General features: G+C 71.9%; 50 protein-coding genes, 2 tRNA genes and 1 riboswitch (2 of these 53 cut by a window edge). Of the genes, 17 read left to right on the top strand and 35 right to left on the bottom strand.

What is annotated here, in order from left to right; translation table 11 throughout:
* The 3 genes from mctP to ACFC8N_RS19160 form a co-directional block, all read left to right on the top strand.
* Positions 1–193, top strand: partial view of a monocarboxylate uptake permease MctP gene (gene mctP, locus ACFC8N_RS19170; protein ID WP_356028938.1) — the end only. It extends 1,424 nt beyond the left edge of the window; only the last 193 of its 1,617 coding nucleotides appear in the window; its start codon lies off the left edge, out of view; its stop codon occupies positions 191–193.
* A 155-nt stretch (positions 194–348) separates the two neighbouring features.
* Positions 349–504: riboswitch (cobalamin riboswitch) on the top strand.
* A gap of 125 nt (positions 505–629) precedes the next feature.
* The gene (locus ACFC8N_RS19165; RefSeq protein ID WP_376288857.1) at positions 630–2,999 is read left to right on the top strand and encodes a ribonucleoside-diphosphate reductase subunit alpha; all 2,370 of its coding nucleotides are present in this window, start codon (positions 630–632) and stop codon (positions 2,997–2,999) included.
* The gene (locus ACFC8N_RS19160) at positions 2,999–4,018 is read left to right on the top strand and encodes a ribonucleotide-diphosphate reductase subunit beta (RefSeq protein ID WP_356028942.1); all 1,020 of its coding nucleotides are present in this window, start codon (positions 2,999–3,001) and stop codon (positions 4,016–4,018) included. The genes ACFC8N_RS19165 and ACFC8N_RS19160 overlap by 1 nt, the downstream gene beginning before the upstream one ends.
* On the opposite strand, the gene ACFC8N_RS19155 is transcribed toward ACFC8N_RS19160, so the two are convergent.
* Positions 3,931–4,173, bottom strand: a complete 243-nt coding sequence (locus ACFC8N_RS19155; RefSeq protein ID WP_356028944.1) for a hypothetical protein — start codon at positions 4,171–4,173, stop codon at positions 3,931–3,933. The genes ACFC8N_RS19160 and ACFC8N_RS19155 overlap by 88 nt on opposite strands.
* Before the next feature lie 105 nt (positions 4,174–4,278).
* On the opposite strand from ACFC8N_RS19155, the gene ACFC8N_RS19150 reads away from it, so the two are divergent.
* A complete protein-coding gene (locus ACFC8N_RS19150) occupies positions 4,279–5,241 on the top strand; it encodes a helix-turn-helix domain-containing protein (RefSeq protein ID WP_356028946.1) in 963 nt (320 codons plus the stop codon).
* 32 nt (positions 5,242–5,273) lie between these two features.
* On the opposite strand, the gene ACFC8N_RS19145 is transcribed toward ACFC8N_RS19150, so the two are convergent.
* From ACFC8N_RS19145 to ACFC8N_RS19100, 10 genes are all read right to left on the bottom strand, one after another.
* Positions 5,274–6,644, bottom strand: coding sequence for a cytochrome P450 (locus ACFC8N_RS19145; RefSeq protein ID WP_376288856.1), 1,371 nt, complete (start codon positions 6,642–6,644; stop codon positions 5,274–5,276).
* Positions 6,641–7,693: an epi-isozizaene synthase gene (gene cyc1 / locus ACFC8N_RS19140; RefSeq protein WP_376288855.1), complete on the bottom strand. Its 1,053-nt coding sequence runs from the start codon at positions 7,691–7,693 to the stop codon at positions 6,641–6,643. Before cyc1 ends, ACFC8N_RS19145 begins: the two co-directional genes overlap by 4 nt.
* A 337-nt stretch (positions 7,694–8,030) precedes the next feature.
* Positions 8,031–8,681 carry a peptide deformylase gene (def, locus tag ACFC8N_RS19135; protein ID WP_356028952.1) on the bottom strand — a complete coding sequence of 217 codons (651 nt, stop codon included), beginning with the start codon at positions 8,679–8,681 and terminating at the stop codon, positions 8,031–8,033.
* A 73-nt stretch (positions 8,682–8,754) separates the two neighbouring features.
* On the bottom strand, positions 8,755–9,735 hold the full coding sequence (locus ACFC8N_RS19130; RefSeq protein WP_356028954.1) for a hypothetical protein: 981 nt from the start codon (positions 9,733–9,735) through the stop codon (positions 8,755–8,757).
* Positions 9,736–9,835: 100 nt separating this feature from the next.
* The gene (locus tag ACFC8N_RS19125; protein ID WP_356028956.1) at positions 9,836–11,128 is read right to left on the bottom strand and encodes an HD domain-containing protein; all 1,293 of its coding nucleotides are present in this window, start codon (positions 11,126–11,128) and stop codon (positions 9,836–9,838) included.
* Positions 11,125–12,420: an HD-GYP domain-containing protein gene (locus ACFC8N_RS19120; RefSeq protein WP_376288854.1), complete on the bottom strand. Its 1,296-nt coding sequence runs from the start codon at positions 12,418–12,420 to the stop codon at positions 11,125–11,127. Before ACFC8N_RS19120 ends, ACFC8N_RS19125 begins: the two co-directional genes overlap by 4 nt.
* 107 nt (positions 12,421–12,527) lie before the next feature.
* The gene (gene rsrA, locus ACFC8N_RS19115) at positions 12,528–12,830 is read right to left on the bottom strand and encodes a mycothiol system anti-sigma-R factor (protein ID WP_356028960.1); all 303 of its coding nucleotides are present in this window, start codon (positions 12,828–12,830) and stop codon (positions 12,528–12,530) included.
* A complete protein-coding gene (gene sigR / locus ACFC8N_RS19110) occupies positions 12,827–13,522 on the bottom strand; it encodes an RNA polymerase sigma factor SigR (protein ID WP_356028962.1) in 696 nt (231 codons plus the stop codon). The genes rsrA and sigR overlap by 4 nt, the downstream gene beginning before the upstream one ends.
* 257 nt (positions 13,523–13,779) lie before the next feature.
* On the bottom strand, positions 13,780–14,406 hold the full coding sequence (locus tag ACFC8N_RS19105; RefSeq protein WP_356028964.1) for an alpha/beta family hydrolase: 627 nt from the start codon (positions 14,404–14,406) through the stop codon (positions 13,780–13,782).
* 1 nt (position 14,407) lies between these two features.
* Positions 14,408–15,223, bottom strand: a complete 816-nt coding sequence (locus tag ACFC8N_RS19100) for an SOS response-associated peptidase (protein WP_356028965.1) — start codon at positions 15,221–15,223, stop codon at positions 14,408–14,410.
* A 50-nt stretch (positions 15,224–15,273) separates the two neighbouring features.
* On the opposite strand from ACFC8N_RS19100, the gene ACFC8N_RS19095 reads away from it, so the two are divergent.
* From ACFC8N_RS19095 to ACFC8N_RS19080, 4 genes are all read left to right on the top strand, one after another.
* Positions 15,274–15,996: a M50 family metallopeptidase gene (locus ACFC8N_RS19095; protein ID WP_356028967.1), complete on the top strand. Its 723-nt coding sequence runs from the start codon at positions 15,274–15,276 to the stop codon at positions 15,994–15,996.
* Between the two features lie 28 nt (positions 15,997–16,024).
* On the top strand, positions 16,025–17,341 hold the full coding sequence (gene aroA / locus ACFC8N_RS19090; RefSeq protein ID WP_356028969.1) for a 3-phosphoshikimate 1-carboxyvinyltransferase: 1,317 nt from the start codon (positions 16,025–16,027) through the stop codon (positions 17,339–17,341).
* Positions 17,342–17,352: 11 nt separating this feature from the next.
* A complete protein-coding gene (gene rsgA, locus ACFC8N_RS19085; protein ID WP_376288853.1) occupies positions 17,353–18,363 on the top strand; it encodes a ribosome small subunit-dependent GTPase A in 1,011 nt (336 codons plus the stop codon).
* Between the two features lie 84 nt (positions 18,364–18,447).
* The gene (locus tag ACFC8N_RS19080) at positions 18,448–18,771 is read left to right on the top strand and encodes a multidrug efflux SMR transporter (protein WP_356028973.1); all 324 of its coding nucleotides are present in this window, start codon (positions 18,448–18,450) and stop codon (positions 18,769–18,771) included.
* A 44-nt stretch (positions 18,772–18,815) separates the two neighbouring features.
* Here ACFC8N_RS19080 and ACFC8N_RS19075 read toward each other — a convergent pair whose 3' ends face one another.
* The gene (locus ACFC8N_RS19075) at positions 18,816–19,430 is read right to left on the bottom strand and encodes a TetR/AcrR family transcriptional regulator (RefSeq protein WP_356028975.1); all 615 of its coding nucleotides are present in this window, start codon (positions 19,428–19,430) and stop codon (positions 18,816–18,818) included.
* A 236-nt stretch (positions 19,431–19,666) separates the two neighbouring features.
* On the opposite strand from ACFC8N_RS19075, the gene hisN reads away from it, so the two are divergent.
* On the top strand, positions 19,667–20,467 hold the full coding sequence (gene hisN, locus ACFC8N_RS19070; protein ID WP_356028977.1) for a histidinol-phosphatase: 801 nt from the start codon (positions 19,667–19,669) through the stop codon (positions 20,465–20,467).
* Between the two features lie 140 nt (positions 20,468–20,607).
* Positions 20,608–21,003, top strand: coding sequence for a CBS domain-containing protein (locus tag ACFC8N_RS19065; RefSeq protein WP_356028979.1), 396 nt, complete (start codon positions 20,608–20,610; stop codon positions 21,001–21,003).
* Between the two features lie 81 nt (positions 21,004–21,084).
* On the opposite strand, the gene ACFC8N_RS19060 is transcribed toward ACFC8N_RS19065, so the two are convergent.
* Positions 21,085–22,536 (bottom strand): catalase, encoded by a 1,452-nt coding sequence (locus ACFC8N_RS19060; protein ID WP_376288852.1) that lies wholly within the window; start codon positions 22,534–22,536, stop codon positions 21,085–21,087.
* 145 nt (positions 22,537–22,681) lie between these two features.
* Here ACFC8N_RS19060 and ACFC8N_RS19055 point away from each other — a divergent pair, with 145 nt between their 5' ends.
* On the top strand, positions 22,682–23,098 hold the full coding sequence (locus tag ACFC8N_RS19055) for a Fur family transcriptional regulator (protein WP_031224898.1): 417 nt from the start codon (positions 22,682–22,684) through the stop codon (positions 23,096–23,098).
* Positions 23,099–23,213: 115 nt separating this feature from the next.
* Here ACFC8N_RS19055 and ACFC8N_RS19050 read toward each other — a convergent pair.
* The 4 genes from ACFC8N_RS19050 to ACFC8N_RS19035 form a co-directional block, all read right to left on the bottom strand.
* Positions 23,214–23,287, bottom strand: a tRNA-Met gene (locus tag ACFC8N_RS19050).
* 76 nt (positions 23,288–23,363) lie between these two features.
* Complete coding sequence (locus ACFC8N_RS19045) at positions 23,364–25,184, bottom strand: tetratricopeptide repeat protein (RefSeq protein ID WP_356028983.1); 1,821 nt, start codon at positions 25,182–25,184, stop codon at positions 23,364–23,366.
* Positions 25,185–25,387: 203 nt separating this feature from the next.
* Positions 25,388–25,461: transfer RNA gene (locus ACFC8N_RS19040), tRNA-Met, on the bottom strand.
* A 41-nt stretch (positions 25,462–25,502) separates the two neighbouring features.
* On the bottom strand, positions 25,503–28,391 hold the full coding sequence (locus tag ACFC8N_RS19035; protein WP_376288925.1) for a UPF0182 family protein: 2,889 nt from the start codon (positions 28,389–28,391) through the stop codon (positions 25,503–25,505).
* A 167-nt stretch (positions 28,392–28,558) separates the two neighbouring features.
* Between ACFC8N_RS19035 and ACFC8N_RS19030 the strand changes: the two genes are divergently transcribed.
* Positions 28,559–29,104 (top strand): PPA1309 family protein, encoded by a 546-nt coding sequence (locus ACFC8N_RS19030; protein ID WP_356028985.1) that lies wholly within the window; start codon positions 28,559–28,561, stop codon positions 29,102–29,104.
* Positions 29,105–29,180: 76 nt separating this feature from the next.
* Here ACFC8N_RS19030 and ACFC8N_RS19025 read toward each other — a convergent pair whose 3' ends face one another.
* The 4 genes from ACFC8N_RS19025 to ACFC8N_RS19010 all read right to left on the bottom strand — a co-directional run bounded on the left by ACFC8N_RS19025 (position 29,181) and on the right by ACFC8N_RS19010 (position 32,342).
* Positions 29,181–30,278, bottom strand: a complete 1,098-nt coding sequence (locus ACFC8N_RS19025) for a PDZ domain-containing protein (RefSeq protein ID WP_376288851.1) — start codon at positions 30,276–30,278, stop codon at positions 29,181–29,183.
* A gap of 51 nt (positions 30,279–30,329) precedes the next feature.
* A complete protein-coding gene (locus ACFC8N_RS19020) occupies positions 30,330–30,503 on the bottom strand; it encodes a hypothetical protein (RefSeq protein WP_177235520.1) in 174 nt (57 codons plus the stop codon).
* A 147-nt stretch (positions 30,504–30,650) separates the two neighbouring features.
* On the bottom strand, positions 30,651–31,109 hold the full coding sequence (locus tag ACFC8N_RS19015; RefSeq protein WP_376288850.1) for a molybdenum cofactor biosynthesis protein MoaE: 459 nt from the start codon (positions 31,107–31,109) through the stop codon (positions 30,651–30,653).
* A gap of 111 nt (positions 31,110–31,220) precedes the next feature.
* Positions 31,221–32,342, bottom strand: a complete 1,122-nt coding sequence (locus ACFC8N_RS19010) for an SDR family oxidoreductase (protein ID WP_356028991.1) — start codon at positions 32,340–32,342, stop codon at positions 31,221–31,223.
* A gap of 192 nt (positions 32,343–32,534) precedes the next feature.
* On the opposite strand from ACFC8N_RS19010, the gene ACFC8N_RS19005 reads away from it, so the two are divergent.
* Positions 32,535–33,950, top strand: a complete 1,416-nt coding sequence (locus ACFC8N_RS19005; RefSeq protein WP_356028993.1) for a zinc-dependent metalloprotease — start codon at positions 32,535–32,537, stop codon at positions 33,948–33,950.
* Positions 33,947–34,462 carry an NUDIX hydrolase gene (locus ACFC8N_RS19000; protein ID WP_376288849.1) on the top strand — a complete coding sequence of 172 codons (516 nt, stop codon included), beginning with the start codon at positions 33,947–33,949 and terminating at the stop codon, positions 34,460–34,462. The genes ACFC8N_RS19005 and ACFC8N_RS19000 overlap by 4 nt, the downstream gene beginning before the upstream one ends.
* Before the next feature lie 44 nt (positions 34,463–34,506).
* On the opposite strand, the gene ACFC8N_RS18995 is transcribed toward ACFC8N_RS19000, so the two are convergent.
* The 4 genes from ACFC8N_RS18995 to ACFC8N_RS18980 form a co-directional block, all read right to left on the bottom strand.
* Complete coding sequence (locus ACFC8N_RS18995) at positions 34,507–35,262, bottom strand: AIM24 family protein (RefSeq protein WP_356028997.1); 756 nt, start codon at positions 35,260–35,262, stop codon at positions 34,507–34,509.
* Between the two features lie 17 nt (positions 35,263–35,279).
* Positions 35,280–35,960 (bottom strand): AIM24 family protein, encoded by a 681-nt coding sequence (locus tag ACFC8N_RS18990; RefSeq protein WP_356028999.1) that lies wholly within the window; start codon positions 35,958–35,960, stop codon positions 35,280–35,282.
* Between the two features lie 11 nt (positions 35,961–35,971).
* Positions 35,972–37,723, bottom strand: coding sequence for a TerD family protein (locus ACFC8N_RS18985; protein ID WP_376288848.1), 1,752 nt, complete (start codon positions 37,721–37,723; stop codon positions 35,972–35,974).
* A gap of 129 nt (positions 37,724–37,852) precedes the next feature.
* Positions 37,853–38,449: a M48 family metallopeptidase gene (locus ACFC8N_RS18980; protein WP_356029002.1), complete on the bottom strand. Its 597-nt coding sequence runs from the start codon at positions 38,447–38,449 to the stop codon at positions 37,853–37,855.
* Positions 38,450–38,817: 368 nt separating this feature from the next.
* Between ACFC8N_RS18980 and ACFC8N_RS18975 the strand changes: the two genes are divergently transcribed.
* Together ACFC8N_RS18975 and ACFC8N_RS18970 are read left to right on the top strand one after the other, a co-directional pair.
* On the top strand, positions 38,818–40,044 hold the full coding sequence (locus ACFC8N_RS18975) for a TOMM precursor leader peptide-binding protein (RefSeq protein ID WP_376288847.1): 1,227 nt from the start codon (positions 38,818–38,820) through the stop codon (positions 40,042–40,044).
* Positions 40,037–41,419, top strand: coding sequence for an AarF/ABC1/UbiB kinase family protein (locus ACFC8N_RS18970; protein WP_362818554.1), 1,383 nt, complete (start codon positions 40,037–40,039; stop codon positions 41,417–41,419). The genes ACFC8N_RS18975 and ACFC8N_RS18970 overlap by 8 nt, the downstream gene beginning before the upstream one ends.
* Before the next feature lie 88 nt (positions 41,420–41,507).
* Here the strand turns inward: ACFC8N_RS18970 and ACFC8N_RS18965 are convergent, their stop codons facing one another.
* From ACFC8N_RS18965 to ACFC8N_RS18945, 5 genes are all read right to left on the bottom strand, one after another.
* Positions 41,508–41,720 (bottom strand): hypothetical protein, encoded by a 213-nt coding sequence (locus ACFC8N_RS18965; RefSeq protein WP_376288846.1) that lies wholly within the window; start codon positions 41,718–41,720, stop codon positions 41,508–41,510.
* 138 nt (positions 41,721–41,858) lie between these two features.
* Complete coding sequence (locus tag ACFC8N_RS18960) at positions 41,859–42,182, bottom strand: hypothetical protein (protein WP_071376555.1); 324 nt, start codon at positions 42,180–42,182, stop codon at positions 41,859–41,861.
* Positions 42,179–42,547 (bottom strand): WhiB family transcriptional regulator, encoded by a 369-nt coding sequence (locus ACFC8N_RS18955; protein ID WP_053664703.1) that lies wholly within the window; start codon positions 42,545–42,547, stop codon positions 42,179–42,181. The genes ACFC8N_RS18960 and ACFC8N_RS18955 overlap by 4 nt, the downstream gene beginning before the upstream one ends.
* A gap of 172 nt (positions 42,548–42,719) precedes the next feature.
* The gene (locus ACFC8N_RS18950) at positions 42,720–43,040 is read right to left on the bottom strand and encodes a hypothetical protein (RefSeq protein ID WP_356029011.1); all 321 of its coding nucleotides are present in this window, start codon (positions 43,038–43,040) and stop codon (positions 42,720–42,722) included.
* A gap of 163 nt (positions 43,041–43,203) precedes the next feature.
* Positions 43,204–45,399, bottom strand: a complete 2,196-nt coding sequence (locus tag ACFC8N_RS18945) for an ATP-dependent DNA helicase UvrD2 (protein ID WP_376288845.1) — start codon at positions 45,397–45,399, stop codon at positions 43,204–43,206.
* 203 nt (positions 45,400–45,602) lie between these two features.
* On the opposite strand from ACFC8N_RS18945, the gene ACFC8N_RS18940 reads away from it, so the two are divergent.
* A complete protein-coding gene (locus ACFC8N_RS18940) occupies positions 45,603–45,845 on the top strand; it encodes a mycoredoxin (protein ID WP_071376557.1) in 243 nt (80 codons plus the stop codon).
* 48 nt (positions 45,846–45,893) lie between these two features.
* Here ACFC8N_RS18940 and ACFC8N_RS18935 read toward each other — a convergent pair whose 3' ends face one another.
* The 5 genes from ACFC8N_RS18935 to ACFC8N_RS18915 form a co-directional block, all read right to left on the bottom strand.
* Positions 45,894–46,508, bottom strand: coding sequence for a class I SAM-dependent methyltransferase (locus tag ACFC8N_RS18935; protein WP_356029015.1), 615 nt, complete (start codon positions 46,506–46,508; stop codon positions 45,894–45,896).
* Positions 46,509–46,520: 12 nt separating this feature from the next.
* Positions 46,521–47,465, bottom strand: a complete 945-nt coding sequence (gene nudC / locus ACFC8N_RS18930; RefSeq protein WP_356029017.1) for an NAD(+) diphosphatase — start codon at positions 47,463–47,465, stop codon at positions 46,521–46,523.
* 67 nt (positions 47,466–47,532) lie between these two features.
* Positions 47,533–48,936: a dipeptidase gene (locus ACFC8N_RS18925; RefSeq protein ID WP_376288844.1), complete on the bottom strand. Its 1,404-nt coding sequence runs from the start codon at positions 48,934–48,936 to the stop codon at positions 47,533–47,535.
* A gap of 47 nt (positions 48,937–48,983) precedes the next feature.
* Complete coding sequence (locus ACFC8N_RS18920) at positions 48,984–52,580, bottom strand: UvrD-helicase domain-containing protein (protein WP_376288843.1); 3,597 nt, start codon at positions 52,578–52,580, stop codon at positions 48,984–48,986.
* Between the two features lie 114 nt (positions 52,581–52,694).
* Positions 52,695–55,896: the 3' portion of an ATP-dependent helicase gene (locus ACFC8N_RS18915; protein ID WP_376288842.1), read on the bottom strand. 170 nt of this gene lie beyond the right edge of the window; the window shows 3,202 of its 3,372 coding nt (coding positions 171–3,372); its start codon lies off the right edge, out of view; the stop codon is at positions 52,695–52,697.

The raw sequence follows: 55,896 nt of genomic DNA, 5'->3' as shown, positions 1-55,896 counted from the left end.
CCCCGGCATCGGCGAGATCGGCTACATCGGCATGACGGCGTTCGTCCTGAACGTCGCCGTCACCGTGGTCATGACGCTGGTTCTGCGTGCGCTGAAGGCCCCCGAGGGCGTGGACGAGACCCGCCCGGAGGACTACACGGCGGACGCGGGCGACCCGGGCGTCGAGACGGAGCTGGCGGGCGCCGCTCACTGAGGCACACCCGTACGCCCTGAAGCACCGCGTACACCGGACACACCCCGCAGCGGGCCGCCGACATCGAGCATGACGGCGGCCCGTTCCGCATGTCCCCCGTCATACACAAGTTGACGCTCCGAAGCCAGCGCGACACACAACAGACACAACATGTGGGGGTGTCACGACAGCCCGGCACTAGATGTATGCTCATCCTCGCTGTCGTCGCAGGGGAATCCGGTGCGAATCCGGAACTGTCCCGCAACGGTGTACTTGTGCGTATCCGCGCACAGGAGTCAGTCCGAGGACCTGCCGGCAGCACGCGCCCGGCCGTCCGGCCCGGGTGCCTTCCGACGTCCGGGCCTCGTGGAATGGGCCGGTGGACGCGACGCGTGCGCGCTCGTGGCTGCCCCCTGCCCTCCGCAAGGCCCCCGTGCCGAGCGAGGGAGAGCCCCACGTGACCATCGCGCCCGCAGATCCGGCTTCAACAGGCGGCCTGGACACCGACGGTCCCGGTGCAGCGCTGCTGCGTACCCTGACCGAGCTGACCGCCGACCTCCCCGACGCCGACCCCGGCCGGGTCGCCGCCGCCGCGTTGCGCGGCCGGTCCGCCCGGGCCGACGAGACGGAGTTGCGCGAACTGGCCACGGAGGCCGCCGCCGGGCTCATCTCCGAGGACCCCGCCTACTCGCGGCTGGCCGCCCGGCTGCTGACCCTCGCCATCCGCGCCGAGGCCGCCTCACAGGGGGTGACGTCCTTCACCGAGTCCGTGGCCGTCGGCCACCGCGAGGGCCTCATCGCCGACCGCACCGCCGCGTTCGCGCGGCTGCACGCGGCCCGCCTCGACGCCCTGGTCGACGTGCACGCCGACGACCGCTTCGGCTACTTCGGCCTGCGCACCCTGCACAGCCGCTACCTGCTGCGCCACCCGATCACCCGCCGGGTCATCGAGACCCCCCAGCACTTCATGCTCCGGGTCGCGAGCGGCCTGGCCGAGGACGACAGCGTGCGCGCGCTGGACGAAGTCGCCGCGCTCTACGGGCTCATGAGCCGTCTCGACTACCTGCCCTCCTCCCCCACGCTCTTCAACTCCGGCACGCGCCATCCCCAGATGTCGTCCTGCTACCTCCTCGACTCGCCGCTGGACGAGCTGGACTCCATCTACGACCGCTACCACCAGGTGGCCCGGCTCTCGAAGCACGCCGGCGGCATCGGGCTGTCGTACTCCCGCATCCGCAGCCGCGGTTCGCTGATCCGCGGCACCAACGGGCACTCCAACGGCATCGTGCCGTTCCTGAAGACGCTGGACGCCTCGGTGGCCGCCGTGAACCAGGGCGGCCGGCGCAAGGGCGCGGCCGCGGTCTACCTGGAGACCTGGCACTCCGACATCGAGGAGTTCCTGGAGCTGCGGGACAACACCGGTGAGGACGCCCGGCGCACGCACAACCTGAACCTCGCGCACTGGATCCCGGACGAGTTCATGCGCCGGGTCAACGCGGACGCGTCCTGGTCGCTGTTCTCCCCCGCCGACGTGCCGGAGCTGGTGGACCTGTGGGGCGAGGAGTTCGACGCCGCGTACCGCAAGGCCGAGCAGGCGGGCCTCGCGAAGAAGACCATCCCGGCCCGTGAGCTGTACGGCCGCATGATGCGCACCCTCGCGCAGACCGGCAACGGCTGGATGACCTTCAAGGACGCCGCCAACCGCACCGCCAACCAGACGGCCCTGCCGGGCCACGTGGTCCACTCCTCCAACCTCTGCACGGAGATCCTGGAGGTCACGGACGACGGCGAGACGGCGGTCTGCAACCTCGGTTCGGTGAACCTGGGTGCCTTCGTCGACACGGCGAGCGGTGACATCGACTGGGAGCGGCTGGACGAGACCGTCCGCACGGCCGTGACCTTCCTCGACCGGGTCGTGGACATCAACTTCTACCCGACCGAGCAGGCGGGCCGCTCCAACGCCAAGTGGCGTCCGGTCGGTCTCGGCGCGATGGGCCTCCAGGACGTCTTCTTCAAGCTGCGCCTGCCCTTCGACTCCGCCGAGGCCAGGGCCCTCTCGACGCGGATCGCCGAGCGGATCATGCTCGCCGCGTACGAGGCCTCCGCCGACCTCGCCGAGCGCAGCGGCCCGCTGCCGGCCTGGGAGAAGACCCGTACGGCCCAGGGCGTGCTGCACCCGGACCACTACGACACCGAGCCGGCCTGGCCGGAGCGCTGGGAGGCGCTGCGCAGGCGGATCGCCACCGTCGGCATGCGCAACTCGCTGCTCCTCGCGATCGCCCCGACGGCCACCATCGCCTCCATCGCCGGTGTGTACGAGTGCATCGAGCCGCAGGTGTCGAACCTGTTCAAGCGCGAGACGCTGTCGGGTGAGTTCCTCCAGGTCAACTCCTACCTGGTGCAGGACCTGAAGAACCTGGGCGTGTGGGACGCGCGCACCCGTGAGGCGCTGCGGGACTCGAACGGCTCGGTGCAGGGCTTCGCGTGGATCCCCGAGGAGGTGCGCGCGCTGTACCGCACCGCGTGGGAGATCCCGCAGCGCGGTCTGATCGACATGGCGGCGGCCCGCACCCCGTTCCTGGACCAGGCGCAGTCCCTGAACCTGTTCCTGGAGACGCCGACCATCGGCAAGCTCTCCTCGATGTACGCGTACGCCTGGAAGTCGGGCCTGAAGACGACGTACTACCTGCGCTCCCGCCCGGCGACCCGGATCGCCCGCGCGGCCCAGGCGCAGCCCCAGAAGACCATCCCCGCCCAGCAGGTCGCCGACCCCGACGCCGTGGCCTGCTCCCTGGAAAACCCCGAGTCCTGCGAGGCCTGCCAGTAATGACCACTCCCGCTCACGAGAAGAACCTGCTCGACCCGGGCTTCGAGCTGACTCTGCGTCCGATGCGCTACCCCGACTTCTACGAGCGCTACCGGGACGCGATCAAGAACACCTGGACCGTGGAGGAGGTCGACCTCCACTCGGACGTCGCCGACCTCGCGAAGCTGACGCCCGAGGAGCAGCACCTCATCGGCCGGCTGGTGGCCTTCTTCGCGACGGGCGACTCGATCGTCGCGAACAACCTGGTGCTGACGCTGTACAAGCACATCAACTCCCCCGAGGCGCGGCTCTACCTGAGCCGTCAGCTCTTCGAGGAGGCCGTGCACGTCCAGTTCTATCTGACGCTGCTGGACACCTACCTGCCCGACCCGGACGACCGGGCGGCGGCCTTCGCGGCCGTCGAGAACATCCCCTCCATCCGCGAGAAGGCGCAGTTCTGCTTCACGTGGATCAACGAGGTGGAGAAGCTGGAGCGGCTGGAGTCGAAGGCCGACCGCCGGCGCTTCCTGCTGAACCTGATCTGCTTCGCCGCGTGCATCGAGGGGCTGTTCTTCTACGGCGCCTTCGCGTACGTCTACTGGTTCCGCAGCCGGGGTCTGCTGCACGGCCTCGCCACGGGCACCAACTGGGTGTTCCGCGACGAGACCATGCACATGTCCTTCGCCTTCGACGTGGTCGACACCGTCCGCAAGGAGGAGCCGGACCTCTTCGACGACCAGCTCCAGCAGCAGGTCACCGACATGCTGAGGGAGGCGGTCGAGGCCGAGCTGCAGTTCGCCCGCGACCTGTGCGGTGACGGCCTGCCGGGCATGAACACCGAGTCGATGCGCCAGTACCTGGAGTGCGTCGCCGACCAGCGCCTCACGCGCCTCGGCTTCGCCCCGGTGTACGGCTCGGAGAACCCCTTCTCCTTCATGGAGCTCCAGGGCGTTCAGGAGCTGACGAACTTCTTCGAGCGCCGCCCGTCGGCGTACCAGGTCGCGGTGGAGGGCACCGTCGACCTGGACGAGGACTTCTGAGCCTCCCGCCGCGTGCGACCCTCCTGGGCCTGCCCGAGCTGTCGGTCGATGCGCCACTCGCGCACCGCGCCGATCGCGGAGGGCAGGACCAGGAGGAGCAGGATGCCGAGGGTGGCGACCATTCCGATCAGGCCTTGAATCTGGTTTCCGGTCATGCACACCACTGTCGTCCCGGACGCTCCTGTCCGGCAGTGGCAGGACTGCCGTAGACCTTCGAATTACTGCCACCATTTTCCGCACCGGCAAGGCACACTGACAGCATGCTGAAGAACGTGGCCGCCGTGCTGCTGGACGGGGTGCACCCCTTCGAGCTGGGCGTCGTGTGCGAGGTGTTCGGCATCGACCGCAGCGACGAGGGACTGCCCGTCTACGACTTCGCGGTCGTCTCCGCCGAGGGGCCGACGCTCGACACCCATTGCGGGTTCACCGTGTCCACGCCGTACGGGCTGGAGCGGCTGGAGGAGGCCGACCTCGTCGCCGTACCGGCCGGGACCGCCTATGCCGAGCGGGAGTATCCCGCGGAGCTGCTGGCGGCGCTGCGCCGGGCCGTCGGGCGCGGCGCCCGGGTGCTGAGCGTGTGTTCCGGGGTGTTCCTGCTGGCCGCGGCGGGGCTGCTGGACGACCGGCGGTGCGCGGTGCACTGGCATCACGCCGAGCAGCTCGCCCGGCGCTATCCGCGGATCGCCGTCGAGCAGGACGTGCTGTACGTGGACGAGGATCCGGTGATCACCTCCGCCGGTACGGCCGCGGGGATCGACGCCTGTCTGCACATCGTGCGCAAGGAGCAGGGCCCCGAGGTCGCCAACAAGATCGCCCGGCGGATGGTCGTACCCCCGCACCGGGACGGCGGGCAGGCCCAGTACATCGAGCGGCCGCTGCCGAGGGGCGCGTGCGACACCGTCGGCGAGGTGCTGGTGTGGATGGAGGAGCACCTCGATGTGGAGGTGACCGTGGAGCAGCTCGCGGCCCGCGCGCACATGTCGCCGCGCACCTTCGCCCGCCGCTTCCAGCAGGAGACCGGGACCACGCCGTACCGCTGGATCCTGCGCCAACGGGTGCTGCGCGCCCAGGAGTTGCTGGAGGGCACCGACGAGACCGTGGACGCGATCGCCTGGCGCACCGGGTTCGGCACGGCGGCGGCGCTGCGCCACCAGTTCGTGCGGGCGCTCGGCACCACGCCGAACGCGTACCGGCGCACGTTCCGCGGCCCTCACGCCGCGTGAGCGCGCGCCGGTATCAGGACGTACCCGTCACCTCACCACTCCACGGGTTTCAGCAGCAGGTCGTGCGGGCGCAGCGTGATGCCCACGCGGGTGGTGTCGTTCGACCCCGTGACCTGCTCGAAGCGGTACTTCGCCGAGATCGCCGCCGTGATCAGGGTCAGCTGGGTCATGGAGAAGTGGTCGCTCGGGCACTTGCGGTTGCCCGTGCTGAACGGGCTCATGGCGTGCTTCGGGACCTCCTTGGCCCGCTCCGGCAGCCACCGGTCGGGGTCGAAGTCGAGGTGGCGGTCGTAGGAGCGGGCGTCGCGCTGGATCGCGTAGGGGCTGTAGACGATGTCCGCCCCGGCCGGAATGCGATAGCCGCCGAGTGACGTTTCGGTCACCGCCCGCCGCGTCAATATCCAAACGGCCGGCCTGAGCCGCATCGCCTCGACGACGACATTGTTGGTGTGGGTGAGTGAGCGGACGTGCTCGAATGCGACGGGTCGGCCGCCGGTCACGGTTTCGACCTCGGTCCGTACCTTCTCGGCGTGTTCCGGGTGTTCCGCGAGGACTTGGAGCAGCCACATGATCGTGGACGCGACTGTTTCGCTGCCCGGGGTGAGTATCGCGACGACCTGGTCGTGGATCTCCTGTTCCCCGATGGGGTCGCCATTGTCGTCCTTCGCTTCCAGCAATGCCGTCAGCAAATCGTCCGGCCTTTGACCACTTGCCCTCCGCTCGGCGACGATCTCGTCCACGAGGAGATGCAAATCGGCCAAGGCCCGGTTGAATTCGCGGTTGGCCGGAAACGGCAGCCGGTAGAGCGGTCCGAGCGGGACGACCATCCTGCGGTACATGCCGCGGAAGACGGTGGCCAGGTCGATGCTGAGCCGCTCGGCGCGCTCGTCCATGTAGTCGCCGCGCAGCAGGCAGCGGGCGGCGATGCGGACGGCGACGCGGAAGGACTCGGAGGTGCACTCGACGGTCCGGCCGGGCTGCCAGCGCTCGGTCAGCGCGTGCGCCTCCTCCTCCATGATCGGCCCGTAGTTCGGGATGGCGTCCAGCCGGAAGGCGGGCTGGATGGTGCGCCGCTGGCGCCGGTGCGTGGGGCCGTTGGCGGTGGCCACGCCCTCCTTGCCGAGCAGCCCTTCGAGGGACTCCCACAGCGGACCGTCGATCTTGAAGTCGGGGCTGAGCGCGAGGGCGCCGGTGAGCGCCGGCGTGGTGACGGCGTACACCGTCTTGGGACCGAGCTTGAGGCGCACGACGTCACCGTGCTCGCGCAGGCCCGCCATGAAGGCGAGCGGGTCGCGGACCAGCTTCAGGCCGTGCCCGAGACCCGGTACGGCGCCGCCCGCCAGGGGCGCCTCGCGCGGTTCGGTCGTCTCGGAGGCCACCGGCCTCACCGACTCGACGGTCATTTCTCACCTGCCGTTTCGTTCGTCACGTACGGGGGCGTGGACCGGTCGTCCCAGCTGTCGACCATGTACCGGCCGGACTCGTGGTGGAACCAGTAGACGGAGCTGAACCAGTTCCGCATATTGCCGACACAGGCCCGCACCGCGCTGCTCAGTTCCTTGCCGCCGGCACTTAATCCGGGGGCAGTGCCGTCGGCAATTGCGTCGGCGAAGCGCAGCGCCTCCTGTTCGGCCTCCAGGAATTCCTTGATGCATTCCTCGACGCGCCGCCTGACTTCGTCCACGGCTTCTTCGAGAGTCAGTCCCTCATGGGTGATGAGACTGATTCCGAGATTGTGGACCTCATCTCCCGCTATTTCTTTCGGCAGCGAGCACAGGTCGTTGTACCAGGCGGCGAATTCCTGGGTCAGCAGCGCGGCCCGGCGATAGGCCGGGTTTTTCCGTACGCTGTCCGGGAGTTCGCATCCGGCGCTGGGTTCGAGCAGGTCCGTCCATATCCAGTGGGCGAAGGTGTGCCGGCGCAGGGCGAGGTATTCCTCGACGCCGGGTATGTATCCCTCGGTGCGGTTGCGGAATTCACGGTCGTAGGCCTCGATCACCGCGTGGAAGTGCCGGGCGAACCGCTGGTTCCAGGTGCGCGGCAGGAAGCCGTACAGCCGCCGGACGCTGTCCGCGAACCCCGAGACCAGCGGGTCCGGGTGGTGCAGATGATGCCTGGGGGCGTCGAGGGCCGTGTGCAGGCGGTTCCTCAGCCGCCGCCAGTCGCCCGCCCGGCCGTGCACGATGTCGCGGTCATGCCGGTCGTCCCAGACGAAGAACCACGCGCTGTAGTCGGCGATGGCTTGCAGGACCTGGTCGGAGGCGTTCACGTAGAAGCCCGCCATCAGGTCGGTGTAGCACAGTCCATCGGCATATTCCTGCACCTTGCCCGCGGGCATGAGCCGCTTTTCGAGCAGCCACAGGCGGGTCTTCTCCTGAAGCCGCGGCCAATACGGATGCAGTTGCCGGGGAAAGGCGGACTCGATCACCGGAAGTGCCAGTGAGGGTGGCACGACGACCGCCGTAGGTGTCGCTGTGGTGCTGTGTGGGAAAGCTTGCACGAACAAACCCCTCTCAGCCGCCAGGAGCGCACGCCCCTCCCGTCATGCCGGGCGTGCGCCGTTGCGTATCCCCGCAGTTCCCATTCAGCACCACAACTGACCGCCATGGGAACGGATTTGCTCCACTCACTACCCCAAGGTGCCGAGAATCCCCCCATCTATGACTGATTAGGGATCACCAGAGAGCCGGAAGCGATCGGTTGTGCGACGCACGGATGAGCGAAGTCGGTCATGCGAAGGGCGCCCGGCCGGGAGTGATCCCGACCGGGCGCCCGAGGACCCGCGCCTGCTAGTCGTTGGCGACGACCGGGTAGCGTGGCTCGTTCTCGGCCATCTGCCGCATGACGTCCTTGCGCTCCCGCTTGGACAGCCGGTCGATGTAGAGGTAGCCGTAGAGGTGGTCGGTCTCGTGCTGCAAACAGCGTGCGAAGTAGCCGGTGCCACGGACCTTGATCGCGTTGCCCGCGACGTCCTGGCCGGTCACCTCGGCGTAGTCCGGACGCGCGAGCGGCGCGTACGCACCCGGCACGGACAGGCAGCCCTCGTTGTTGTCGTCCAGCAGGCGCTTCTCGGCGGGCAGCTCGACCAGCTTGGGGTTGCAGACCACGCCGACGTGCCGGTTGCCCTCGTCGTCCTGGCAGTCGTAGACGAAGACCTTCAGGTCGACACCGATCTGGTTGGCGGCCAGGCCCACACCCTCGGCGGTGCGCTGGCTGGCGAACATGTCGGCGGCCAGCTGCGCCAGCTCCGCGCCGAACTCGGTGACGTCCCGGCACTCCTTGTGCAGCACCGGGTTGCCGACGACCGTGATCGGCCGCGAGGTGCCGCGCTCACGCCAGGCCTTCTCGCGCTCCTCGCAGTTCTCCGTGTCGACGACGTACCCCTCGTCGCCGACGGGGAGCACGCCCGCGTGCTGCTGATCGGTGTCCTGCTGCGCCATGACCGACGTATGCCTTCCTGCAAAACCTTCAAAAGAGTCGAGTACAGCCTAAAGGCGACAGCTCACCGGCCGCTCAGCAAACCTCTTCCAGGTCCCGCCAGTCCCGCGAGTCCGGACTGTCGGCGACCCACCCGTCCAGCAGCCCCCGGACCAGCGAAGCCGGCGCGGCCACCCCGCACTCCCGCTCCGGCACCCACAGCTGCCCGTCCGTGCGGTGCCCCAGCGGGCCGGGATGACCGGGCTCGCTGTGGTCGTGCGGATCCAGGTGCTCCCCTTCGCCCTCGTCCGACGGCATCCGCGACTCCGAGCACATCCGGCACAGCAGCCGCACCGAGGAGGACCAGTCCTCCGCCGCGAACCCCGCGTCGGCGGCCAGCTGCTCCAGCGCGTCCCGGTCCGCCTCCGTGGCCGCCTCCAGCAGGACCACCCAGGTCGGCACGGGTGAGGGCGCCCACAGCTCGATCTCGTCGAAGACCGGGTAGGAGTGGCCGGCGGACGTCGTGCGCTCGCCGTGCGGGACGCCGTCGTGCAGCACGACCTCGCCCCAGCGCCGCCCGGACGAGGGGAGCGGGATGGAGAGGACCTCGACGCGGGCCGGATCCAGCCGGCGGCCCCACACGACCTCGGCCTCGCCCTCCGGCGAGAGCCGTACGGCCGCGCTGCCCAGCTCCATGCCGACCGGCTCGCCGGCCGCGGTGGCTCCGCCGGGCACCTTCAGCCCGTACGCCTGCCAGGCGCGGCGGGCCAGCGGCCAGTCCTGGAGGGCGGTCGCGGCGATGCCGACGTTCCACCAGTCCGGCGCTCCGGTCTCCCGGTCGAGCAGGGCGACGGCGCGCAGTCCGGCCGCGCGGGCCTGCTCCCAGTCGTGCCGGAACTTGTGCAGCAGGGCGAGGTTGAACCAGGACTCCGACAGCCAGGGTTCCAGGTCGGCGGCCCGTGTCAGCAGTTCGCCCGCGTCCTCGTAGCGGCCGTCGCCGATGAGCGTGAACGCGCGGTCGGTGGCCTGCCGCCAGGAGGCGGAGGGCCGGTGCCGTCCCTTGCCGAAGATCCTCACGATTCCCGCCTGCCAGTTCCAGTTCCGCACAGTGGGCTGGCTTGTGCCCCCGGACACCCTCTCCCTCGCATCCAACCACGTGCGATGGGGAAGGCGCTCATTACCCATGGGTTACCCAGCCGCGCACGGGGTCAGACAGTGCCGTACGTCTCCCGTCGTCCCGCGCCGGAGCGGTCTCCCGCCAGCCGCGCGGCCGGGCCAGCACCCGGGCGAGGGACTCGACGACCTCGGGGGCGTAGTCCCCCGCGGCCGCGAGCCGCAGCTCCTCCAGCGCCCGCAGGGGGCCCTCGGGGCCGGCGTCCCGGGACTTCTCCTCGTAGGCGTTCACGGCCCGGACGATGCGCGCCGCGAGGGGCTGTTCCCGGCAGGGGTCGGCCTGCCGCTCGACCACGACGGCGACCGCCGCGTCCACCCCGGTCTGCCGGACGACGGCCCCGCCGAGCAGCGCGATGCGCCGCTGCTCCTCGGGCGGCAGTGCGGCGGTGGCGCCGGCCGGGACCGGGTCGACGAGGCTGAGCTGGCCGATGTCGTGCATCAGGGCCGCGTACTCCAGAACGGTCAGTTCGCCCTCGGCCATCCCGAGGTCGCGGCCGACGGCGAGGCCGAGCGCGGCGACCCGGCGGGCGTGGCCCGCGGGGGTGCAGCCGGCGATCTCGGTGGCGCGGGCGAGGGAGGCGATGGTCTGCCGGTAGGTGGCCCGCACGGCCGCGTAGCGGCGGACGGAGAGCTGGGTGAGCAGCAGGGGCAGACAGAACACGGGCAGCGCCCAGAGTCCGACCACGGCGACCGCGAGCGCCATCACGGCGCCGGTGGCGCCCACGGCGGAGCCGATGCCGAGCAGCCCGCGCAGTTGCTCGCGCAGCAGCGGGCCGAACGGCCAGCGGGTGCGGGCGTGGCCGAGGGCGGCGGCGAGCACGGCGTCGCACAGGCCGGTCAGACAGAGCAGGGCGATCAGCAGCAGGGCGTAGACGGGACCGGCCCAGGAGGCGAACAGGCCCTGGTCGTACAGGGGTTGGAAGCAGACGGCGGCGAAGCCGACGGTCAGGACGCGGCGGGCGAGATGGTCGAGGGTGGGGGTGCGGCCGGACCAGATGTGGGGGACGGCGCCGAGCACGGCCGCGACCAGGACGACGGTGACGACCTGGGCGGCGCGATGTGCGGTGGGCCGGCCGGCGTCGGCGCCGAGCAGGGCGTACGCCAGGGAGCCGGCGGCGGCGAGCGGCGCGGCCTGGCGGGCCTGCGAGTCGTTCCACCGGTTCAGCTCGCCGACGGCTATGAGCACCCCGAAGGCGAGCGCGATCCCCCGGTCCGTGAGGCCGGTGCCCAGCGTGACGGCGAGGGACGCGGCCGCGGTGAGGGCGGCCGCGCCGTGGATCAGCCGCAGGGCGGTCACCGGAGCGTCCCCCCGCCGGCCACCGCCCGCACCGGCGTGTGCGCCTCGTCGGCGGTGACCGCGGGATGCCAGCCGTGCCGGCGCAGGGCGCGGACCAGCGCGCCGACCATCCGGGGGTCGAACTGGGCACCCGCGCAGCGCTCCAGCTCGACGAGGGCCGTCTCGACGGGCCGGGCCCGGCTGTAGGAGCGGGTGGAGGTCATCGCGTCGAAGGCGTCGGCGACGGCGACGACCCGGGCGGCCTCCGGGATCCGGTCGCCGGCCAGGCCGTACGGATAGCCGCTGCCGTCGAGGCGTTCGTGGTGGTGCAGGATCGCGGCGCGGGCCTCGCCGAGGAAGGAGATCCCGCGGACCATCTCGTGGCCGTACTCGGGGTGCAGTTCGATGACGCGGCGTTCCTCGGGGGTCAGCGGGCCCTCCTTGCGCAGCAGACGGGTGGGGACGCCGAGCTTGCCGACGTCGTGCAGGATGCCGGCGAAGCGCAGCACCTCGATGCGCTCGTCGTCCATGCCGATTTCGCGGGCGATCAGCACGGAGGCCTGGCCGACGCGTTCGCTGTGGCCGCGGGTGTAGCCGTCCTTGATGTCGACGGCCTGCACGAGGGCGCGGATGGTGGCCTGGTGGGCGGCGCGTTCGCGGTGGTACTGGGCGAAGACCCACCAGGAGACGTACATCGGCAGCAGCACGAGCAGTGCGGCGACCGGGCCGTACGGGCTGCGCCACAGCACGGCCATCATCAGTCCGGCGAGCCCCTGCACGGCGACCGGCGCAAGCGAGCGCGACAGCAGCCCGCGCCAGGCCCGGCGCAGCGGCACCCGCTCGGCGACGACCAGGATGCCGCCGTCGAGGACGGTGAGGATCACGCAGAAGGCGAGGACGGCGGCGCCGGCGGGCAGCAGCGCGTACGGGAAGTCGGAGGTGACGACGGCGTCCCGGCCGCCCAGCGTCCAGTGCACCGCGGCGGCACCCCACACGGCGAGCGCGGGCTGCGCGGCCCGCCACACCCGCCGCGGCAGGGCCGGCCGCTGCTCGACCGGGCAGAGCAGGGCGGCGGGCAGCGGCACGAGCGCGGCGGCCGGCGGCGGCAGCAGGAACGCGGCGGCGAGCAGGACGGGGTGGAAGGTGCCGCCGAGGCGGCGCCGTACGACGTACTCGCAGCCGGCGTAGAGCGCGGAGAGCAGGGCGAGCGCCCACCAGGGCGTGCGTACCGTCGGCAGGGGCAGCAGGCAGAGCAGTACCAGCACGGCGACGGCGGCCACATAGCCGCGTGCTCTCGCTGGAACCGCCTCCATCGCACCCCTCCCCGACCACGCCTGCCCCAGGCCGGAGCCTAGGGCGGGAACGAGGGACAGGGGGCTTATGACCTGAGGATTAGCACGTTCGGGTGATGACCCGGAGGTCAGCTCTCCGGGGCGGCGGCGGTGACGTCGTGCTCCGGCACGGTGTGGCCGGAGCGGATCAGGTCGATCCGCCCCATGACCTTGGCACGCAGGTCGGCGGGCACGTCGTCATGCCCGCAGCACCGCTTGACCAGCTTCTTCACGGCCTGCTCCAGGCCGTACTTCTCCAGGCACGGAGAGCATTCCTCGAAGTGGTGCTGGAACTTGTCGCGGTCGACGTCCGGCATCTCGCTGTCGAGGAACTCGTACAGGTGGTCGAGGACCTCACTGCAGTCCGTCTCGTGCGGATCTCCGCAGCTCATGAGCCCGAACCTTTCGCTTCGTTCGACTCTCCGGCGCCCGCCGGGACCAGCCCGCGCTCGCGCGCGTAGTCCTCCAGCATGCCGCGCAGCTGACGGCGGCCCCGGTGCAGCCGGGACATCACCGTACCGATGGGTGTCCCCATGATGTCCGCGATCTCCTTGTACGCAAAGCCCTCGACGTCCGCGAGATAGACGGCGATGCGGAACTCCTCGGGGATCGCCTGCAGCGCTTCCTTCACGTCCGAGTCGGGCAGGTGGTCGAGCGCCTGCGACTCGGCGGAGCGCAGACCCGTCGACATGTGCGACTCGGCGCGGGCGAGCTGCCAGTCCTCGATCTCCTCCGCCGCCGAACGCTGCGGCTCGCGCTGCTTCTTGCGGTAGGAGTTGATGAACGTGTTGGTGAGGATCCGGTACAGCCACGCCTTGAGGTTGGTGCCCTCGCGGAACTGGTGGAAGGACGCGTACGCCTTCGCGTACGTCTCCTGCACCAGGTCCTCGGCGTCGGCCGGGTTGCGCGTCATGCGCAGCGCGGCCGAGTACATCTGGTCGAGGAATTCGAGCGCGTCCCGCTCGAAGCGCGCGCTGCGCTGCGTGCTGGACTCGGAGGTCTTCTCCGCGCTCACGCCCCGGCCCTCGGGCTGCTCCGCCTGGCCGTTGTCGGTCCCTGCGTCGGTACCGGTGACCGGACCCACCTCCTCAAGATCCCGGGCGGGACCGAGACCGGTCCCACTCGTTTCGGAGGATAGAACACGACCCGTGCCTGCCGCCGCTCGAATAGGACCGCTCTTCGCCGCGTGCAGCACCGTCCAGTCCAGGTCAGTGCTGCTGCTGCGGTTCGGGCAGATGGTCGAACCCATGCGGCGGACTTCCTCTCCGTACGACGTCGGTGCCGAGGCCTCAGCACTTCTGTCCGCCACAACAGTGGCCGGTCGCGAGTCATTCCCTGCCGTCACCCGAGTGACGCGGCCCACTCCACGACACCGCCGGTGATGATCTCCAGGGCCCGCTCCTGCGTGATGTCGGCGCGTGCCGGGACCGCGAACCCGTGATCGCCGTAGGCCACCTCGATCAGCTCGTACGGCCCCTCCGGGAACTCCGCCGGCCGGCCGAAGGGGTCGTTGCCGCCCTGGACGACGAGCGTGGGCACCCCGGTGCCGAGCAGTTCCTGCGCGCGGGACTTCTCGGGCTTGCCCGGCGGGTGCAGCGGGAAGCTCAGCGCGAGCACGGCGTGCGCGCCCAGCTCGCCCGCCGTGCGGCAGGCGACCCGCGCCCCGGCACTGCGCCCGCCGGAGATCACCGGCAGTTCCATCCCGGCGAGTGCGGGCCAGATGCCGCGCCACCCGGCGTCCAGCGTCCTCGGCGCGGGCGCGACCTTCCTGCCCGCGACCCGCCAGGGCTGCTCCACGAGGGCCACGGTCACCCCGTGCGCGGGCAGGGCCCGGGCGAGCGCCTGGAGGTCCCGGGCCTCGATGCCCCCGCCGGCGCCGTGGCTCGCGGCGAGGACGAGCCGGGGTTTCTTCGCCTTGTGCCAGGTGATGCGTGCGGTCCCGGCGTCGGTCTCGACAATCTCGATCACGCTAGAAGAGTGTGCCCTCTTCCGGCGCCTCAAGCTCCTTCAGCAGCTCCGGCCCGTTGTTGCGGACGTTGCTGACGGCCGTGGAGACCGGGTAGGCGCGCATCAGGCCGGGCGGCGGCGGGGCGAGCAGCTCGCGCAGGGCGTCGGGGTCGGTGCGGGCCGGGTCGAGCCAGGCGTCCCAGCGGTCCGGGGTGAGCATCAGCGGCATCCGGGGGTGGATCTCGGCGAGCGTGCCCGGGCCGTCCGCCGGTGCCACGGCCAGCGGGGTCCGCTCGGCCTCCGTGGTGATCACCGAGCAGGTCGCCCACCAGGCCTGCGGGTGGTCGTCGGGCAGCGTGCGGTCGCGCCAGAACTCGTACAGCCCGGCCATCGCGAACACCGAGCCGTCGGCGGGCAGCACGAAGTACGGCTGTTTGCGCGGCCGCTTCTTCTTCCCCTCGACCTCCAGGTCGCGCTCGTCCTTCCCGGTGACCCACTCGTAGTAGCCGTCGGCGGGCAGGATGCAGCGCCGGGCGGCGAAGGCGCGGCGGTAGGAGGGCTTCTCGTGCACGGTCTCCGCGCGCGCGTTGATCATCCGGGCGCCGCCCTCGGGCGTCCTGGCCCAGGAGGGCACCAGTCCCCACTTCAGCCGGCGCAGCTGGCGAACCGGACGCGGGGAGTCCGCGTCTTTCAGAGGACGGTCGAGGACGGCGTAGACCTCCTTGGTCGGAGCCACGTTGTAGTCCGGCTCCAGGGTCTCCTCCGGCTGCCACTTCTCGATCTCGAAGACTCCTGCGAGATCCTCGGGCCTACGACTCGATGCATACCGTCCGCACATACATGTCACACTGCCAGACTCCGTACCAGGACAGGGAGCCACTCGGACACATGGACAGCCTCGCCGTCACCTCGCTGGCCGGTCTCTGGGACCGGCTCTCCGGGACCCAGTCCGACCCCGGCGTGTGGGTGGTGATCGCCACGCTCGCCGCCGCGCTCGCCGTCGTCGTCCCGCACCCGGTGTGGCGCATATCGCGCAACGCGGTCACCATCGCGCACGAGGGCGGCCACGGCCTGGTCGCCCTGCTCACCGGGCGGCAGCTCACGGGCATCCGGCTGCACTCCGACACCAGCGGCCTCACGGTCAGCCGGGGCAAGCCGTACGGGCCGGGCATGATCCTGACGGCCGCGGCGGGGTACACGGCCCCGTCCCTGCTGGGCCTGGGCGGCGCCGCGCTGCTGGCCTCCGGCCGCATCACGCTGCTCCTCTGGCTGGCGACGGCCCTGCTGCTCGTGATGCTGGTGATGATCCGCAACGCCTACGGCGTGCTGACCGTGGTCCTGGCCGGCGGTGCCTTCGTGCTGGTGTCCTGGCTGGCGGACGCCCAGGTGCAGGCCGCCTTCGCGTACGCGGTGGTGTGGTTCCTGCTGCTCGGCGGGGTCCGCCCGCCCTTCGAACTCCAGGCGAAGCGCTTCCGGGGCGGCGCCGGCGACTCGGACGCGGACCAGCTGTCCCGGCTGACGCACGTCCCGGCGGGGCTGTGGCTGTTCCTGTTCCACGCGGTGTCGCTGTGCTCGCTGCTCGGCGGCGGGAGCTGGCTGCTGGAGGGTTGACCGCCGCCCCTCCTTATAAAGTGGGCCCATGGCCCCGAACACCGCCCTTCCCGCACTCTGGCCCGCCCCGCACGCGAGCGGAGCCGTCGACGCGACGGTCCACGTGCCGGGGTCCAAGTCGGTCACCAACCGCGCCCTCGTCCTCGCCGCCCTCGCCTCCGAGCCCGGCTGGCTGCGCCGCCCGCTGCGCTCCCGCGACACCCTGCTGATGGCCGGCGCCCTGCGGGCCATGGGCGTGGAGATCGAGGAAGGCGTCGGCCCCGACGGCACCGGCGAGGCCTGGCGGGTGGTGCCGAGCGGCCTGCGCGGCCCGGCGACCGTCGACGTCGGCAACGCCGGCACGGTGATGCGTTTCCTGCCGCCGGTCGCCGCGCTGGCCGACGGCCCGATCCGGTTCGACGGCGACCCCCGCTCGTACGAGCGCCCGCTGAACGGCGTGATCGACGCGCTGCGCGTGCTCGGCGCCCGGATCGACGACGACGGCCGGGGCGCGCTGCCGCTGACCGTGCACGGCGGCGGGGCGCTGGACGGCGGCCCGGTGTCGATCGACGCGTCGTCCTCCTCCCAGTTCGTGTCGGCCCTGCTGCTCTCCGGCCCGCGCTTCAACCAGGGCGTCGAGGTCCGCCACACGGGGAGCACGCTCCCGTCCATGCCGCACATCCGGATGACCGTCGACATGCTGCGCGCGGTCGGCGCCCAGGTGGACACCCCGGAGTCCGGCGGCGAGCCGAACGTGTGGCGGGTGACGCCGGGCGCGCTGCTCGGCCGGGACCTGACGGTCGAGCCGGACCTGTCCAACGCCCAGCCGTTCCTCGCGGCCGCGCTGGTGACCGGCGGCACGGTGACGATCCCCGACTGGCCGGAGCGGACCACGCAGCCCGGCGACCGGCTGCGGGAGATCTTCACCGAGATGGGCGGTTCCTGTGAACTCACCGACTACGGGCTGGTGTTCACCGGTTCGGGTGCCATCCACGGTATCGACGTGGACCTCGGCGACGTCGGCGAGCTGACCCCCGGCATCGCGGCGGTGGCCGCCCTCGCCGACTCCCCCTCCACCCTGCGGGGCGTGGCCCATCTGCGGCTGCACGAGACGGACCGGCTGGCCGCGCTCACCAAGGAGATCAACGAACTCGGCGGTGACGTCACGGAGACGGCCGACGGTCTGCACATCCGCCCGCGCCCGCTGCACGGCGGCACCTTCCACACCTACGAGGACCACCGCATGGCGACCGCCGGCGCGATCCTCGGCCTCGCGGTCGAGGGCGTGCGGATCGAGAACGTGGCGACGACGGCCAAGACCCTGCCGGACTTCCCCGAGCTGTGGACCGGGATGCTCGGGCAGTAGGGACAGACGCCATGCGCCGCTACGGCAAGCACACCGACGAGGACGACATCCGCACCCGTCCCAACCGCAAGGGCAACCGGCCGCGGACCAACATCCGGCCCAAGCACGAGGACGCGGCCGAGGGCATGGTCCTCACCGTCGACCGGGGGCGGCTGACCTGTCTGGTCGAGGGCCGTCCGGTCATGGCGATGAAGGCCCGCGAACTGGGCCGCAAGGCCGCCGTGGTGGGCGACCGGGTCGCGCTGGTCGGTGACCTGTCCGGCAGGAAGGACACGCTCGCCCGGATCGTCCGCATCGAGGAGCGCGCCTCGGTGCTGCGCCGCACGGCCGACGACGACGATCCCTACGAGCGGGTGGTCGTCGCCAACGCCCACCAGCTGGCGATCGTCACGGCACTCGCCGACCCGGAGCCCCGCCCCCGGCTGATCGACCGCTGCCTGGTGGCCGCGTTCGACGCCGGTCTGGAGCCCCTGCTGGTGATGACGAAGTCGGACCTGGCCCCGCCGGACAAGCTGCTGGAGCTCTACGGCGACCTCGACATCCCGTACGTCGTCACGAGCCGCGAGGAGCTGGAGAACGGGGACGCGGCGGACCGGGTGCGCACGCATCTGGACGGCCGGATCACCGCGTTCGTCGGCCACTCCGGCGTCGGCAAGACGACCCTCGTCAACGCGCTCGTCCCCCAGGAGCGGCGGCGTACGACGGGACACGTCAACGCCGTGACGGGCCGGGGCCGGCACACCACGACCTCGGCGCTGGCGCTGCCGCTCAGCGATGACGAGGGGTGGGTCATCGACACCCCGGGCGTGCGCTCCTTCGGCCTCGCGCACATCGACCCCACCCGCGTCATCAACGCCTTCCCGGACCTCGAACCCGGTACGGAGGGCTGCCCGCGCGCGTGCAGCCACGACGAGCCGGACTGCGCGCTGGACGCCTGGGTCGAGGAGGGTCACGCGGATCCGGCACGGCTGTACTCGCTGCGCCGGCTGCTGGCCACCCGGGAGCGCCGGGAAGGCGACTGACCACCACGTTGTTTGGCCGGATGAGAGGCCGGTAAGTGCATACTCGCACCGAACCGGTGAGCCGGATCAACGGGAGGACAGCGCATGGCGTGGCTGCTGGTGGTCGTGGCCGGGATGCTGGAGACCGGTTTCGCGGTGTGCCTGAAGCTCTCGCACGGATTCACCCGCCTGTGGCCGACGATCGCGTTCGCCTGCTTCGCGCTGGGCAGCTTCGGTCTGCTGACCCTGTCCCTGAAGAAGCTCGACGTCGGCCCCGCGTACGCGGTGTGGACGGGGATCGGCGCGGCGGGCACGGCGATCTACGGCATGGTCTTCCTCGGCGACCTGGTGTCCACGCTGAAGATCGTGTCGATCAGCTTCGTCATCATCGGGGTCATCGGGCTCCAGCTGTCGGGCTCGGCGCACTAGACCCCGTCGTCGAACTCCCTTGATCCGTACGGCAGTCCGGCCGCTCACACCCGCTGGACCGCCTCCTGCGGAACCACCGCGCGGACCAGTTCCGCGACGCCGCCCTCACCCGGCGGGGCCGCGACGCAGGACAGGGCGAGGCGGACGACCAGTTCGCAGGGGTGGGCCAGTTCGGCGGTGTCGAGGGGGCCGGCGGCGGGTCCGGCCAGGGCGGTGGCCGCGCGGTCGCGCACGATCCGGACGAGGTCGTGGGGCGTCGGCAGCGGCCCGTCCGCGCGGCGCTGTGCGGGCACCGTGGAGGAGGACGGCACGGCGGCGAGCGGCGGGGCGGGCAGCCGCTCGCTCCAGCAGCCGGTGAGCATGGCGCGTACCAGCGCGTTCTCCCGCGCGGCGGAGCTGGTCCACTCGGCGACGGCGGTGAGCCGCTCGCGGGGTTCGGCGGAGCCGGCGAGCGCCCGCTCGACACCGGCGAGGTACCGGTCGGCCGCCCGCCGCACCAGGGCCCGGGCGAGGCCGTCCTTGCTGCCGAACTCGTTGTACAGGGTCTGCCGGGACACCCCGGCCGTCGCGGCCACGTCGACCATCCGCACCGCGGACCACGGCCGGCGCGCGAGCGCCGTGAAAGCGGCGTCCAGCAAGGACTCCCGGGCAGCAGGCATCGTCGCCTCCCTGGGCCAGACCAGTTCTGCGCCCAGAGTTGACGCGGCCGCAGGCACTGTCAAGGGGTCGCGGGCGCGGACCGTGCGCCGGGCCGCGCGGCCATGGCCCCTGGCGCCGGCCGGGTGCGAGCGAGCACGCCGTCCGGATGGAAACGACCGTGTCGACCGGGTGGGAACGGCCGGACCCGCCGCGCCCCGCTGGCCCCACCCCGACCCCGGCAGATACGGTTCCCCCCATGCCGGACTACCTCGATGACCTGCGCCTCGCCCACGTTCTCGCGGACGCCGCAGACGCCATCACCATGGACCGTTTCAAGGCTCTCGATCTGAAGGTGGAGACGAAGCCGGACATGACGCCGGTGAGCGAGGCGGACAAGGCGGCGGAGGAGCTCATCCGCGGCCAGCTGCAACGCGCCCGCCCGCGGGACGCGGTCCTCGGCGAGGAGTACGGGATCGAGGGCAGCGGGCCCCGCCGCTGGGTGATCGACCCGATCGACGGCACCAAGAACTACGTCCGCGGCGTCCCCGTCTGGGCCACCCTCATCTCCCTGATGGAGGCGGGCGAGGGCGGCTACCAGCCCGTCGTCGGCGTCGTCTCCGCCCCCGCCCTCAGCCGCCGCTGGTGGGCCGCGAAGGACCACGGCGCCTTCACCGGCCGCAACCTCACCGCGGCCTCCCGCATCCACGTCTCCGGCGTCGGCAAGCTCGCGGACGCCTCCTTCGCGTACTCCTCCCTGTCCGGCTGGGAGGAGCAGCGCCGCCTCGGCGGCTTCCTGGACCTCACCCGCCAGGTGTGGCGCACGCGCGCGTACGGCGATTTCTGGCCCTACATGATGGTCGCCGAGGGCGCCGTCGACATGTGTGCCGAGCCCGAGCTGTCCCTGTGGGACATGGCCGCCACCGCGATCGTCGTCACCGAGGCCGGCGGCATGTTCACGGGCCTCGACGGCCGCCCGGGGCCGCACAGCGGCGACGCGGCCGCGTCCAACGGCCTGCTCCACGACGAGCTGCTGCGGTACCTCAACCCGCGCGGCTGACAGCGAGGGAGAGCGCGCACGCCCTCAACTGACGTCGCGCACCCCCTTGTTGACCGTCCCTTTACCTGTCACTCTGGCTCCACCCTCATTTGTGAACTTGTGAATCTCTTCTCGTGAGATTCCTAGGAGGTGGACCATCCATGCTCGTCCGCGATGCCATGAGCACGGTGATCCTCACCGTCGGCCCCGCCCACACCCTTCGCCAGGCGGCCACCCTGATGTCCGCCCGCCGCACCGGCGCCGCCGTGGTCCTCGACCCGGACTCCGGCGGCATCGGCGTCCTGACCGAACGTGACATCCTCAACTCCGTCGGCCTCGGCCAGAACCCGGACACGGAACGCGCCCACGCCCACACCACCACCGACGTCGTCTTCGCCGCCCCCACCTGGTCACTCCAGGAAGCCGCCCACGCCATGACCCGCGGCGGCTTCCGGCACCTGATCGTCCTCGACCGGGGCGAGGTGGCCGGGATCGTCTCCGTCCGCGACATCATCCGCTGCTGGCTCCCGGCCCGCGCGCCCGCACCGGCACTCTGAGCACGCGCGACGGGGGGCACGCGAAACGGGCCGGACCCCGAGCACCGTGGGGTCCGGCCCGCCTGGGGGCTTGTGCGCGCCTCAGCCGCGCAGCGCGCGCACCGCCGCCTCCAGCCGCTTGCCGAAGTCGGCGTCGGCCTGTGCGAAGTTGCCGATCGCCCGCTCGGCGATGTCCTCGCGCGAGACCGGCGCGATCGCGGCCGCGAGGTTCGCCACCAGGCGCTCCTTCTCCTCCTGCGACATCAGCCGGTACAGGTCGCCCGCCTGCACGAAGTCGTCGTCCTCGGCGTGCGCCGGGGTCGGGTGGCCGCCGGTGGGGCCGTCGACGGAGGTGGGCTCCCACAGCGCACGGCCGGTCTGCCGCGGCCCGCCGAAGCTGTTCGGCTCGTAGTTCTTCGCGCCGCCGTGCCGGCCGTCGTAGAGGAAGCCGTCCCGGGAGTTGGTGCGCGCCTCGGTGGCGTGCGGGCGGTTCACCGGCAGGTGGTCGGCGTTGATGCCGACGCGGTAGCGGTGCGCGTCGCCGTACGCGAACAGGCGGCCCTGGAGCATCTTGTCGGGCGAGGGGCCGATGCCCGGCACGAAGTGCGCGGGGCTGAAGATCGACTGCTCGACCTCGGCGAAGACGTTCCGCGGGTTGCGGTTCAGCTCCAGCCGGCCGATCTCGATGACCGGGTAGTCCGCGTGCGGCCACACCTTGGTCAGGTCGAACGGGTTGAAGCGGTACGTCGCCGCGTCCGCCGCCGGCATGATCTGCACGCCCACGGTCCAGCTCGGGAACTCCCCGCGCTCGATCGCCTCGCGCAGATCGCGCTGGTGGGAGTCGGGGTCCGTGCCCGCGAGCACCGCGGCCTCACCGGCGGTGAGGTTCCTGATCCCCTGGTCGGTCTTGAAGTGGTACTTGACCCAGAAGACCTCGCCCGCCTCGTTGCTCCACTGGTAGGTGTGCGAGCCGAAGCCGTCCATGTGCCGGTACGACGCCGGGATGCCGCGGTCGCCGAAGAGCCAGGTCACCTGGTGGGTCGCCTCGGGGCTCAGCCCCCAGAAGTCCCAGACGTTGTCGGCCTCCTGGCTGCCCGTGTACGGGTCGCGCTTCTGTGTGTGGATGAAGTCCGGGAACTTGATCGCGTCCCGGATGAAGAACACCGGGGTGTTGTTGCCGACGAGGTCGTAGTTGCCCTCCTCGGTGTAGAACTTCAGCGCGAAGCCGCGCGGGTCGCGGACGGCGTCCGCCGCGCCGAGGTTTCCGGCCACGGTCGAGAAACGCAGGAAGGTCTCGGTCTCCTTGCCGACCTCGGAGAGGAAGGCGGCCCGCGTGTAGGGCGTGACGTCCGCCGTGACCGTGAAGGTGCCGTACGCACCCGCACCGCGCGCGTGCACGACGCGCTCGGGGATGCGCTCCCGGTTGAAGTGGGCGAGCTTCTCCAGCAGGAGCTGGTCCTGGACCAGGACCGGCCCGCCGACGCCGGCCGTCTCGCTGTTCTGATTGTCGGCGACCGGGGCACCGGCCTCCGTGGTGAGCGGTCCCTGCGTCACGTGCGCCTCCTGCGTCATTCCTGACCAGTCCTGTCCTGTGGCCAAAATCGTTCTTGATCCTACATTGGACTAGATCTAAGTCAAACAGCGTTCCAATCTCACACCTATTCCCGTCCTGGTCCGCCTTCCTGTTAGGCTGGTGGCCATGAGCGACCTTCTGGAACGGCTGCGTGGACGCGGATGGCGGATGACCGCGCAGCGACGCGTGGTGGCCGAGGTCCTGGACGGTGAGCACGTCCACCTGACGGCCGACGAGGTCCATGCGCGCGCTGTCGCGAAGCTGCCGGAGATCTCCCGGGCGACCGTCTACAACACCCTGGGCGAGCTGGTCTCCCTCGGCGAGGTGCTGGAAGTCGCGACGGACAAGCGCGCGAAGCGGTACGACCCGAACGCGCACCGCCCGCACCACCACCTGGTCTGCGCCCGCTGCGGCGCGATCCGCGACGTCCACCCGACGGGCAACCCGCTCGCCGACCTCCCCGACACGGAGCGCTTCGGCTTCACGGTGTCGGACGTCGAGGTGACGTACCGAGGGCTGTGCCCGGACTGCGCGGGCGCGTGACCGAGGGGGCGACCGAGGGGGCGTAAGCCCCCTCTTTTTTTCGCTTCCGAACGTGCCTGCCGCAAACGCACCTGGGGCCGGAATCCGTTTCTGGATTCCGGCCCCAGGCCTTCAGTAGCGGGGACAGGATTTGAACCTGCGACCTCTGGGTTATGAGCCCAGCGAGCTACCGAGCTGCTCCACCCCGCGTCGGTGAACACGACATTACGTGAGGGAGGTCCGGGGAAGCAAATCCGTTTCCCCGGACGTGGCCCAGGTCACGTGTTCACGCCGAGAGCTCTTCGCGCAGCGCGTCCCGCAGCCGCCCCGCCCGCTCCGCCACCTCGGCCGGCCCCAGCGCCACCGCGCGGTCCGCCCAGCGCTGCCCCTCCGCCAGCTCGCCCCGACGCGCGTAGACGAGGGCCAGCCGGAGTGCCGCCCGGCCGTGCCCGGCGTCGGCGGCACGGGTCCACCACACCGCCGCCTCCGGCTCGCTGCCCTCCCGGGCCAGCAGCAGCCCCAGGTTGAAGGCGCCGTTGCGCGAGCCGGCCTCCGCCGCCTCCCGGTACCACCGCGCCGCCTCGACGACGTCACCCCGCGCGGCGGCCAGCATGCCGACCCGCACCTGGGCGCGCCGGTGCCCCTGCGTGGCCGCGCGCTCGTACCACTCCTCGCACTCGGTCTTCTCGTGCACGATCTCGCCCAGCTCGTGCGCCGGCTCCGGCGGCCGGCGCGCGTCGAGCAGCGTGGCCAGCCGGTACGCCGCCTCGGCGCTGCCGCCGCCCGCCGCGCACCGCAGATGCCGCTCGGCCTCCTGCTCGTCGCCCTCGCGCAGCCGGGCGATCCCGACCTGGAGCGCGGCCTCGGTGTGCCCGGCGGCGGCCGCCCGCTCGTACCAGCGCAGCGCCATCTCCGCGTCCGGTCCGGTGCCGCGCCCGGCGTAGAGGATGCCGAGGTTGAACGCGGCGTCCACGCTGCCCGCCTCGGCGGCCTTGGAGAACCACGGCTCGGCGCCGGTGGTGTCGCTGCCCTGGAGCAGCAGGATGGCGAGCGCGTTCGCCGCCTCCCGGTGCCCGGCGTAGGCGGCCCGCCGGTACCACTGCTCGGCCTGCGCGGTGCGCCCCTGCTCGGCGCAGAGCAGCCCGAGGTTGTACGCGCCGTTGTCGTCGCCCGCGTCGAGCGCCGCCCGGTACCAGCGCTCGGCGGTCTGCGTCTCGCCCCGCTCGGCGTGCAGCGCGCCGAGCGCGTTGGCCGCGTTGCCGTCACCGTCCTGGGCGGCGCGCAGCCACCACACGGCCGCGCTCTCGGTGTCCCCGGCGTCGCGCAGCAGGAAGCCCAGCGCGCAGGCGGCGCGGGCCTCGCCGTCCTTGGCCGAGGTCAGGTACCAGCGCCCGGCCTCCTTCAGTTCGCCCCGCTTCTCCAGGATCGCCCCGAGGTGCAGCGCGGCCCGGCGGTGACCGCGCGCGGCGGCCTGCCGGTACCACTGCTCGGCCTCCGTGACAGCGTTGTCGGGCCCGGCCCCCTCCTCCGGGCCCGAGGTGCGGTCGAGGGCGCGGGCCAGCCGGTACGCCGCCTCGCGGTGCCCGCGCTCGGCGGCAGCGCGCATCCAGTGCTCCGCGCCGACGTCCCCGCGGTGCTCCAGCAGGTCGGCGAGCGCGTAGGCGCCGAGGGCGTGGCCCTGCTCGGCGGACTGGCGCAGCCAGTACTCGGCGGCGGGCTCGTCGCCGCGCTCGCGGTGGTAGCGGCCGAGCGCGTGCGCGGCGGCGGCGGAGCCGGCCACGGCGGCGATGCGCCACCAGCCGGCGGCGTCCTCGGGGTAGCCGCGCTGATGCAGCAGAACGCCGAGGTTGTTGGCGGCGGCGCGGTCGCCGGCCGCGGTGGCGGCCCGCAGCCGGGGTTCGGCTCCGTCGAGGTCGCCGCGGCGCAGCAGGATGGCGCCGAGGACGCTCGCGGCCTCGGCGTCACCGCTCTGCGCGGCGAGGCCGAGGCGTACCTCCTCGGCGGCGTCCCCCATGTCGGTCACGTCGTCGCGGGTCGGCTCCTCACCGGGAGGCTGCACAAATCGCCCTGACTCGAACAGAGTTGCCTTGTCCCCCATAACGTCCATCGTCGCACCACCATCAACCCGGGTACACCCGGTATACCGCAGCCCGTGAGGTCACTTCAGCGTTTTGTCGACATGCCCACAGGACGACAAGTCAAACACACACCCCTCAACTCACCACGGCGGCGCGGCCGTACCTCCTGCACGTACGTGAGTTCGCACACCACGAAGGCCCGGATCCCTTGGGATCCGGGCCTTCGATGCAGTAGCGGGGACAGGATTTGAACCTGCGACCTCTGGGTTATGAGCCCAGCGAGCTACCGAGCTGCTCCACCCCGCGCCGTTGCTCGTCAACTGTACCACGGCGCGGGACGGTGTTGATCAAGTCCCCTTCTTGCTTCCCGCCTTGGCCTGCGCGTCCTCGGCCCGCTTCAGCGCGGCCTTCAGGTCCTTCTGGGCCTTGTCGTACGCGGTCCAGTCCGGGCCGCCCGACTGCTGGAGTGCCTGCTGGCCCGCGTCGAACGCCTTCTGGGCGTCGTCCAGGGCCTGTTGGACGGTCGGATTCTTGGACGCGGGCGGGTTGGCGGTACCGGTGTCCGGTGGTGTGGTGGTCGAGCCCTGCACCCCGAACACCTTGTTGAGCGCCTGGTCGAGGGTGTTCTCGAACGCGGTGTTGCCGTTGTAGCTGACCAGCACCTTGCCCATCAGGGGGTACTTCAGCTTGCTGCCGCCCAGGATGTAGACCGGTTCCGCGTACAACAGCCCGCCGTCGAGCGGCACGGTGAGCAGGTTGCCGTACTCGACCTTGGAATGCCCGCGGGTGAGCAGGCTGATCGTCTCCGCGATGTCCGAGCGGGAGTTGAACAGGCTCTGCACCTGTTTGGGGCCGTCGGCCGTCGTACTGGTCGGCAGTTTCAGGATTCTGATCTTGCCGTAGTCGTCGGTGCCCGGATCGGAGTCGACGGCCATGAACGCGCTGAGGTTGTCGCGTCCGTTGGGCGTGAACGTCGTCGTCAGCGAGAACGACTGCTTGCCCTGGTCCGGCATCTTCATGCTCAGGTAGTACGGCGGCACCGCGCTGCCCGAGTCGTTGGTCGGGTCGTCGGGCACCTGCCAGACCTCGCTGCCGGTGAGGAACGTCTGGGCGTCCGTCACGTGGTAGCGGGTGAGCAGCTCGCGCTGGACCTTGAACAGGTCCTGCGGATAGCGCAGATGGGCCATCAGGTCCCCGGAGATGGCCTGCTTCGGCTGCACCGTGCCGGGGAAGGCCTTCATCCAGGTCTTCAGCACCGGGTCCTGGGTGTCCCACTGGTAGAGCTTGACCTCGCCGGTGTACGCGTCGACGGTCGCCTTGACCGAGTTGCGGATGTAGTTGACCTGGTTCTGCTGGGCCACCACCGCGCGGTTGTTGTTGGTGGCGGTCAGCGAGTCGGCCGTCGTGTCGCCGAGGGTCGTACGGGAGGAGTACGGGTAGCCGTTCGACGTCGTGTAGGCGTCGACGATCCACTGGATGCGGTGGTTGACGACCGCCGGGTAGGCGTCGCCGTCGATGGTCAGCCACGGGGCGACCGCCTCGACCCGGTCCTTGGGCGTGCGGTTGTACAGGATGCGCGAGCCCTTGCCGATGGCGCCCGAGTAGAGGATCTGCGGGTCGTTGAACGCCACCGCGTACGCGGCCCGGTTGAGCGGGTTGTCGAGGTTGACCCCGCTCTTGCCGGTGTAGCTGGTGGTCTTCTCGTCGCCGTTGTCCGCCGAGTAGTCGACCTCCTTCTGCGGTCCGCCGACGATGGAGTACGTGGTGGTCTTCTCGCCGTAGTAGACGCGCTGCTCGTACGTCCCCAGGTCGCCCCTGGACGGCAGGTCGGACTCGGTGAAGACCGGCTGGCCCTGGTCGTCGGCCTCGGTGCCCTTGGCGGCGACCACGCCGTAGCCGTGCGTGTAGCGGAAGTGGTCGTTGATCCAGTTGTTCTTCGGGATGCCGTCCAGGTTCAGCTCGCGCAGGCCGATGACCGTGTCCTGCTCCTTGCCGTCCTTGTCCTTGTACCGGTCGACGTCCAGGTTGGTCGGGAAGGCGTAGTAGTTCTTCATCTGCTGCGCCTGCTGGAACGTCGGCGAGACGATGTTCGGGTCCATGATGCGGATGCTCGCCGCGGCATCGGCGTCGCTGCGCAGCCTGGTCTTGTCCGGGGCGTCGGACTTGCCGTCGTACTCGGTGACCTTGGTGTCGTCGATGCCGTACGCCTCGCGGGTCGCCTTGAGGTTCTTCTGGACGTACGGGGCTTCCTTGGCCTGCTCGTTGGGCTGGACCTGGAACTTCTGCACGATCGCGGGGTACAGCCCGCCGATCAGGATCGCCGACAGCACCATCAGGCCGAAGCCGATGACCGGGAGCTGCCAGGTGCGCCGCCACAGGGTGGCGAAGAACAGCAGCGCGCAGATGACCGCGATGCAGAACAGGATGGTCTTGGCCGGCAGATAGGCGTTGGCGTCGACGTAGCGCAGTCCGGTCCAGTTGCCCGTGGCCTTGAAGTCGCTGGACTTGACGGCCAGGCCGTACCGGTCGAGCCAGTAGGCGACCGCCTTGAGGGCGACGAAGAGGCCGAGAAGCACCGACAGATGGCCGGTCGCGGCGGCGGTGGCACGGGCGCCCGGGCTGGTCAGGCGCAGCCCGCCGTACAGGTAGTGCGTGAGCGCGGCCGCGATCAGGCTCAGGACGGCGGCGGCGAAGCCGAAGCCCAGCAGGAAGCGGTACCAGGGCAGGTCGAAGGCGTAGAAGGAGACGTCGAGGTGGAACTGCGGGTCCTTCTGGTGGAAGGGCACGCCGTTGACCCACATCAGCCACAGCCGCCACTGGCCGGCCGCGGAGGCGCCCGCGATCAGCCCGGCGAGCGCGGTGACGGCGAGCAGCAGCCACTTCTTGTACGGCGCGATGCCCATGCGGTAGCGGTCGAGGCTCTGCTGCTCCATGGACATGGCGCTCAGCGGGGGCCGCAGCCGGTGCGCGATCCAGATGTTGACCCCGACGGCGACCGCCATCAGCAGACCGAAGACGAAGAACAGCCCGATCTTGGTCCACAGCGTGGTCGTGAACACCGACGAGTAGTGCACCGACCGGTACCAGAGCCAGTCAGTCCAGAAGCCCGCGAACATGGTGAACGCCATGCCGAGGACGGCCAGGACGCCCAGTGTCATGAGCAGGGTCCGTGCCCCCCGGGACGGGCGGCCCGCTCTGATCCGTGGCCCCGACGGGCCTCCGCCGCGGTCCGGCATCTGGAAAGCCAAGGTGCGCACCTCGAAGTCGCTGTCGATCCGTCAGTCAGGCCCTCGTGATCGCGGACCCGCCGTGGCCCCCCGTGATCGCGGACCCACACCTATGCAACTTACTCAGCGTTTGCTCGGTTCCCGATTCCGGCCATGAACGAGGCAGGATTGTGACCATGTCCAACACTCCCATGGCAGCGAGCCCGCTCACCCGGGCCGTACTCGAGATCGACGAGTACGTCTCCGGCCTCGGCTGGGACCAGCCCGCTCGCCTCTTCGCCCTTGTCGACACCGCACGGCTGCGGACTCAGGAACCCTCGCTCGCGGCCCAGCTGGGCCTCGACGCGGACGAGTCCGAGACCACCGGTCTCACCCCGATCGAGCAGGACGAGCTTCCGTCCGGCAAGCCACTCGACGACTTCCTCGGCACCATCGCCTGGCCCGACGCGGTCGCCGGCTGCGCGCTGACGGTGGAGCGCCTGATGCTGCCGCCGTCCGCCGAGGCGCAGGTCCCGCAGAACCTGAGCGAGGCCAAGCTGGCCAAGTGGGTGGCGCAGCACCCCGAGCGCCAGGAGGTCCGGATGACGGTCGCGGTGCTGCGCGACGGCACCCGCGACTCGGCCGTCCGGCTGCGCGAGAAGGACTCCCCGACGGAGGTGCTCACCGGCCCGGACCTGGTGCCCGGCCTGGCGGAGGCGCTGAGGGCCACGTTCGAGGACTGATCTCTTCCCGGTACGGCGACGGGGCGATGGGGGCGCTCCCGCCGCACGGGGCGCCCCCAGCCGTGTCACGTCCCGGTCAGCCCTTGGCGGTGCACGTGGGCAGTGCGCCGGTGTTGCCGCTGCGGATGTCCTTGAGCGCGCCGAGCGCGTCGCCGATGGTCTTCACCTTGACCAGGGTGAGCCCGCCCGGGGTGTCCTTGGCGGCGGCCGCGCAGTTGTCGGCGGGCGTCAGGAAGTACTGGGCGCCCTTGTCGCGGGCGCCGATGGTCTTCATCTCGATGCCGCCGATCGGGCCGACCGTGCCGTTGTCGTCGATCGTCCCGGTGCCGGCGACGAACTTGCCGCCCGTGAGGTCGCCCGGGGTGAGCTTGTCGTAGATCCCGAGGGCGAACATCAGACCGGCGCTGGGGCCGCCGACGTCGGCGAGCTTGATGTCGATGGTGAACGGGAAGGTGTGGTCGGTCCCGGCGGAGATGCCGACGACGGCCCGCTTCGGCCCGCTGTCGTCGGACGCCTTCGTGGTGAGGGTGACGTCCTGGGTCGCGGTCGCCGTCCTGTGCGCCTTCTCCGCGGCGGCCTGCTCCTTGGCGGGGACGACGGTGAAGACGACGTTCTGCCCGGCCTTGTGCCTGGTGACGAGCTTGGCGACGTCGGACGGCTGCTTGACGGCCGTGCCGTCGACGGCCTTGATCACGTCTCCGGCGTGCAGCCTGCCCTCGGCCGGGGAGTCCTTGAGGACGGTGGCGACGATCACCCAGGACTTCACCGGGATGCCCAGCTCCTTCAGGGCGGCGACCTTGGCGCTCTCCTGGGACTGGCTGAACTCCTCGGCGTTCTGCTGCGAGGACTGCTCCTCCGTGGTGCCGGCCGGGTAGAGCGTGTCGTGCGGGACGATCTTGGTGTCGGGGTCGAGCCAGCCGTAGACGGCCTCCACCAGGTTCATCCGGAAGTCCGCGCTGGTGACCCGGACCGTGGTCATGTTCAGGTGGCCGCCGGCCTGGTACGTCTTGTGCCCGGTGATCTGCAGCACCGGCTCGCCGTCGTGGTTCCCCAGCGTGTTCACGGTCGGGCCGGGAGACATCTCCGCGTACGGCACGGGGATGAGCACTCCCGCGCACAGGAGCGCGATCAGCATCAGGGTGGAGGCGAGCATCGTCGCGGTGCGGCGTGGCATGGCACGACAGTACGTGACGCCTCTGTCAGCGGCCCGTCAGGGCCACCCCCGTCAGGCCCCGCCCGCGCCCGGGTGGGACTTCTCCATGGCCGCGCGGAACCGTGCGTATCCGTCCAGCTCGGGCCCGTCACCGCGCACCTTGCGGGTCCGATTGGCCCAGCTGCCCCAGAGGCCGCCACCGATCGCGGCCAGAAGCGGAATCAGCAGCCAGACAAGCGCCCCCATGCCGACCTCCCAACGCGATGTGCGTCCGCAACTGACTGATCAGCAGATTAACCATCCGCACGGACAACGCTCACGCCAGGGGGGCGGTTACGCAACCGGAGGGACAGAAGTGCTCCAGGTGACGGACAACGGCGGGGAGCGACGGCGCTACGCGCCGACCCATTCGTCCGTGCCGTCCGAGAACGTCTGGTGCTTCCAGATCGGCACCTCGTGCTTGAGGTCGTCGATCAGCTTGCGGCAGGCCTCGAAGGCCTCCGCGCGGTGCGGACAGGAGACGCCGACGACCACGGCGAGATCCCCGACGCACAGGTCCCCGACCCTGTGCACGGCGGCCAGCGCCCGCACCGGATACCCGGCGACGACCTTCTCGGCGATCCGCCGCATCTCGGCCTCGGCACTGGGGTGGCACGAGTACCCGAGCGCGTCCACGTCGGCGCCCCCGTCGTGGTTGCGCACGGTGCCCACGAACAGCACGAGACCCCCGGCCGCGTCGTCCCCGACGGCCCGGAACACCTCGTCCACGGAGAGCGCGGTCTCCCGGACGCCGATCAGCTTGATGGGATCCTGCGCCGTCCGCTCACCGGGATGCTCGTTCGTGTGTGCCATGCACCCCATGGTGCCGCACGCCTGTGACAACGAGGAATACGAGATTCACCAGGCACACGCGTGCATGCCTTTGGATTCTTCTACAGGCCTGGATTCTTCTGCAGGCCCGCCCTAGACCCGCCGCCTGGCCTTGCGGGCCCGCCGTACGACGGCGGCGGCGCCCAGCAGCGCGACCGTGGCCCCCGCGGCACCCGCGGCCGTGGCGTCCTTGCGGCCGAGCCGGCGCCCGGCCACGGTGTGCCGCCCGGCGGCCTCCTCCAGCAGCTCCGCGAGGACGTCCTCGTTGGTCCACTGCGGCCGCCACCCGGCGTCGTGCAGCCGGCTGCCGCTGACCACCCACGGGTACATCGTGTACGCGAGATCCCCGGCCGGGGACGGCGTGAGCCCGATCCGGTGCAGCCGGGCCGCGGCGCCGAGCGCGACCGCCGACGGCAGCTCCATCCGCCGGATCCCGCTCAGTTCCTCGACCTCCTCCTGCTCCAGCCATCCGTCGCAGCCGACGGCCAGCTCCCCGTCGACCTTCTCCAGGACGGCGTACTCCAGCGCGCTGCACAGGTCCTCGACGTGGCAGAACTGCCACGCGGGCCGCGATCCGGCGACGACGAGCAGCCGCGGCGACTCGAAGTACCGGGTCAGTGCCGTGTCCGTGCCCCCGACCAGCACGGCGGGCCGTACGACGGTGACGTTGAGCCCCGGGTGCGCGCGGGGCGCGCGCCGGGCCAGCCGCTCGATCTCCAGCAGGTCGCCGACCCCGGTGGCCTCGGCGGTCGCGCGCAGCTCCGCGTCTTCCGACAGGGGCAGCTCGTTGTCCGGCAGGGCGCCGTAGACCATGGCCGAGGTGCACAGCACCACCCGGTGCACGCCGGCGGCCGCCGCGGCCGTGAGGACGGTCTGTGTCCCCCGGACGTTGTAAGCCGTGCGCGCCGCCGGATCGGTCTCCAGGTCGAGGTCGAGCGCGAGGTGGACGACGACGTCGGCGCCGCGCAGCTTGTCGGCGATGGCGGGATCGCGGACGTCGAGGATGTGCCACTCGGCGCCGGCGCACTCCCCGCGCCGCTCGTCGATGGCGACGACCTGTTTGATCTCCCGGGAGGCGGCCAGCCGCTCGGTGAGCAGGGCGCCGACCCCGCCGGCGGCACCGGTGACCGCGACGACGGGCCCGCGCACGGCGGCGGCCGCGGACCGGGTTGACGGGTTTCGCGCTGCGCGAACCTGCGGATCTGGGGAACTCACCGGGCGTCTCCAGCGGTTGTCTTCAGTACGAGCGCGAGTGACGCGTACGTACCAGGTGTATCCATCCTGCCGCAGGCCTTCCGTGGGCGAAGCACCGAGGCCCGATCGGGTCCGGGTGTCTACGCTGGGTGGTGTTGTCGGGCAGCCGCGCCACCGGAGACAGACCGGTGGCCTTACCAGCCGAGGAATCCCGTGAGTGACACCCCATTCGGTTTCGGCCTTCCGCCGGAGGAGCCGGAAGACGGCGACGAGGGCAAGAAGAAGGACCAGCAGAGCGGTGGTGGGCAGGGACCGGCCAACCCGTTCGGCTTCGGCGGCCTGCCCGGAGCCGGAGGCTTGGGCGGCCCGGGCGCCGACAATCCGCTCGCAGCGATGTTCGGTTCCCTGAACCCCACCGACCTGGGCGCCGCGTTCCAGCAGCTGGGCCAGATGCTCTCCTACGAGGGCGGCCCGGTGAACTGGGACATGGCCAAGCAGATCGCCCGCCAGACGGTCGCCCAGGGCACCCCGGACGGCACCAAGGACGCCAGCGTCGGCGCGGCCGAGCGCAAGGCCGTCGAGGAGGCCGTCCGCCTGGCCGACCTGTGGCTGGACGACGCGACGTCCCTGCCGTCGGGCTCCGCCGCGGCGGTGGCCTGGTCCCGCGCGGAGTGGGTCGAGGCGACGCTGCCCGCGTGGCAGGAGCTGGTCGACCCGGTCGCCGAGCGGGTCGGCGCGGCGATGGGCGACGTCCTGCCGGAGGAGATGCAGGCCATGGCGGGCCCGCTGATCGGCATGATGCGCTCGATGGGCGGCGCCATGTTCGGCACGCAGATCGGGCAGGCCGTCGGCGTGCTCGCGGGCGAGGTCGTCGGCTCCACCGACATCGGCCTGCCGCTCGGCCCGGCCGGTAAGGCCGCGCTGCTCCCGGCCAACGTGGAGGCCTTCGGCAAGGACCTCGGCGTGCCGCAGGAGGAGGTGCGGCTCTACCTGGCCCTGCGCGAGGCGGCCCACCAGCGCCTGTTCGCGCACGTGCCGTGGCTGCGCTCGCACCTGTTCGGCGCGGTCGACGGCTACGCGCGCGGGATCAAGGTCGACACGGCCAAGCTGGAGGACGTGGTCGGCCAGTTCGACCCGCAGAACCCCGAGCAGCTGCAGGACGCCCTCCAGCAGGGCATGTTCCAGCCGGAGGACACGCCCGAGCAGAAGGCCGCCCTGGCCCGTCTGGAGACGGCTCTGGCGCTCGTCGAGGGCTGGGTGGACGCGGTGGTCCACGCGGCCGCGAAGCCGCGTCTGTCGTCCGCCGACGCCCTGCGCGAGACCCTGCGCCGGCGCCGCGCGACCGGTGGGCCGGCGGAGCAGACGTTCGCCACGCTGATCGGCCTGGAGCTGCGCCCGCGCCGGCTGCGCGACGCCTCCCGCCTGTGGGCCTCGCTCACGGACGCGCGCGGGGTCGACGGCCGCGACGGCCTGTGGGCCCACCCGGACATGCTGCCGACGGCGAGCGACCTGGACGACCCGGACGGCTTCGTGCACCGCGAGCAGCTGGACTTCTCCGAGCTGGACAAGATGCTCGGCGAGGCGGCCGACAAGCCGGACCTGCACAAGAAGGACGACGACACCGAGTGACCCTGTACGACGACGCGGTCCTCGTACTGAAGGCGTACGAGGGCCAGGAAGGCCTGCGCCAGACCTATCTGGACCATCTGGCGGCCCACCCTGACGGCATGTGGAAGTCCTGCGCGGCCGGGCACATCACGGCGAGCGCGCTGGTGATCGACCCCGAGCGCGGCCGGGTGCTGCTCACACTCCACAAGAAGCTGCGGATGTGGCTCCAGATGGGCGGCCACTGCGAGCCGGAGGACACCTCGCTGCGGGCGGCGGCGCTGCGTGAGGCGACCGAGGAGTCCGGTATCGCCGGGCTGACACTGCTGCCTGGCGGCCCGGTCCGACTGGACCGCCACCACACGCCCTGTGCCTGGCACCTGGACGTCCAGTACGCCGCCGTAGCGCCGGACGGGGCCGTGGAGGCGATCAGCGACGAGTCGCTGGACCTGCGCTGGTTCGCGTACGACGAAGTGGCCGACGTAGCGGACGAGTCGGTCGGGCGACTGGTGGAGGCGACCCGCGCCAGGCTCTGACCGTGTAAGGGGTGACTGCCCTCGCAGCCACCCCTTACCGGCAGCTAGCTCCAGACGTTGCCCTGGTTCTGCCCGCGCGCGCCCTGCTGGCCCATGCCGAACTGGGCGGCGATACCGGCGCCGATCACCGCGTTCTGCGGCGGCAGCAGCTCGCTGGGCTGGACGAGTGCGAAACCGGAGCCCATGAAGCTCAGCTCCCAGCCCTCGCCCGTGCTGCCGCGCCGGCGCCAGACCCCGGACGAGTGCGTCTGGGCCTGCATCTGCACGCGCAGCCCGGCGGACCAGGCGACGATCGCGTCCGCGTCGCAGTTGACGTACCGGTCGGGCGTGACCTGCATCAGCAGCGGCGAGCCCGAGGTCATCAGGGCGACCTTGCCGTGCCCGGTGATGTTCAGCTGGTACTTCCCGGAGCCTGAGATGCCGTAGAGGCTGTCGACGGCGACGACCTCGTAGTGCAGCGAGGAGTCCATGGCGAGGACGTAGGAGCTGTCGACGGTCAGCCCGTCCTGCTCGATGTCCATGATGTGCACGTGCTGCGCGAGGTTGGCGAGGTAGACCGTGCCCTGTCCGTGACAGCGCATCAGGTCCAGGCCCTCGCCGGTGTACGCACGCGCGCGTGCCTGGTTGTTGCTCTGGTACTCGGCGTCGAACTCCATCAGCCCCTGATAGGCGACCATCGTGCCCTTGCGGGCGAGGATGTCGTCGTGGCCCTCCAGGGTGACGCGGAGCAGTTGCGCGTTCTGGCGGCTCCAGCGCTCCTGGGTCTGGACGTCGTTGTGCGCGAAAAGCGGGCTCTGCATGACGTTCTGGCTCCCCCTCAGCCCCGGATCCGGAGGCGGTCGGTACTGTCCTCGCTGGGCTGGACGACGACGATGCCCTGGCCGGAGAAGGCCATCTGGTAGGCCTCGCCGCTGCCCCGGCCGATCAGCGACTGCGCCTTGAAGCTGCGCTTGCCCTTCACCTTCAGGTTCGGCGACCAGGCCACGAGCGCGTCGGGGTCGACGTACGTCTCGTCCTCGCCGCCGCCGCAGTCGACGACGATGGGCGTGCCCCGGGAGGTCAGCGCGACCCAGCCCTGCCCGGAGATCTTCGTGTTCCACAGCCCCTGGCCGGCGAACTTGGCCAGCCCCTTGACCCGTTCCACACCCCAGCTCAGGTGGGCGTCGAAGGCGAGGAGATTGGTGGCGTTGACGGAGATGCCGTCGCCATTGAGGTTGATGACGACGACGTTCGCGCCGTAGTCGGCGAGGTAGAGCAGTCCGTCGCCGGTGCACTTCATCAAGGGCGCGCCCTCGCCGGTGATCCAGTCGCGGGCGATCTGGCGGACGGCCGGCGGGTTCGGCTCGTACTGGACGAAGCCTTCGTAGGCGACCATCGACCCCACGCGCGCGAGGAGGTCGTTTCCGGTCTGCATGGCGACCTTAAGCATGTGATGGCCGTGGTTCTCCATGCGGGCGGTGACGGGTGCGGGGGCGTAGCCCGCGAGCGGCTGGTTCATGACGGGCTCCCTCAGACCTCGTACGGCTGGACGACGATGAAGTTGCCGGGCGCGCCCCGGAACTGGAGGTTGACGCTCTCTCCCGTGTCGCCCGGGTAGGCGTTGCGGCGCAGGCGGACCTGGCTGGAGACGATCACCTGCGAGGCGGCCGACCAGGCGACGACGGCGTTGCAGTCGGCGAAGGTCGTCGGCGTGACGGGCAGCACGACGGGCGTGCCGTGCGTCTTGACGACGAGCGTCCCGGTGCCCTGGAACTGCATGGTGAACAGCGCGCCGCCGGGGATGCCGTGGCCCTCGATGCGGCGGACCTCGTAACTCAGGGTCTCGTCGAAGGCGAGGACGTTCTCGGCGGACACGCAGATCGCGTCGCCCTGGAGCTCGACGGGGTGCAGCTGGGTGGCGTTCTCGGCGAGGAACACCTGGCCCTGGCCGGTGCAGCGCATCAGCTGCATCTCCTGGCCGGTGGCATGGCCGACGATCCGCCCGGCGAATCCGGCGCCCTTGTAGCTGAAGTCGACCTTGCCCTGGTAGAGCACCATGCTGCCCTGCCGGGCCAGCACGGGCTGTCCGCCCATGCCGAGGTCGACGCGGACGAGCTTCTTGTTCTGGAGCGTCCAGCGCTGCCCGGTGGGCGTCTCCTTGAACGTCTGGAGCGCTGCCGAGACACCGACACCGCCCTGCGGGGCGCCCTGCGGCACCCCGAAACCGGCGGGCTGCAGGCCGGGAACCTGTCCGTAGGGCTGCCGGCCGTAACCGGGGGGCACTTGGGCGGCCGGCGGGGCACCGTAGGGGGGCGGCTGCTGGCCGTATCCCGGGGGCATCGGCGCGCCGGGCTGACCGCCGTACGACGGCTGCTGCGGCGGCTGGCCGTAGGGCGCGGGGGCCGGGGCGGGCGGCGGGACCGTGCCGGCGGCGGGTGGGCTCAGGGGGGCGATGACCGTCGGCGCACCGTGCACGTTCGGCACGGGTGCGGGGCCCGGGGCCGGGGTGTGGCCGGGCTGCGGGGCGAAGCCCTGCGGGGGCGTGCTTCCGGCGGGCGGGGCGTACCCCTGCGGCGGGGTGCTTCCGGCCGGCGGGGCGAAGCCCTGGGCGGCGGGCTGCGGCGCGGGGGCCGGAGCGGGCGCCGGAGCCGGCGCCTGGGCAGGGGCGGGCGCGGGGGCGGCGAAGGCGGGCGGGGCGAAGCCGGGGGCGGCGCCGGTCTGCGGCTGCTGCTGGGGGGCGGCGGGCGCCTCGTCCTCCAGCACCTCGCCGCCGAAGTTCTTCAGCAGCGCCTCCAGTCCGCCGTCGAAACCCTGCCCGACGGCGGCGAACCGCCACACGTCCTTGAGGTAGACGTCACCGAGCATCACGGCCCGCTCGGTGGAGAACTCCGCGCCGTTGAACGAGTACCGCGCGACCTCCTCGCCGCCCGCCACGATGCGCAGGTAGCCGGGGGCGACCTGGGACATCTGCCCGGCACCGTCGATGGTCGCCGTGAAGGACAGCTTGCGGATGTGCGACGGGATCCGGTCCAGGGTGACCCGGAACGACTCCGTGTCGCCCGCCTGGGCCCCCAGCAACTGGAGGGATTCCTCCGGGGACTTCGGCTGGTTGAAGAAGATGAAGTACCGGTCGTCCGAGAGTCGCTCGTCGCCGTCCAGGCCGAAGCAGCTGATGTCGAAGTTCAGTCCGGGCGCGGAGATCTGCACGCCTACGTACAGGTCCGTGCCCGCCGTGAGATCACTGATCCTGGCCTTGTGGCCGCGTTGGAATTCCCTGGCCATGCGCTACGACCGTCCCCCATCCCGAATGTGAGTGCGTCGCGCCAGGCTAACGGCAAAGTCCGACAACGCACGCAGCCGGTACAGAGCCGGTACACAACCGCACCCGGGGGCGCACGAACGGCGTCGGGCTCACTCCCCGCGCGCGCCGGGGACGTGCGGCAGCCGTTCGGCGGCCACGACACCTTCGAGATAGCCGCGGGCCCGCTCGGTGCGCGGATAGGCTTCCAAGAGCCGCCAGAAGTCCGGCCCGTGACCGGGCACCAGCAGATGCGCCAGCTCGTGGCAGAGGACGTAGTCGATGACGTAGTCGGGCATCCCCTGGAGGCGGTGCGAGAGCCGGATGCTGCCCTCGGCCGGAGTGCACGAACCCCAGCGCGTGTTCTGGTTGGTGACCCAGCGCACGGAGGCGGGACGCGCGCGGCCGTCGAAGTACTGCGCCGACAGCCGCTCGGCGCGCTCGGCCAGCTCGGCGTCGCCGAGGACGCGTTTGCTCTCCTGGGCGGCGAGTTTGTCGAGCATGACGGTGACCCAGCGCTGCTCCTCCGCCTTCGACATCCGGGCGGGGATCAGCACGACGGTGCGATCGCCCTCGCGGTACGCGGAGACGGTCCGGCGGCGCCGGCTACTTCTGCGGACCTCGATCGCGCTCGCCCCCGAGCCGCTGGGCGGCTGGCTCGTCATGCTGCGCTGTGGCGTTCCGGCGCGGTGCAGTGGGTCGGCGGGCACGCCCCGACGTTACCCGGTGGGCCCGGGCAAAGTCCCGGCTCCGGGACGGTTCGATGCCGATCCCCCACCAAGCGTGGGATTCCTATGATTCCTACGACTGATCCGCACATCCGGTTTGCACGGCTCCACTCGACCGGTACACACAGCCTCGGTCGCCCCGTTTCACCCGCTATATGCGCCCCGCTTACCCGCTTCATCCCGTCGACTTATACGACAAATACCCCTGCCCTGTGGATAACTCCCGACGCCGGGCCGGCAGGCGCGGCATGCTGGCAGACGTCGGCGGGGCATGACCGGCTCCACCGGCGTCATGGGCCTTCCCGGGTTCCCCGGAAGGCCGGGGATGCTTCCACGGACGGGGGTCAGTCATGCATCCGGTGATGAAGCCCGCGCTGCGGCGCGGCTGGCGCGATCGCGACACCGTGCAGTTCGGGATGACCGCGGCGCACGCGCAGACGCTGGGGCCCATGGACCCGGCGACACGCGGCTTCCTCGATCTGCTCAACGGCGCCCGCGGGCTGCCCCTGCTGCGCGAGGAGGGCCGCCGCATACAGCTGTCGGCCGGCCGGGTCGACACCCTGCTGGAACGGCTCACGCACGCGGGCCTCGTCGACGACGCGCGCGGCGGCGGACCGGCCGCGGACGCCCTGCGCGAGCGTGACGACGTCCTGCAACGGCTGCGCCCCGACCTCACCTCACTCTCTTTGACCACGGCCGAACCGGGCGGCGCGCTCGCCCGGCTCGCCGCCCGCCGCGCCCTCGGCGTACGGGTGGAGGGCGCAGGCCGGGTCGGCGCCCTGCTGGCGTCGGTGCTCTCCGGCGCCGGCGTCGGCGAGGTCGACGTGCGCGACACCGGCCGCGTGGAGCCCTGGGACGTGGCCCCGGGCGGGCTGCCCGCCGACTCGATCGGCGATCGCCGGCAAGCGGCCGCGCAAGCCGCCGTCCGCCGCGCGGCACCGGACCGCCCGCGCCGCCACGCCCACTCCCCCGGAACGGCCGCCCAGGACCCCGGACTCTCCCTCGTGATCCTCACCCCCCGGGACGACGTGGGCGTGCACGCACCCGACCCGGTCGCCGCCGAGCCGCTCATGGCCTGCGGAACCCCGCATCTGTACGCCGGTGTCGTGGAGGGCACGGGAGTCGTCGGCCCGCTCGTCCTGCCCGGGGAGACCGGCTGCGCCCGCTGCCTGCACTTCGAGCGCTCCGACCGGGATCCGGCCTGGCCCCGGCTGATCGCCCAGTGGCGCTCCGCACCGGCCCGCCGGATCGGGGCCTGCGATCTGACACTGGCCACGGCGGTCGCCGGACTGGCCGCGGCACACGCGCTGGCCTTCCTCGACGGACACCCGCCCGCCTCCGCCGGCGCCCGCTGGGAGGTGTCGCTGCCCGGCCTGCACTGGTCCGCGCGGCCCGTCCGCCCGCATCCGGCATGCGGCTGCGCCGCCGCGGAGAAGGGTACGGAGAAAACCAGGGGGGAGCACTCCTCAACCGAAGGGAAGCCGCGCGCGACAATGGCGGTGCAACGGCTGTCGACGGAGCGACGACGCGAAGCGGGCGCGGCGCGGCCGACTGGGACTTGGAGGGCGCATGTCTGATCTTCCCCGGAAGGCGGTCACCAGAACCGCCAAGCTCGCCGCGCTCCCGCTCGGCTTCGCCGGCCGGGCGACCTGGGGGCTGGGCAAACGGATCGTGGGCGAGTCCGCGGAGATCGTCGGCAGGGAGCTGCAACAGCGCACGGCGGAGCAGCTGTTCAAGGTGCTCGGCGAGCTGAAGGGCGGCGCGATGAAGTTCGGTCAGGCCCTGTCCGTCTTCGAGTCCGCGCTGCCGGAGGAGGTCGCCGGCCCCTACCGCGCGGCCCTGACCAAGCTCCAGGAGGCGGCCCCGCCGATGCCGACCCGCACGGTGCACGCCGTGCTGGAGGAGCGGCTGGGCCCGGACTGGCGGGAACTGTTCGAGGAGTTCGAGGACAAGCCGGCCGCCGCGGCCTCCATCGGTCAGGTGCACCGGGCGGTGTGGCACGACGGCCGCGAGGTGGCCGTCAAGGTCCAGTACCCCGGCGCCGGCGAGGCCCTGGTCTCCGACCTGGGCCAACTGAGCCGCTTCGCCCGCCTGTTGGGCCCTCTCATCCCCGGCATGGACATCAAACCGCTCATCGCGGAGCTGAAGGACCGTGTCTCCGAGGAACTGGACTACGCGTTGGAGGCCCAGGCCCAGGCCGTGCACGCGGAGGAGTTCGCCGACGACCCGGACGTGGTGGTCCCGGCGGTGGTGCACCAGTGCGAACAGGTCCTGGTCACGGAGTGGATCGACGGGATCCCCCTGTCGGAGATCATCACGGACGGCACCGAGCAGCAGCGCGACCGGGCCGGGCAGCTCCTGGCCCGCTTCCTGTTCTCGGGCCCGGCCCGCACCGGCCTGCTGCACGCGGACCCGCATCCGGGCAACTTCCGTCTGCTGCCCGGCGGCCCCAGCGGCGAGGACGACTGGCGCCTCGGCGTCCTCGACTTCGGCACGGTCGACCGGCTGCCCGGCGGCCTGCCCACACCGATCGGCGTCTCGCTCCGGCTGACCCTGGACGGCGACGCCGAGACGGTCTACGAACTCCTCTGCGAGGAAGGCTTCGTGAAGGAGTCCATAGAGCTGGACCCCGACGCCGTGCTCGACTACCTGCTGCCGATCATCGAACCCGCCCGCGTCGATTCCTTCACGTTCACCCGCACCTGGATGCGCAGCCAGGCCGCCCGCATCGCCGACCCCCGCTCCCCGGCCTACCAACTGGGCAAGCGCCTCAACCTGCCGCCGTCCTACCTGCTGATCCACCGGGTGACCCTGAGCACCATCGGCGTCCTGTGCCAGCTGGGCGCGACAGTACGGCTGCGCGAGGAACTGGAGGAATGGCTGCCGGGGTTCGTCGAGGAGGACGTGCCGGACGAGGACCTGCCCGAGGAGGAACCGGCGGCGGAGGCCTGATCCGGCATGCGCTGAAGACGGGGGACGGGGGAGAGGGGAGGGTGGGGGGAGGGGAGGGGAGGGGAGGGGAGGGCCCCAAGGGAGAGGCTCACCACCAGGAGGAATCCAGCCGCCCCTCGATCGCTCTGAGGTTCTCCCGGGAGCAGGCGTCGCAGAAGTACCGGCGGGTACCGCTCTCCACGGAGCAGGTCCAGGTGGCCGGCGGGGGGCCGTCGGCCGGGGCGCCGCAGCGGGCGCACACGAGCACGCGGTACTCCGGAGTGGAGCCGCCCTGATCACCGTCTCCGGGAGGACTCTTCACCTGGTGACGATAACTCCGCACCGGCCGATCGTCGTGCACAACGCACCGCGGGGGCCGGTCCGTTCGGCCGGACCGGCCCCCGCGTGGAAGTCTTCGCCTCCCCGGGCCGGGGAGGCCACCGCTTCTCAGGTGTGATCGTTACTGCATGACGGCCATGGCGAGCGCACGGCGGGCGCGGAGCGAGGCACGCTCGGCCCGGCGCTGCATCCGCTGGGCGACCACCAGGCGCAGAGCCCGGCGCTCTCTCCCGGCGTCGTCGAGGCGCTCGTGCATATGCGCACGAGCCAGGGCTTCTTGCATGAGTTGCATCTCACGGTTCCTGTTCTGGCGCGCTTCGGTCGCGCCGGTGGTGGTGAAGTCTGTGGTCGCGGAGCCTGCGGGCTCGCTGGTGGACGGCTTCATCGGGGCCTGCTTCTTGGGGTCGTGCGTGAGGGGGCGATCGATCGTTCCTGCGGTGTTCATGCCGTGACCGGGTTCTTCCGCGGGCGACCACGCGGCCGCTTCCGGGCGACGACGACACCCTGGACGAACAGCTCGCCGCCCCAGACGCCCCAGGGCTCACGCCGCTCCTTGGCGCCGGCGAGGCAGGCCTCGATCAGCGGGCAGGTGCGGCACAGGGACTTGGCGTACTCGACGTCTGCCGGCGACTCGGCGAAGAAGACCTCCGGGTCGTAGGAGCGGCAGGGAACGGGTACGCCGAGGTTCTCGATGGCGTCGTCGAGCGCGGTGAGCGCGGTGAGGGGGATCAAGGTGGAGTCCTCCGTGAGGCCGGGCGGGGGGATCGTTTGCGAAGGCGGTACGGACGGGGCGTGCGCTTCGAGTTGCACGGTTGGTCTTCCTCGTCTGGTCGTTCCGGCCGGTTGACCGGGTGTCGGCTGGTACCGGGTTCTTTTCTGCCCGAGGCCCCTTCGGCTCCGTTCTCCCGCTTGAGGGAAAACAGAAGGGCCGCGGATCCCGGATGGGGTTCCGCGGCCCTGAAGGCGCCGGCCTGATCGGCGATCAGGCTGGATCACTCCAGGGTTTAGGCCCGCGGGAGGCCCACATCTGGTGGTGCTGCGTCGTCTGCTTCCGGAATCCGGCACCGGCTGCCGCAAAGGCATAGGCATGTGCCTTTGCCGCTACCGCTTCCAGTGCCTTGGTCGGTCGCTCATTGCGCTCGCGGGTGGAAAGACCCTTGAGAGCAAGGGAGGACGCCGGACGGGCGGCACGGATGCCGGACAGACCGGTGCCCTGGTTCGAGGCGCCGAGCATGCACGTGGAGACGGTCGAGCGATCGGTCAGTTTGGCCGTGCTGGTGGTGCTGGTGTTGATGCTGATCACTGGACTCGCCTCCTCTCGGCGTCTTGGGGACTGGGGTGAGCCAGTCCGTTCGGATATGCAAGTACATCACGGAGGCGGGCCTTCGAGAAGGCCGCGGCTTCCGTGCCTAGAACCTATGGGGATTGCCGGGGCATGCGCAAACTATTTTTTCGACGAGTTCGTATCAGTCGTCCCTGTCGCCTTCGTTGATGTCCTGACCTGCGCAGATGGCCAGAACTTCGTCCCCGTAGCTGCGTAGCTTGCGGCTGAGGACGCCGGGGATGCGGGAGAGTTCGGCGGAGTTCTCCGGCCGTGCCTCGGCGATGGCCACGAGGGTGCGGTCGGTGAAGACGCAGAAGTCCGGCTGTCCGCTGCGCTCGGCCTGGACCGTCCGCCACTCGCGGAGGCGTTCGTAGAGGCCCTCGTCCATGTCCGAGGGGCACTCCTCGCAGCGCATCAGCTTCATCTCGCCCGCGTCGGTGAGCGTCCGCCCGCAGACCCGGCAGCGCGCGGGGCTGCGCTGGGCGCGCCGGGGTACGGCGGGGATGTCGCGGCCGGTGCCGCGTTCGACGCCGGCGCCGGTTGCGGTGCCGGCGCGGCCGGCCGTGGGGGTGGTGCCGGGGCGCAGGCCGTCGAGGAAGCGGCTGGCTCTGCGGTTGGGGCGCCCGCCCGGCGAGCGGGACAGGGCCCAGGAGACGTGGAGCCGTTCCCGCGCGCGGGTGACGCCGACGTAGAGGAGCCGACGTTCCTCCTCGATCTGTTCGTCGGTCTTGGCGTAGGTGATGGGCAGCATGCCTTCGGCGACGCCGACCAGGAAGACGACGTCCCATTCCAGCCCCTTGGCGGCGTGCAGGGACGCGAGGGTGACGCCCTGGACGGTGGGGGCGTGCTGGGCGTTCGCCCGCTCGTCCAGTTCGGCCACGAAGTCGGCGAGGGTGGCTTTCGGGTTGCCCGCCGCGAGGTCGTGGGCGAGGTTGACGAGGGCGGCCAGGGACTCCCAGCGCTCTCTGACGGCGCCGGAGCCGGCCGGGGGCTCGCTGGTCCAGCCTTCGCCGGAGAGCACGGCACGCACCTGGGAGGGCAGGTCGACGGCGTCGTCCAGGAGGGAGTCGTTGCCGCCGAAGCGGGCCGCGCCGCGCAGGGCGATGCCGGCCTTGCGGATCTCGGGGCGGTCGAAGAAGCGCTCGGCGCCGCGCAGTTGGTAGGGCACGCCGGCGTCGGCGAGGGCCTGCTCGTAGGTCTCGGACTGGGCGTTCGTACGGAACAGGACGGCGATCTCGGCGGCCGGGACGCCGACGTCGATCAGCTCGCGGATGCGGTGGGCGGCGCCCTCGGCCTCGGCGGGCTCGTCGGTGTATTCGGTGTGGACGGGTTCGGGGCCGGGGGCGCGCTGGGAGACCAGTTCCAGCCGGTGGTCGGCGGCGCGGCCGTGGGCCTGGGCGAGCAGGCCGTTGGCGAGGCGGACGACCTGGGGCGAGGAGCGGTAGTCACGGACCAGCTTCACGACGGTGGCGCCCGGGTGCTTGGTCCGGAAGTCCAGGAGGTGGTCCGGGGTTGCTCCCGTGAACGAGTAGATGGTCTGGCTGGCGTCGCCGACCACGCACAGGTTGTCCCGGTCGCCGAGCCACAGCTCCAGCAGCCGCTGCTGGAGCGGGCTGACGTCCTGGTATTCGTCGACGACGAAGTGCTGGTACTGCGCGCGGACCTGTTCGGCGATGTCGTGCCGGTCCTGGAGGATGGCGACGGTCAGCAGCAGGACGTCTTCGAAGTCGATCACCGCGCGGTCGCGTTTGAGGTTCTCGTAGGCCGCGTAGAGGTGTGCGATCTCGGCGGGCGCGCGGGGGGCCTCGCGGCCGGCCTTCGCGGCCGCGTACGGGTAGTCGGCGGGGACGGTCTGGGTGACCTTGGACCATTCGATCTCGGCGGTCACGTCGCGCAGTTCGCCGCGGTCGAGCCGGGTGCCGCAGGCGGCGGCCGCGTCGGCGACGAGTTGGATCTTGCGGTCGACCAGCCGGGGCATGCCGCCACCGATCGCTTTCGGCCAGAAGTACTGGAGCTGGCGCAGCGCTGCGGAGTGGAAGGTGCGGGCCTGGACGCCGTGGGCGCCGAGCTGGCGCAGCCGGCCGCGCATCTCACCGGCGGCGCGGTTGGTGAAGGTGACGGCGAGCACGGTGGAGGGTTGCAGGATGCCGGCGCGCACCCCGTAGGCGATGCGGTGGGTGATCGCCCGGGTTTTGCCCGTGCCCGCTCCGGCCAGGACGCACACCGGGCCGCGCAGGGCGGTGGCCACCGCGCGCTGCTCGGGGTCGAGCCCTTCGAGCACCGCGTCGGCAGAGTCCGGTACCTGCGGGAAGAGGGGGGAGTGCGTTGCTGCTGTCACACCGCAATGCTGCCAGGTCGCCCGGGGCTGCCGTGGCGGTTGTCCACAGGCGGGCACCCTTTGTTGTACTAATGCGGCAGGCGTCACAGCGGCCTGTGGACAACCGGGTGAGATGGGGCATACCCCGGGCGGGAATGGCGGGCCTTTCCCGTACGTTCTCCAGCGGACGACGTTTTCCGAGCTGCCTGAGGAGCGCGAGAGACATGCAGGGCACTGTGACGATGTACAGCACGACTTGGTGCGGCTACTGCCAGCGGCTGAAGAAGCAGCTGGAGCGGGAGGGCATCGCCTACACCGAGATCAACATCGAGCAGGACCCGGAGTCCGCGGCGTTCGTGGAGAAGGCGAACGGCGGCAACCAGACGGTCCCGACCGTGCTCTTCGGCGACGGCAGCACGCTGACGAACCCGTCGCTGGCCCAGGTGAAGCAGAAGATCGGCGCGTGAGGTTCCGCGGGTTCTCCGCGGTGACCACGGCAGGGCGGCCTCTGAGAGTCAGGGGCCGCCCTGCCGCGTCTTGTCCCAGACCGCGATGTAGCGCCACAGCAGCCGGCGCCGGTAGCGGCAGCCGGGCAGCAGGCGGCGGGCGGCCGCGCGGACCTCGCTCCAGTGCATGGGCGGGTCTTCCATGGGCATCGCCGCCGGGCTGCGCTTGCCGCCGTGCACGCGCGCGTGGGCGAGGCTGGCAGGCAGTCCGCAGGCGCTGATCGCCCGGTCGAGCGGGGTCTCGTTGCGGGCCAGCCCGACGACGACGAGTCGGCCGCCGGGCGCGACCAGCCGGGTCAGGGCACCGATGGCGTCGTCGAACCGGGTGTGGTGCACGACCGCGACCGCGCTGACGAACGCGTAGGCGCCCTGGGGCAGCGCGGCGCTGTCCAGGTAGTCGGCCTGTACGAAGGTGACGTTCCCGGGCTGTCGGGCGCGGGCCTGCCGGATCATCTCCGGCGAGCGGTCCACGCCTGTCACCGTCCGGGCGCGGGTGGCGAGCTTGCGCGCCAGGAGGCCGTCTCCGCAGCCCACGTCCAGGGCCGTGCGGCAGCCGTCGGGGACGGCTGCCAGCACGGCCCGGTGGTAGTGGACGTTGTGGTTCCAGTACGGATCGCCGGCCACCGGGAGGCGGCCTCAGACGAAGCTGCGGGTCGGCAGTGGCTTGCCGTACCACATCTCGATGAGGCGGGCCGCGATGGAGATGCCGTAGGGCGGCATGACCTCGCCGGACTCGAAGGCGTCGTGCAGCTCCTCGCGGGAGAACCAGCGGGCCTCGTGGATCTCGTCCCCGTCGACGTCGATGTCGATGGACGTGGCGTGGGCCATGAAGCCGAGCATCAGGCTGGAGGGGAAGGGCCAGGGCTGGCTGGCCACGTACTCCACGGAGCCGATGGTGACGCCGACTTCCTCGGACACCTCGCGGCGCACCGCCTGCTCGATGGACTCGCCGGGCTCGACGAAGCCGGCGAGTGTGGAGAATCGGCCCTCGGGCCAGTGGACCTGGCGGCCGAGCAGGATGCGGTCGTCCGCGTCGGTCACGGCCATGATCACGGCCGGGTCGGTGCGCGGGTAGTGCTCGGCGCCGCAGGCCTGGCAGCGGCGGATGTGGCCGGCGGCGGCGATCACCGTGCGCTCGCCGCAGCGGGAGCAGAAGCGGTGGGTGCGCTGCCAGTTCTCCAGGCCGACGGCGTGCACCATGAGTCCGGCGTCGCGCGGCGACAGGAGCAGGCCGGCCTCGCGCAGGCCGGCGGGGCGTGCCGACTGGTCGATGCGGCCGGGCAGGGCGTCCTTCTGGAGTGCGAAGTAGCTGACGCCGTCCTCGTCGATGCCGAGGAAGTAGCGGTGGGCCTCGGTGAGCGGGGCCTCGAAGGACGGTGTCATGACGAGTTCGGTCCGGCCGTCCGGGGTCTCGTCGATGAGCACCTGGCCGCCGGAGACCACGAAGCAACGGGTCGTGGGGTGGCTCCACGCCGCCGCGAGCCAGGCTTCGTCGAGCCGGTGGTGGGCGGCGCGGTCGATGCCGCTCGGGGCGGTCAGCGAGATGGGTCGGTCGGCTGTGTCGTCGGTCCAGGTGGTCACGGGTGCTTCCAACTCCCCCAGTACAGCGGTTCGTTCGGCGGGCGGTTCGGCGGGACGTACGGTGCGGTCAGGGCGTGGGTCGCCAGTTCTCGGCCAGGTCACCCCACAGGTAGGCGCTGGTCTCGACGCCCTTGAGGAGGAGGTCGAGCTCGACCTTCTCGTCGGGGGCGTGCCAGCCGTCGGAGGGGACGGAGATGCCCAGGAAGAGCACGGGGGCGCCGAGGACTTCCTGGAGGTCGGCGGCGGGCCCGGAGCCGCCCTCGCGCGTGAAGCGGACCGGTGTCTCGAAGGCGCGGCTCATGGCGCGCACCACGGATTGCAGGGCGGGGTGGTCGAGCGGGGTCAGGCACGGGCGCGTGGCCGAGCCGAAGTCGATCTCCCAGCGGATTCCGGCGGGCACCTGCTCGGCTGCCCAGGAGTGCACGGCCTTCTCGATGTGCTCGGGCTCCTGGCCCGCGACCATCCGGAACGACAGCTTCACCATGGCCGCGGACGGGATGATCGTCTTGCTGCCCGGGCCCTGGTAGCCACCGCCGATGCCGTTGACCTCGGCCGTCGGGCGGGCCCAGATCCGCTCCAGGGTGGTGTGCCCGGCCTCGCCGTGGGTGGCGCGGGACCTGGCGGTGTGCAGCCAGCGCTCCTCGTCGAAGGGCAGCAGGGCGAACAGCTCGCGCTCGCGGTCGGTCAGCTCGACGACGCCGTCGTAGAAGCCGGGGATCGCCACGCGTGCGTGCTCGTCGTGCAGCGCGGCGACCAGGCGCGCGAGCGCGGTCGCCGGGTTGGGTACGGCGCCGCCGAAGGAGCCGGAGTGGATGTCCTGGTCGGGGCCGTACAGGCGGATCTCGCACTCGGCGAGGCCGCGCATGCCCGTGCACACGGTCGGGGTGTCCTCGGACCACATGCCGGTGTCGGAGACGATCACGGCGTCGGCGGTGAGCCGCCCGGCGCGCTGTTCCACCAGGGCTCGGAAGTGCGGGGAGCCGGACTCCTCCTCGCCCTCGATGAGCAGCTTCAGGTTGACCGCGGGGGCGGTGCGGCCGGTGGCGGCGAGGTGGGCGCGGACGCCGAGTGTGTGGAAGAACACCTGGCCCTTGTCGTCGGCGGCACCGCGCGCGTAGAGCCGGTTTCCGCGGACGACCGGTTCGAAGGGGTCGCTGTCCCAGCCGTCCTCGCGGGCGGCGGGCTGCACGTCGTGGTGGCCGTAGACGAGCACGGTGGGGGCCTCGGGGTCGCCCGAGGGCCACTCGGCGAAGACGGCCGGGGCGCCGGGGGTCGGCCAGACCTCGACGGTCGGGAAGCCGGTCTCCCCGAGTTTCGCGGCGAGCCAGTCGGCGCTGCGCCGTACATCGGGCGCGTGGTGGGGCTGGGCCGACACGGAGGGGATGCGCAGCCATGCGGCGAGGTCGTCGAGGAAGGCGGCGCGGTGTTGCTCGATGTACGTGCGGACGGCGCTGTCCGGGGTCTGGCTCATGCTCACGAGCCTATCGGCCCGCACCGACATCCTCGGCGGGCGGTTCGTCACACTCGATCCGGCTCCCGGTCCGCCTCCCCCGCGGCCGTGCGGCCTGCTTCCTGGTCGCCCGTGAGCAGCCGCTCCAGCGCGGCCCGGTCCGGCAGGCCCGCGGGGCGTACGACCTCGCCGCTGCGCACGTACAGGAAGGCGGCCGTGACCGACTCGGGCGGCACGCCCTGCTGCTCGGCCCAGGCCAGCCGGTACACGGCGAGCTGGAGCGGGTCCGCCGCGCGGGTGCGGCTGGTCTTCCAGTCGACGATCTCGTACGTCGCCTCGTCGCCGTCGCCGTTCTTGTAGACGGCGTCGATCCGGCCGCGTACGACGCGGCCGGCCAGGGTGAACTGGAAGGGGGCCTCGACGCGGTACGGGGTGCGCCGGGCGTAGGCGCTGCGTTCGAAAGCCTCCTTCAGGGCCTGGAGGTCCTGTTCGTCGGCGATCTCGGCGTCGCTGCCGGGCAGCTCGTCCGGTTCGAGCAGGGGCAGTGTCAGCTCTTCGAAGCGGGCCTCCACCCAGGCGTGGAACCGGGTGCCCCGGCGCGCGGCCGGTTGCGGGGGGCGCGGCATGGGGCGCGCGAGCTCCTGCGCGAGCCCGTCGGGGTCCTCGGCCAGGAGCATCAGCTGGGACGCGGTCAGTGTGACGGGCAGGGGGACGTCCGTGACGGTCCTGCGGGCGCGCAGCAGCTCGCCGGTGAGCGCGTCCAGGTCACGGTCCCAGGAGGCGACGGCGCGGGCCTCCTCCGGGGTGAGGCGCGGGTGCGGCTCGGCGGGGCGGGGGTGGTGCGGCGGGGCGGGTGCCTGGTGGGGGACGGCGGGCCGGGCGGTGTCCCGGGTGCCCGGGCCGGCAGGGTCGTCCGCGCCCTCCAGGGGTGCGGAATCCGGTGGGACGTCCGTGTCGTACGGCGGCTCCTCGTCGCCGAAGGGGTCCGCCTCGTAGTCGCCGAAGGGGGTCTCGTCGTAGTCGTGGGGGAGGTCCGCCTCGTGCTCGTCGTACGGCTCGTCCGCGTAGGGGTCCCCGTCCGGGGGCGTGGGCCACTGCGGGTCGTCGAAGGCGGCGGGGTCGTGGGCGGCCGACGGGCGGCCGGTGTCCCGGACGGTGAGGGCGTCCAGGTGGGCGAGGACGGTCTCGGCGGCCGCGCGGCGGCGGGTCAGGGCGGCGTCGTCCAGCGGGAGCGGCCATGCCTGGTCGGCACTCGCCGCGTGTAGGGCCGGGTTCTGCTCGTCCTCGGCGGGCTCGTCCGCCCACTGCTCGATCTCGCCGTGTCCGGCCGCGCAGTGGTCGTACAGGGCCTGGAGGAAGCCGGACGGGCCGCGCGGCTTCTTCTGGCTGGGGCCCCACCAGTGGCCGGAGCCGAGCAGGAGGGAGCGGGGGCGGGTGAAGGTGACGTAGCCGAGGCGGAGCTCCTCGGTGTGCTGGTGGTCCTTCATGGCCTCGTGGAAGGCCTTCATGCCGCGCGAGTCCCAGCTGTCCGCGTCGGGCAGGGTGTCGGCGTCGCCGCGCAGGGCGTGCGGCACCACCTTGGCCTGCGCCGTCCACTTCTCGCGGCCCTGGGCGCTCGGGAACGTGCCCTCGACCAGTCCCGGGACGGCCACGACGTCCCACTCCAGGCCCTTGGATTTGTGGGCGGTGAGCACCTTGACGGTGTTCTCGCCGCCGGGCAGGGCGTTGTCGAGGCCTTTCTCGTACTGCGCGGCGGTGCGCAGGAAGCCGAGGAAGGCGAGCAGGGTCGCCTCGCCGTCGCTGGCCGCGAAGGAGGCGGCGATGTCGAGGAAGTTGGACAGGGTCTCGCGGCGGCGGGCGGCCAGGGCGTGCGGTGACGCCGACAGCTCCACCTCCAGGCCGGTGACGGCAAGGACGCGGTGCAGGACGTCCATCAGCGGGTCGGACAGGGAGCGGCGCAGGTCGCGCAGCTCGGCCGCGAGGCGGGCGAAGCGCACGCGCGCGTCCGCGGAGAACGGCAGCGCGTCGTCGGGGCCGTCGTCGAAGGCGCCCTCCGCCGGCGTCTCCAGGAAGGTGTCGAGGGCGTCGGCGAGCGATATCACCTCGGACGGGTCGACCCCCTCGACGGCCGCGGCGAGCCGGCGGTCCGGGTCGTCGGTGTCGCCGACGCGCGCGTGGGCGACCAGCAGCCGGGCGCGTCGGCCCAGCAGGGCGAGGTCGCGGGGGCCGATGCGCCAGCGCGGGCCGGTCAGCAGGCGCACCAGGGAGGCGTTGGCGCCGGGGTCCTGGAGCACCTCGCAGACGGCGACGAGGTCGGCGACCTCGGGCAGGTGCAGCAGTCCGGACAGGCCGACGACCTCGACGGGGATGTCGCGGGCCACGAGCGCGCCCTGGATCTCGGCGAAGTCGGTCGCCGTACGGCACAGGACGGCGATCTCGCCGGGAGCGGTGTCCGTGCGCACGAGGTGGGCGATCGAGTCGGCGAGCCAGTCGATCTCCTCGGCATGGGTGCGCAGCAGGGCGCAGCGGACCGTGCCGTCGCGCTCCGCGCCGGGGGCGGGGCGCAGGGCCTCCACACCCGCGTGCATGGCGCGCAGGGGCTCGGCGAGGCCGTTGGCGAGGTCGAGGAGGCGGCCGCCGCTGCGGCGGTTCTCGCTGAGCGCCTGCCGGGTCGCGGGGCGGCCGTCGGCCCGGGCGAAGTGCGCGGGGAAGTCGTCGAGGTTGGCGACGGAGGCGCCGCGCCAGCCGTAGATGGCCTGGCAGGGGTCGCCGACCGCGGTGACCGGGTGACCGGTGCCGCCGCCGAACAGGCCCGCCAGCAGGACGCGCTGGGCCACGGAGGTGTCCTGGTACTCGTCCAGGAGCACCACGCGGAACTCCTCGCGCAGGAGGCGGCCCACCTCGGGCACGCGCGCGAGGCGGGCCGACAGGGCGATCTGGTCGCCGAAGTCGAGCAGGTCGCGTGCGCGTTTGGCGGCCCGGTAGCGCTGCACGAGGTCGGCGAGTTCCCGGCGGGCGGCGGCGGTCTCGGGGACCTTGCGCAGGTCGGCGTTGGTGAGCTTGGCGCTGCGCAGGGTGTGGAGCAGGCCGGCGTCCCAGGCGCGCAGTTCCTCGGGGTCGACGAGGTGTTCGGCGAGTTCGGAGTCGAGGGCGAGCAGGTCGCTGACGAGGTCGGCGAAGGAGCGGGTCAGGGCGGGGTAGGGGCCGGGGGCCTCGCGCAGCACGCGCGCGGCGAGCTGGTAGCGGGTGGCGTCGGCGAGCAGCCGGGAGGCGGGCTCCAGGCCGATGCGCAGGCCGTGGTCGGTCAGCAGCCGGCCGGCGAAGGCGTGGTACGTCGAGATCACCGGCTCGCCCGGCGGGTTGTCCGGATCGATGACGTCGGGGTCGGTGACGCCGGCCCTGACCAGTGCCTTGCGGACGCGTTCGGCCAGCTCGCCGGCGGCCTTGTTGGTGAAGGTCAGGCCGAGGACCTGTTCGGGGGCGACCTGTCCGGTGCCGACCAGCCAGACCACGCGCGCGGCCATCACGGTGGTCTTGCCCGACCCGGCTCCGGCCACGATCACCTGCGGGGCGGGCGGCGCGGTGATGCAGGCCGTCTGCTCCGGGGTGAACGGGATGCCGAGGAGCTCCTTGAGCTGTTCGGGATCGGTGATAGGGGCGGGCATGTCGGAAAAGGCTAGCGGCGCGCACTGACAGTCGAGCGCGGATCAGCCCTGCGGGGCGAAAGAGACGCAGGTCAGCGCAGGTGGTGCCGTCCGTCACTCCCGCCCCGGCCAGGCTCACTCGACCACGTGCCGCCCCTCGGGCCGGGCGCTGCACGAGGCGCGGAACGCGCAGTGCGTGCAGTGCTGGCCGGTGCTCGGCGCGAACCGCTCGTCGAGGACCTTTCCGGCGGCGGTGGCCAGCAGCTCGCCGACCCACTCCCCCGACAGCGGCTCCTGGCTCTGCGTCCTCGGCAGGCTGTCGCCGCCGTCGCGCTTGGCGGCGCCCTGCCTCAGGTGCACCAGTTCGGCGCCGCCCGGTTCGGGACGTACGCCGTCGAAGGCCTCGTCGGCGGCGCCTTCGCGCACGGCGAGCTGGTAGACGGCGAGCTGGGGGTGGCGGGCCACCTCGGCGGCGCTGGGCGCCTGTTTGCCGGTCTTGAAGTCCACCACGTACGCGCGTCCCTCGCCGTCCGCCTCCACGCGGTCCATCTGGCCGCGGATGCGGACCTCGTAGTCGCCCGCTCGGAGGGTGACGTCGAAGTCCTGCTCGCTCGCCACGGGGGTGCGGCCGGTGCGGTCCAGGACGTGCCAGTTCAGGAAGCGTTCGAGCGCCACGCGCGCGTTGTCCTTCTCCTGCCTCGACTTCCACGGCGCGTCGAAGGCGAGCGCGTTCCACACCGAGTCCAGGCGCTCCATGAGGACGTCGAGGTCGGCCGGGGTACGGCCGGAGGCGACTTCGTCGGCGAGGACGTGGACGACGTTCCCGAAGCCCTGGGCGGTGGTGGCGGGCGTGTCGGCCTTCACCTCGCGCCCCAGGAACCACTGGAGCGCGCAGGTGTTGGCGAGCTGGTCGAGAGCGCTGCCGGAGAGCACGACCGGCTGGTCGCGGTGGCGCAGCGGCACCTTGCTCTCCGTCGGGTCGTACATGCCCCACCAGCGGTAGGGGTGCGCGGAGGGCACCAGGGGGCGGCCGTCCTCGTCGGCGAGGGCGGCGAGGCGGGCCAGGCGGTGGGCGGCGGCCTCCCGCAGCGGGGCGGACGCGCGCGGGTCGACGGTGGTGGCGCGCAGTTCGGCGACGAGCGCGGCGACGGACAGCGGGCGACGCGGCCGGCCGGTGACGTCCCGGGGCTCGACGCCGAGTTCGGCCAGGAACCGGGACGGCTGATCGCCGTCGTCGGCCGGTGTCTTCACGGCGGTCACGACCAGACGCTCACGCGCACGCGTGGCGGCGACGTAGAACAGCCGGCGCTCCTCGGCGAGCAGGGCGCCCGGCGTCAGCGGTTCGGCGAGTCCGTCGCGGCCGATGCGGTCGGCCTCCAGGAGGGAGCCGCGGCGGCGCAGGTCGGGCCACAGGCCCTCCTGGACACCGGCGACGACAACCAGGCGCCACTCCAGGCCCTTGGCGCGGTGAGCGGTCATCAGGCGGACGGCGTCGGGGCGCACGGCGCGGCGCGCGAGCGTGTCGGCGGCGATGTCCTCGGCCTCGATCTCCTCCAGGAAGTTCAGCGTGCCACGCCCCCCGGTGCGCTCCTCCGCGCGCGCGGCGGTGGCGAACAGCGCGCACACGGCGTCCAGGTCGCGGTCGGCGTTGCGGCCGGCCGCTCCGCCGCGCCGGGCGGCCCGTTCCAGGCGGGCGGGCCAGGGCGTGCCCGCCCACAGGTCCCACAGCGCCTCCTCGGCCGTACCGCCGCCCGCGAGGCGCTCGCGGGCCTTGCGCAGCAGCGCGCCGAGGCGCTGCGCCCCGCGCGCGTACGCCGGGTCGTGCACGGCCAGGCGCTCGGGCTCGGCGAGCGCCCGCGCGAGAAGCTCGTCGGAAGGCGGCGGGAGCGCGTTGCCGGCCGCGCGCTCCTCCTCGCGCAGCGCGCGCCCGAGCCGGCGCAGATCGGCCGCGTCCATGCCGGCGAGGGGGGAGGTGAGCAGGGTGAGAGCGGTTTCGGTGTCGAGCCAGGAGGTGTCCGCGGTCGGCGCACCCATGTCCTCGCCGCCTTCGACGCCTTCGGTGGCGGCGTCTGGGGCGGCTTCTTCGGTGACTTCCTCGGTGGCCTCGCGGCGGCCGGCCTCCGCCACGGCCACAGCGCGCAGGGCCGTCAGCAGGGGTGCCACCGCCGGCTCGTGCCGCAGGGGCAGATCGTCGCCGTCGATGTCCAGCGGTACGCCGGCCGCGGTCAGGGCGCGGCGGAGCGTCGGGAGGCGGGATCCGGCCCGGACGAGGACGGCCATGTCGCTCCAGCGGACGCCGTCCTCCAGGTGCGCGCGGCGCAGGACGTCCGCGATGTTGTCCATTTCCGTACCGGCCGTGGGGTACGTGTAGACCTCGACGCGGCCCCCGTCCCGTACGGCGGCCGGTTCGCGGTGGGCGCGCACCTTGTCGGCGGCCAGCCGGGTCAGCGGCATGCGCTGGGTGATCAGACGGGTGGCGGCCAGCAGGGCGGCGCCGAAGCGGCGGGAGGTGCGCAGCACCTCGACGGGGGCGGGGCGGCCGTCCACGCGCGCGAAGGCCGCCGGGAAGTCGAGGATGCCGTTCACGTCGGCACCCCGGAAGGCGTAGATCGACTGGTCGGGGTCGCCGAAGGCGACCAGGGTGCGTCCGCCGCCGGCCAGGGCGTGCAGGAGCCGTACCTGGGCGGGGTCGGTGTCCTGGTACTCGTCCACGTACACGGCGTCGTACCGGGCGGCGAGCCGCGTGGCGTTCTCGGGGCGCCCGGCGAGCAGGACCGCGCGGTGGACCAGTTCCGCGTAGTCGATCACGCCCTGCATGTCGAGCACGTCCAGGTACTCGGCGAGGAACGCGGCCGCCGCGCGCCAGTCGGGGCGGCCGATACGGCGGGCGAAGGCGTCCAGGGCGTCGGGGCCGAGGCCCAGCTCACGGCTGCGGGCGAGGACGGCGCGGACCTCGTCGGCGAAGCCGCGCGTGGTCAGGCAGGCGCGCAGGTCGTCGGGCCAGCGCACGTGCGTGAGCCCGAGCCGCTCCAGATCGGGCTGTCCGGCGAGCAGCTCCCGCACGGCGACGTCCTGCTCGGGGCCGGAGAGCAGGCGCAGCGGCTCGGCGAACAGCTCGCTGTCCTGGTGGCCGCGCACCAGGGCGTAGCAGTACGAGTGGAACGTGGTGGCCCGGGGCGCGCGGGCGGCGCCCATGCGCAGGGCCATGCGGTCGCGCAGCTCGACGGCGGCCTTGCGGCTGGACGTCAGCACCAGGATGCGTTCCGGGTCCGCGCCGCGGGCGATCCGCGCGGCGACGGACTCGACCAGGGTGGTGGTCTTGCCGGTGCCCGGGCCG

Origin of the sequence: Streptomyces sp. NPDC055966, assembly GCF_042269865.1 — a bacterium.
In the GTDB taxonomy this organism is placed as follows: Bacteria; Actinomycetota; Actinomycetes; order Streptomycetales; family Streptomycetaceae; genus Streptomyces.
The sequence above is the reverse complement of the archived record's forward strand: the minus strand, read 5'-3'. Positions and strand labels throughout refer to the sequence as shown.

What these genes read in the sequence shown, in the direction of transcription:
- ACFC8N_RS19025 (WP_376288851.1), bottom strand. Translation starts at nt 30,278, where the DNA reads ATGCCACGCCGCACCGCGACGATGCTCGCCTCCACCCTGATGCTGATC.
- ACFC8N_RS19055 (WP_031224898.1), top strand. Translation starts at nt 22,682, where the DNA reads ATGAGCGACCTTCTGGAACGGCTGCGTGGACGCGGATGGCGGATGACC.
- ACFC8N_RS19080 (WP_356028973.1), top strand. Translation starts at nt 18,448, where the DNA reads ATGGCGTGGCTGCTGGTGGTCGTGGCCGGGATGCTGGAGACCGGTTTC.
- ACFC8N_RS19150 (WP_356028946.1), top strand. Translation starts at nt 4,279, where the DNA reads ATGCTGAAGAACGTGGCCGCCGTGCTGCTGGACGGGGTGCACCCCTTC.
- ACFC8N_RS18990 (WP_356028999.1), bottom strand. Translation starts at nt 35,960, where the DNA reads ATGAACCAGCCGCTCGCGGGCTACGCCCCCGCACCCGTCACCGCCCGC.
- ACFC8N_RS19030 (WP_356028985.1), top strand. Translation starts at nt 28,559, where the DNA reads ATGTCCAACACTCCCATGGCAGCGAGCCCGCTCACCCGGGCCGTACTC.
- ACFC8N_RS19160 (WP_356028942.1), top strand. Translation starts at nt 2,999, where the DNA reads ATGACCACTCCCGCTCACGAGAAGAACCTGCTCGACCCGGGCTTCGAG.
- ACFC8N_RS19045 (WP_356028983.1), bottom strand. Translation starts at nt 25,184, where the DNA reads ATGGACGTTATGGGGGACAAGGCAACTCTGTTCGAGTCAGGGCGATTT.
- ACFC8N_RS19075 (WP_356028975.1), bottom strand. Translation starts at nt 19,430, where the DNA reads ATGCCTGCTGCCCGGGAGTCCTTGCTGGACGCCGCTTTCACGGCGCTC.
- ACFC8N_RS18985 (WP_376288848.1), bottom strand. Translation starts at nt 37,723, where the DNA reads ATGGCCAGGGAATTCCAACGCGGCCACAAGGCCAGGATCAGTGATCTC.
- ACFC8N_RS19020 (WP_177235520.1), bottom strand. Translation starts at nt 30,503, where the DNA reads ATGGGGGCGCTTGTCTGGCTGCTGATTCCGCTTCTGGCCGCGATCGGT.
- ACFC8N_RS19015 (WP_376288850.1), bottom strand. Translation starts at nt 31,109, where the DNA reads ATGGCACACACGAACGAGCATCCCGGTGAGCGGACGGCGCAGGATCCC.
- ACFC8N_RS19035 (WP_376288925.1), bottom strand. Translation starts at nt 28,391, where the DNA reads ATGCCGGACCGCGGCGGAGGCCCGTCGGGGCCACGGATCAGAGCGGGC.
- ACFC8N_RS18925 (WP_376288844.1), bottom strand. Translation starts at nt 48,936, where the DNA reads ATGAGCCAGACCCCGGACAGCGCCGTCCGCACGTACATCGAGCAACAC.
- ACFC8N_RS19155 (WP_356028944.1), bottom strand. Translation starts at nt 4,173, where the DNA reads ATGACCGGAAACCAGATTCAAGGCCTGATCGGAATGGTCGCCACCCTC.
- hisN (WP_356028977.1), top strand. Translation starts at nt 19,667, where the DNA reads ATGCCGGACTACCTCGATGACCTGCGCCTCGCCCACGTTCTCGCGGAC.
- ACFC8N_RS19095 (WP_356028967.1), top strand. Translation starts at nt 15,274, where the DNA reads ATGGACAGCCTCGCCGTCACCTCGCTGGCCGGTCTCTGGGACCGGCTC.
- ACFC8N_RS19120 (WP_376288854.1), bottom strand. Translation starts at nt 12,420, where the DNA reads ATGGAGGCGGTTCCAGCGAGAGCACGCGGCTATGTGGCCGCCGTCGCC.
- ACFC8N_RS19145 (WP_376288856.1), bottom strand. Translation starts at nt 6,644, where the DNA reads ATGACCGTCGAGTCGGTGAGGCCGGTGGCCTCCGAGACGACCGAACCG.
- rsgA (WP_376288853.1), top strand. Translation starts at nt 17,353, where the DNA reads ATGCGCCGCTACGGCAAGCACACCGACGAGGACGACATCCGCACCCGT.
- ACFC8N_RS18960 (WP_071376555.1), bottom strand. Translation starts at nt 42,182, where the DNA reads ATGAACACCGCAGGAACGATCGATCGCCCCCTCACGCACGACCCCAAG.
- ACFC8N_RS18975 (WP_376288847.1), top strand. Translation starts at nt 38,818, where the DNA reads ATGCATCCGGTGATGAAGCCCGCGCTGCGGCGCGGCTGGCGCGATCGC.
- ACFC8N_RS18940 (WP_071376557.1), top strand. Translation starts at nt 45,603, where the DNA reads ATGCAGGGCACTGTGACGATGTACAGCACGACTTGGTGCGGCTACTGC.
- ACFC8N_RS18920 (WP_376288843.1), bottom strand. Translation starts at nt 52,580, where the DNA reads ATGCCCGCCCCTATCACCGATCCCGAACAGCTCAAGGAGCTCCTCGGC.
- rsrA (WP_356028960.1), bottom strand. Translation starts at nt 12,830, where the DNA reads ATGAGCTGCGGAGATCCGCACGAGACGGACTGCAGTGAGGTCCTCGAC.
- ACFC8N_RS19100 (WP_356028965.1), bottom strand. Translation starts at nt 15,223, where the DNA reads ATGTGCGGACGGTATGCATCGAGTCGTAGGCCCGAGGATCTCGCAGGA.
- ACFC8N_RS18970 (WP_362818554.1), top strand. Translation starts at nt 40,037, where the DNA reads ATGTCTGATCTTCCCCGGAAGGCGGTCACCAGAACCGCCAAGCTCGCC.
- aroA (WP_356028969.1), top strand. Translation starts at nt 16,025, where the DNA reads ATGGCCCCGAACACCGCCCTTCCCGCACTCTGGCCCGCCCCGCACGCG.
- ACFC8N_RS18995 (WP_356028997.1), bottom strand. Translation starts at nt 35,262, where the DNA reads ATGCAGAGCCCGCTTTTCGCGCACAACGACGTCCAGACCCAGGAGCGC.
- def (WP_356028952.1), bottom strand. Translation starts at nt 8,681, where the DNA reads ATGGCGCAGCAGGACACCGATCAGCAGCACGCGGGCGTGCTCCCCGTC.
- ACFC8N_RS19065 (WP_356028979.1), top strand. Translation starts at nt 20,608, where the DNA reads ATGCTCGTCCGCGATGCCATGAGCACGGTGATCCTCACCGTCGGCCCC.